This window comes from Cupriavidus sp. CP313, from assembly GCF_054072015.1.
Map to the genome: position 1 here is coordinate 1 of NZ_JBSVZB010000034.1, position 56993 is coordinate 56993.

The window sequence follows — 56993 nt, forward strand, 5'->3', positions numbered from 1 at the left end:
CCCCCCCCCCCCCCCCCCCCCCCCCCCCCCCCCCCCCCCCCCCCCCCCCCCCCCCCCCCCCCCCCCCCCCCCCCCCCCCCCCCCCCGCTGCTTTGTTCTGCCCGCTATGCTTGCGCCCGGTCAGTTCAACCCGCCCGGATTCTGCGCCACGCTGCGTTGCTTCGCCTTGGCCGCCCAGAACGCGCCAATCTGCCTCTCAGTCACCTCGCCCTTCTTCTTGGCGTCGATCTGGTCAAACCGCTTGTAGACCTCCGGCATGCCAGCCTGCGCCTCCTCACGGGTCAGCTTGCCATCCTGATTGGTATCCGCCGCCTTGAACTTCTCCGAGAATTTCGCCTTGGCTTCCTTGGCATTCATCGGCTGTTGCTGTTGCTGCGCACCAATGGTTCCGGAGGCAAGGCATGCGGCCAGCGCCAGGCTGGCAATCGAAAGTCGTCGTGCAATCATCAGAGTCTCCCTGGATCGTTGAATGGCGAGTGCAGCCGGCCGAAGAGTCGCCCGCGGCGGGCCAGCTTTCGCAGAGATCGGGATGCATCGATTGCCCGAGCCCCGCCCGAAATCATCGTCGGTTTTCAGGAACCAGGGAATTTAGTAATTTCGGCATCCGATATTAGAACTGTCCCAGTCCTGGCCCAGGCTGCGGCCGACGCCCCCATCCTTATGGCCCTTCGTCCTGCCGCAGCCTGGCCAGGTTGTGCTTGATCACGTCCAGCACCGCCGCGGTCATCACCGAAGTGGAGACGCCGAACATCAGGATGCCATTGGCCGCCTCGAGCGGCCCCAGCAGGCGCCGGGGTTCGGACATGACGATATCGCCATAGCCCAGGGTGGCGAAGTTCACGCCAGAGTGATACAGCGCGGTGGCGTAATCGTTGAACTCGCCCAGCAGCATGAACAAGACCGCCCAGATCGCCATCTGCACGAAATTGCCGAGCAACGTCAGCATCATCACGACCGACAACAACAGGATCTCCTGCCACAGCGATTCCCGGGCTTGCCGCGCATGCCTGAAGCGCACGTAGTAGCGCAGGCAGATAGCCACGAAGACCGCCTGCAGCAGCAGGCAGAGCAGCATCATGGGAAGGCCGATCAGCAGGTTGCTCAGCATGAGCGGCCTCTTCAGCGGGCCTGCCGTCGTGCGCCGCGCGGCTGGTCGAGCAGCTCGATCATCAGCCAGGCATACAGCGTGACGCCGATAAACAGGCCCATGCGCACGGCGAAGGCGGTATAGACATCCTTCCCGGCCGCGCTGTCCTGCACGGACTGGCCCAGCAGGATGATCAGCGTCACGAGAGTGTTCACCCAGAAGCCTGGCGGGTACCGCGACGGGCTGAGGCCATACAGCTTGCGCGCCGCCAGCAGGCCAAACAGCAGCATCCACAGGAAATACATCCACAAATGCACGAACAGGCTGAGTGCGCACCAGAACAGGATGGCCAGCACGCCGCCGAACAAGGTCGAGCCAAGCAGTTCGCGCCCGGCGCCGCGTGCCGTGGTGGTGCAGCTTTGCCGGCCGAGGCTGACCGCTTTCATGATGATCGGGATGTAGGCGGCCGGATCGTTCAGCGCCAGCAGGAAGGCCGGCATCACCACCAGCGCCGCGCGCAGCGCAATCCAGGCGGCCTGGTCATCCGGCAGGGCCTTGGCCGCAGGCGGCGCCTGCGCGCCGGCCGGTTCCGGAAACAGCCAGTGGCCAAGTGCCAGCACCACGACCGCGACGAGCAGTCCCTTCGCCAGGGCATCGATGACCATGACCGCCAGCCCGAAATCGATGGTGCCCGCCGCCGAGATCATGGTCAGGCCGACCACCAGGAAGGTGGAGACCAGGTTGTTGCCACCGCGCAATCCATAGCGAAAGGCCAGGAACAGGCACAGGCCGATCATCAGCACGCCGCTGACGGGGTAGTGGCGCAGCAAGGGGATCAGCAGCAGGCCGGTGCCGGTGGTCAGCATCACGACCAGCACCAGGCCCAGCCCGGCCTTGGGCGACATCGGCTGGTTGACGCTGGCCAGCAGGAACACGCCGAGCACCGGCGCGAGCATGGGGATCGGCAGGCCCAGGCCGAAGCTGGCCGCCAGGCACAGCGCGGTGCCGCTGGCCAGGCGCAGCGAACGCTGGGCGCGTGGATCGCGCGCGGGCAACGGCAGCGCCGGGCTGTCAGTAGACATAGGAAAGCCAGCTCATCAGGTACAGGAATACGCGGCCGAGCGGATTGAGCGGGTTGCCCTGGGTGGGAAACGCCATGACCTCGGCCTGCCCGCCCACGCGAATGCCGCGCATCGAGGCGAGTTCGCCCTGGGCAAACTCGACCACCACCGGGAAGCGTTGCGCCGGACGCAGCCAGTCTCGGCTGTTCTGCACCGTCGGCAGGCTGCCCGGCGGCGTGCTCGGGCCGACGTTGACGCCGTAGCCGACGCTGCGCACACGGCCTTCGAAGATCCTGCCCGGCAGCGCATCCAGCACGATGGCAACCGGCGTGCCGGGCTCGACACTGCCCAGGTTGTTCTCGGTCATTTCCGCGCTGATCCACAGATCGTGGATCGCGATCAGCGTCATGACCGGGTTGCCGGCAGCGGCAAACTGGCCGGCATCGGTGCGCAGGTCGGTGACCAGCCCGGCGGCGCGCGCCCGCACCTGCGTATTGGCAAGATCCAGTTCGGCCTTTTCCAGGGCGGTGGCGGCGCTGCGCAGCTTGGCGTTCTCCTCCTCGCTGCCCCCCTGCTGTTCGCGCGCACGCTGGACCTCGGCCTTGGCGGCGGCGACCTGGCTGACAGCCTGCTCGAGGCTGGCCCGCGCCACCTCCAGACGGCGCAAGGAAATGGTGCCGGGGTCATCGCTGTACAGGCGCTCCAGCCGGTCGCTGTCCTGGCGCGCCTTGAGCTCGTTGGCGCGTGCTGCGCGCAGCGATGCCTGCGCAGATTCGATGCCCGCGGTGCTGGCGCCGATCTGCCGGCGCGTCGACTCCAGATCGGCGCGGGCGCGGTCCACGGCAATCTTGTAGTGCTGGGGATCCACCTCGAACAGGACAGTGCCTGCCGCGACGTCCTGGTTGTTGCGCACAAGCACCTTGGTCACGCGCCCGGACACCTCCGCCGCGACCGGCACCACGAAGGCCTGTACCCGCGCCTGCTGCGTGTACGGGGTCAACCGGTCGGCAAACAGGTACCAGGCCAGGCTGATGACGATCAGCAAGAGCACCCAGCGCACGCCTTTCTTTGCCGGGTCGGCGGCGGGCGGCGGTGCGCTGGGCGCTGGGGCTGCGGGGGGTTGCGGGGCGTCGCTCATCGGCACTCGTTCAGGGAGATCTACCTCTGCTTCACAGGGAGGCTGGCACCGGCGGACGGCGGGCCTGGCTCATCCAGCAGCGTCCCCCAGTCGGTGCGTTGCTGCATCTGCTGACGGGTGGCCGGATCCACCAGTGGCTGCTCGCTGTGCCAGCCGCCGCCAAGCGCCTTGTACAAGGCGATCAGGTTGCTGACGGCATTGCTGCGGTTGACCAGGTAGGTGTCCTGCTGGGTGGCCAGCGCACGCTGCGAATCCAGTACGCGCTGGAAGTCCGAGTAGCCTTCGCGGTAGAGCGCGTTGGCCAGCGTCAGCGAACGCCTGGCAGCCAGCGCCGTGTCACGCAGGATCTGCTCGCGCTCCAGCGCCTTGATCAGCGCACTGGCGGCATCGTCGGCCTCGCGCGCCGCCTGCCGCACGGCATCCTGGTAAACGACGATCAGTTGCTGCAGGCGGGCGTCCTGCACGCGCACGGTGTTCTTGATGCGGCCGTAGTCGAACACGTTCCAGCGCAGGCTGGGGCCGCCGATCAGGGTCAGGCTGTTGGGCGTGCCGGCCAGCGTGCTGGCGGACCAGACAATGCTGCCCAGCAGCGTCAGCGACGGATAGAGATCGGCTTCGGCCACGCCGATCAGCGCCGATTGCGCGGCGATCTGCAGCTCGGCGGCGCGGATATCCGGACGGCGCAACAGCAGGCTGGCAGGCACGTCTTGCAGTACCGCGCGATCGATCAGTGGAATCACCCCTTCCTTGCCCACCAGTTCCGGCAGCTCCGGCAACGGCCCTGGCGGGCGGCCCATCAGCACCGCCAGGGCATTGCGGGTGCGCATGATCTGGCTTTCAAATTCAGGGATGCTGCTCAGGGTGCCGAGGTACTGCGTCTTCGCTTGCTGCAGGTCGAGCTCGTCGGTCTCGCCGCTCTTGAACAGCCGCTCGGTGATTTCAAGGCTGCGCTTTTGCAAGGCCGCGTTATCACGGGCGATGCGCAGCCGTGCCTCGGCCGTGCGCAGCGCAAAGTAGGTCTCAGCCACCTGGGCACGCAGCAGCACCAACACATCGTCGCGGTTAGCGCGGGCGGCAAAATAGGCGGCATCGGCAGATTCGATGGCGCGGCTGAAGCGCCCCCAGAAATCGAGTTCCCAGCCGATGTCGAAGCCCGCGCTGTATTGCCAGAAGCGGCTATTCTGCGGATTGAGGCCGCCGGCCTGCCGGCGATCCGTGTACAGGACATCGGCACTGGCCTGCTGCAGTTGCGGGAAGCGCCCGCTCTGGGCAATGCCCAGTTGGGCGCGCGCTTCCATCACGCGCAGGCCGGCAATCCGCAGGCTGGCATTGTGTGCGTCGGCTTCGGCGATCAGGCGTTCGAGCGTCGGGTCGGCAAAGACCTGCCACCACTCGCGGATATCGGGCTGTGCCCGCTGCTCGGTCGCCTGCTCAAGCGCCGGGCTGTGCCACTGCTGCGTCCAGGGCTCATGCTGCGGCTGGAAATCCGGCCCCAGGCGCGCGCAGCCGCCAAGGCAGCAGGCGCCGGCCAGCAATGCGCGCAACGGATGATTCCAGCGCGACATCGGCGACCCCGGACCACTTCAGGTCTGTTGCTGGTTGCCGGGATCCGCCTGCGGCGGCGAGTCTTCCACCCATTGCCAGAACAGCTGATACCCGACCGCAAGCACCACCGGACCGATAAACAGGCCGATCACGCCGCCGGTCACCATGCCGCCCAGGGCACCGATCAATACCACCGGCATCGGCACATCGACGCCACGCCCGAGCAGCAGTGGCTTGAGCACGTTGTCGGCCAGTCCCGCCACGAAGACATAGATGGCGAAGACGATAGTGGCGACGCTGGCACCTTCCGTGGCAAAGACATAGATGATCACTGGCACGGTGATCAGCGTAGCCGGCAACTGCGCGATGCCCAGCAGCAGCACGGCCATGGCCAGCACGCCCGCGGCAGGAACCCCCTTGAGCACAAAGCCTATGCCGATCAGCAGCATCTGGATGAAGGCGATGCCGACCACGCCCTGCGCCACCGCGCGGATGGTCGCCGTGCATAGCGTGGCGATGCGCTGGCCCCGCTCCAGGCCGAAAATGCGCGAGGCAATCTGCACAGCGCTACGGTTGCCGGCCTCGCCGTAGGCCATGAAGATGCCCCCGATAATCAGCGCGAAGACGAAGATCAGCAGCCCCTTGCCGATGCCGGCGGCTGCGGCCAGCACGGCCAGGCTGATTTCTTTGATCTGAGGCGCCAGCGTCTGCACCACGCCGGCCAGGTCCGAGGCGGCATGCAGCCAGAGGTCATACAGGCGCTGGCCAACCAGCGGCCAGCTGGCGACCGACTCATGCGGTGGCGGAATATGAATGCCTTCGCTCTTGACGACGGCGATCGCATTCTCCATCGAATCGACCATGGCGGCGCCCAACAGGTAGGCTGGCAGCGCAATGATGGCGATGGCGGCCAGCACGATCAGCGTGGCGGCGCGGCCGTCCTTGTTGCCCAGCCTGCGCCTGAGCCTGACCTGCAGCGGGTAAATGGTCACCGCCAGGATCACGGACCAGACAATGAGATCGAGGAAGGGGCGGAATATCTGGAAGCAGAAGATGGCCAGCACCGCGATCAGCCCGGCACGGATCAGCACATCGAGTAGTCCGCGGGACAGCGCTCTCTCTGAAGTGGGCGTGGGCAACATCGCTGGTCTCCCTGCAGATGACCGCAAAAGTATCGGATCGGCAACCTCACCGCCGCGCATTCGCCAAGCCAGGTTACGTACCGGTCTCTTGGACAGGTGAAATCCAGTCTAGACGAGTGGCCGGGCCGGTACAACCTCAAAACGTACGCCTATCGCTACATTGGCCGTCTAGTATTGGGGGGAGTTGCAGGACGCCGACACGCCCGGTCTGGTTCATCCTGCATTCGCCGCGGAGGACCTATGGCCAGATTGCCGACCTCAGCCTTGGCCGTCATTTCGATGCTGCTTCTGCTTGCCGCCTGCGCCTCCCGGCCAGTCAATCCGCCGATCGCGCACGCGGACCAGAGTACCGGCTATCGATTCTTCACGCGACCCCAGTATGCGGCGGACAACGAGAACCTGGTCATCCTTGCCTTCTCAGGGGGCGGTACGCGCGCGGCGGCATTCTCGTATGGCGTGCTTGAGTTCCTGCGCAATACCGAAGTCGTCGGACCCAAGGGCAACCGGTCACGCCTGCTGGACCATGTCGGCGTCATCACCGGCGTGTCAGGTGGCAGCTTTACTGCCCTCGCCTACGGCCTGTATGGCGACAAGCTCTTTGATCACTACGAACAGAGCTTCCTCAAGCGCGACGTGCAGGGCGAGATCACGTTCCGGACGCTGAATCCGGCGTATTGGCCGTCGTTATGGTCGAGCGGCTGGGGCCGCTCTGAACTGGCCGCCGACCTGTATGACGAAATCCTTTTCCATGGTGCAACCTTTGGCGACCTCCATCGGGGCAAGGGGCCGTTCATCATTGCCTCGGCCACGGACATCTCGACGGGCGCACGCCTTCCGTTCACGCAGACCACCTTCGACGTACTCTGCTCCGACCTCAATGCGCTGCGCCTTTCCCGTGCCGCCGCGGCATCGTCGGCAGTTCCCGTGGTCCTGACGCCAATCACGCTCAACAACTACGGCGGTAATTGCAGCTACGTGCCCCCCGACTGGATCAAGCCGTTTATCGATGCCAGCGACCCGCCCCGGCCGGCCGCGCGCGCAACCCGGCACCTGAAGGAAGAAGCGGAGTACGGGGACAGCATCAACCGGCCCTATATCCATGTCGTGGACGGCGGCGTCTCCGACAACCTGGGCATGCGCAGCGTGCTGGATTCCCTCGAGGTCCTGGAGGCCCTGCACCTGACCGGCCAGCCCACGCCCCTGGACCGTACCCGCAGGATCGTTGTCTTTGTCGTCAATTCGCTGTCCACGCCCCGGACGGCATGGGACAAGTCGGAGTCCGCGCCGGGTACGCTGGAGATTCTGGTGAAAGCCACCGGCGTGCCAATCGACCACTATTCCTATGAGGCGACCGAACTGTTGAAGGACAGCCAGTCCCGGTGGCAAGCCATGCGCCGGCTGCGGGAGTCCCGCGCCTTTGCCGCGAACAAAGATGCTGCCGTCACTGCGGCGTTGCGCACACCGGACGCGACCATCTATGCCATCGATGTGTCGTTTGCCCGACTGACGGACAAGGCGGAACTGGATTACCTGAACGAGCTGGCGACGTCGTTCTCGCTGCCGGCCGAAGCCGTCGACCGCCTGCGCGCGGCCGCGGGAAAGATCATCCTGGAGTCGCCCGATTTCCAGCGCTTGCTGAAGGACGTCGGTGCCAGGATCGTGACAGACCAGGTGCCCGGGAATCGCGCCGCGGGGACGAATCCGTGACCTGAAACCGGCCGTCCAGGTCCTTCAAGACTAGTCGCGCACCTTGGCTCGTTCGACCGTCATGTTTGTGGGCATCATATTCTCGTCGGCGTTGTGCATGACCCATAGCGAACCGGCGACGATGATGGCCAAGATCAGGCCACAGCAGAACAAGATGGCTGTTTGCTCACGCTGGTCTCGCGATACGCCCAAATGCAGGAAGAAGACAAGCTGCGCGATCAGTTGGGCGACGCACAACACCACTATGGCGACCAGGGCCTTCCCCGGCGGCAACCGGCCCGACATCACAGCGCCAAATGACGCGAAGGTGAGTGCCAGCGATAGCACGAAGCCACTCAGATAGCCCTTCAGGCTCCCGTGCGACGCCGACGCGGCACCGACCGTATGCAAATTGGGGTTGCTCATACAAACTCGCGAAGATAGACAAAGGTGAACACGCAGATCCAGACCAGATCCAGGAAGTGCCAGAACAAGCTCAGGCAGGCCAGCCTGCGACGGGTCACGCCATCCAGTCCGAAGCGGCTGACCTGATGCATCATGACCGCCATCCACAACAGGCCCAGGGTGACGTGAATCCCGTGCGTGCCAACGAGGGAGAAATACGAAGAAAGGAATGCGCTCACTCCAGGCCCCGCGCCCTTGCGCAGCAGCTCGCTGAACTCATGGAGCTCCATGCCGATGAATGCAGCCCCAAGGATGAACGTGATGCGAAGCCAGCGCACCACGCTGTCCTGGCGCCCGTCCTGCATCGACAGCATGGCCACGCCGAAGGTAAAGCTGCTGAACAGCAGCAACATGGTCTCCCCGAGCACGAACGGCAGGCTGAATAGTTCCCTACCACCGGGCCCGCCAGCCGTATTGGCCACCAGGACGCCGAAGGTGGCAAAGAGCACCGCAAATATCAGGCAGTCGCCCATCAGGTAGATCCAGAACCCAAGGGTCGTCTTCGCGCTGTCGTCGTGCCGATCGTGGGCGAGGTGCTCACCATGGACGTGCGCGTCACCAGTCATTGGATGCGTCATGCTGCCACCTGGAGTTGCGCGTAGCGCGCGCTTTCGATCCGCTCAACCTCGGCGGCGGGAACAAAGTAGTCCACATCGCGGTTGTAGCTACGGACAATGAAGGTCCCGATTGCACCGGCAAGACCAACGAACGCAATGAACCACATGTGCCAGACCAGGGCAAAGCACAAAACCAGGCCGAACGCCGCGATGATGACGCCGGCAGCCGTGTTCTTCGGCATGTGAATGGCCTCGTATCTGGCCGGGCGAACATAGGCCCGACCGGTTTCCTTATCGTCCCAGTGCTGCTCCATCGAAGTGATTTTGGGTACATGGGCAAAGTTATAGAACGGCGCAGGCGAAGCCGTAGCCCATTCGAGGCTCCGGCCATCCCAAGGATCGCCGGTCAGGTCCTGGTTCATCTTGCGGTCGCGGACGCTGACGCACAGCTGCACAATCAGCGCGACAATGCCTGCACCGATAATTACGGCTCCGCACAGGGCAACGACCAGGTAAGGGTGCCAGCCCACGTTGGCATAATGATTCATCCGGCGCGTCATGCCCTTGAAGCCGAGCACATAGAGCGGCATGAACGCGAGGTAGAAGCCCACCAGCCAGCACCAGAAGGAAACCTTGCCCCAGAATTCATTGAGCGTGAAGCCGAACACCTTCGGGAACCAGAAGTTCAATGCGGCCAGCAAGCCAAACAGCACGCCGCCGATGATGACGTTGTGGAAGTGGGCAATCAGGAACAGGCTGTTGTGCAGCACGAAGTCGGCGCCAGGCACCGCCAGCAACACCCCCGTCATCCCCCCTACCGCAAATGTGACCATGAAGCCAATGGTCCACAACGTTGCCGTGTGATAACGGATCCGCCCGCGGTACATCGTGAACAGCCAGTTGAACAGCTTCACGCCGGTCGGGATGGCGATAATGGACGTCATGATGCCGAAGAAGGCATTGACATTGGCACCCGATCCCATGGTGAAGAAGTGGTGCAGCCAGACGCAGAAGGAAAGAATGCCAATGGAGCACGTGGCGTACACCATGGAACGGTAGCCGAACAGCGGCTTGCGCGAGAACGTGGCAATGATCTCCGAGAACGCGCCAAAGGCTGGGAGAATCAGCACGTAGACCTCTGGGTGTCCCCAGATCCAGATGAGGTTGATGTACATCATTGCATTCCCACCGAGCTCATTGGTGAAGAAATGCATCCCGAGGTATCGGTCAGCCGCCAGCAGCGCAAGCGTCGCGGTCAGGACCGGGAAGATGGCGACAATCAGGATATTCGTAATCAGCGCCGTCCAGGTAAAAACTGGCATCTTCATCAGCGTCAGGCCTGGCGCGCGCATGCGCAAGATAGTGACAATAAAATTGATGCCAGTTAGTGTGGTCCCGAGACCTGATATCTGTAGCGACCAGATGTAATAGTCAACGCCGACCGTTGGGCTATACCCGAGCTCCGATAACGGGGGGTAAGCCACCCAGCCGGTCGCGGCAAAATCCCCCACGAACATCGACAGCATCACGAGCACCACGCCGGCTGCCGACAACCAGAAGCTCAACGAGTTGACAAAGGGATAGGCGACGTCGCGGGCGCCGATCTGCAGCGGCACGATTACGTTCATCAGGCCAATGATGAACGGCGTCGCCACGAAGAAGATCATGATCACGCCGTGCGCGGTGAAAATCTGGTCATAGTGGTGTGGCGGCAAGTAGCCAGCCGCATCGCCAAAGGCCATGGCCTGCTGCGCACGCATCATGATGGCATCGGAAAAGCCGCGAACAAGCATCACCAGCGCCAGGATGATGTACATCACGCCGATTTTCTTGTGGTCGACCGAGGTAATCCACTCGGTCCACAGGTACTTCCATTTTCCGAAGTAGGTGATCGCCCCGAGTAAGGCCGCGCCCGCCAGCAAGACGACTGCCAGCGTCCCCATGATGATGGGCTCATGAAGTGGAATGGCAGAAAGGTTCAGTTTTCCAAACATAGCTCAGCGCTCCATAGCCATTGCATGCGGGCCTGGCACGGTCTCCGGACTGTCCGTCCGGCAAACCTGCTCGGCACCATGCATGTACTTATCCACGACGTTTGCGAAGAGCGCGGGCGCGACGCTGGAATACAGCGTCACCGCGTCGCGGCTGCTGGGGCGCTCAAGCATGCGGTACGTCTTTTCATCCAGGGGTCGCGCAGACTGCTTCGCCTCCCGAATCCAGTTGTCGAACACCTCACGCGAGGTGGCGACAGTCTTGAAGTGCATGTCGGAGAAGCCCGACCCGCTGTAGACCGCGGACTGGCCCAGGTACACGCCAGGCGCGTTCGCGATGAGATGGAGGCGCGTCTGCATTCCGGACATCGCATAAACCTGGCTGCCGAGCTGCGGAATGAAGAAGGAATTCATGATCGATTCCGCGGTCACTTTGAAATCGATGGGCGTGTCGACCGGAATGGCGAGCTGGTTCAGCGAGGCGACGCCATACTGTGGGTAGATGAACAACCACTTCCAGTTCAGTGCAACGACGTCAACCTCGACCGGTGCGACGTTCGACTCGATGGGTCGATAAGGATCGAGCTTGTGCGTGGTGTTCCAGATAAGAATGCCAAGGGAGGCCACGATGACACACGGAATGCCCCAGACCACCCCTTCAATCCTTTTCGAGCGGGCCCACTTGGGCGCATAGGTCGCCTTCAGGTTGGTGTCGCGATAACGCCAGGCGAAGTACAGCGTCAGAACGATAACGGGGATAACCACCATCAGCATCAAGACCAGCGCGATGATGATGAGCGACTTCTCCTGCTGCCCGATAATGCCTTGCGGGGAAAGCAACTCCATCGTGCAGCCGTTGAGGAGAAGGATGGCCATGCTGCCGAAAGCCAGAGCGCCTGGGCGGAGCATGCCGAACAATGCCTTGGAGCGAGCGTAAATGGGATCAGCAGCATCCATCGTAAATGACCTCGACAGTGAATCTCTTGAGCGTCCGGCCGCGAAGATCACGGCAGACAGGGACAGCTGGCTCGCATCGCTCAAGCCTGCGTTGTATTGTTCAGGATTGAAGCCTGCTCCCGCCCACGTGGCTTGTTCCCTTGCATCGGGACGGCGCACACATGTCACTAAAGCGGCAGCCATACGAGGGTAGGCGGCCGGGACACGCATCGCAATTCCAGATTGCTTGTAGATGGTTCCCGGCGCCAGGCATGGCGTGGCTCAAGGCCTGAGAATGAGGGGCCACGGGGACAGGCTGTCGCGGACCCATGCTTCGCGTTGCTCGGCTACTCAAGCCAGCTTTTCAGACTGCGGTCAACTCAGTGCTGCCACCAGTTCCGGGACGACATCGAACAGGTCACCCACCAATCCAAAATCGGCGACGCTGAATATCGGTGCTTCAGGATCCTTGTTAATCGCGACGATCACCTTTGAATCCTTCATGCCCGCCAGATGCTGAATCGCGCCGGAGATGCCCACCGCGATGTAAAGCTGCGGCGCGACGATCTTGCCGGTCTGCCCGACCTGATAATCGTTCGGCGCGAAGCCGGCATCCACTGCCGCACGCGACGCGCCCAACGCCGCGTTCAGCTTGTCTGCAAGGGGTGCAAGCACCTTCGTGTAGTTCTCTCCGCTGGCGAGGCCGCGGCCACCCGAAACTACGATGCTCGCGCTCGTCAGTTCGGGGCGATCGAGCTTCGTCACTTTGCGGCTCACGAGCCGCGACAGGCCGCTGTCCGCGGCAGCTTCAATCTTTTCGATCGCGGCACTGCCACCAACGTCCGCGACCGCATCGAAAGCCGTCGTGCGCACCGTGATGACCTTGATCGGATCCAGACACTGCACAGTCGCCACCGTATTTCCCGCGTAAATCGGCCTTTGGAAGGTGTCCGCGCTGACCACCTCCGTGATCTCGCTGATCTGCGCGACGTCGAGCTTCGCCGCCACGCGCGGCGCGACGTTCTTGCCGTAGGCGGTCGCCGGCGCGAGGATGTGCGAGTAGTTCCTGGCGATGTTCAGTACCGTCGCTTCGACGTTTTCCGCGAGCCCTGCCCCGAGCTGCGGCGCGTCGGCGATCATCACCTTCGCGACGCCCGCAATCCTCGCCGCCGCATCGGCGGCACCCTGCGCGTTATGGCCCGCTACGAGCACGTGGATTTCGCCACCGACCTTCTGCGCGGCCGCAACCGTGCTTAGCGTCGCGCCCTTGACCGACGCGTTGTCATGTTCGGCAATTACAAGAATCGTCATTTTCCTTACACCTCTCTCAGAGAACCTTCGCGTCGGTCTTCAGCTTCTCCACCAGCGTCTTCACGTCCGGTACCTTTATGCCTGCGCTGCGCTTGGGCGCCTCGGTCACTTTCAACGTCTTCAGACGCGGCGTGATGTCGACGCCGAGGTCTTCAGGCTTGAGGATCTCGAGCGGCTTCTTCTTCGCCTTCATGATGTTCGGCAGCGTCACGTAACGCGGCTCATTGAGGCGCAGGTCGGTCGTGATGACGGCCGGAAGCACCACCGACAGCGTCTCCGCGCCACCGTCCACCTCGCGCTCGACGACTGCACGACTGTCAGCGATCGATACTTTCGAAGCAAAGGTGGCTTGCGGCAGGCCCGCCAGCGCGGCAAGCATCTGGCCGGTCTGGTTCGAGTCGTCGTCGATCGCCTGCTTGCCGAGGATGACAAGTTGCGGCACTTCCTTGTCGAGCAGCGCCTTGAGGAGCTTGGCCACTGCCAGCGGCTGCAACTCCTCGTTCGACTCGATCAGAATCGCCCGATCCGCGCCCATTGCGAGCGCCGTACGCAGCGTCTCCTGCGCCTGCGCCACGCCCGCCGAGACGGCGATGACTTCGGTTGCCACGCCCGCTTCCTTCAGGCGCACCGCTTCCTCGACTGCGATCTCGTCGAACGGGTTGATCGACATTTTCACGTTTGCAATGTCGACGCCCGCCCCATCCGATTTGGCACTCACTTTCACGTTTGCATCGACGACACGTTTTACTGGTACAAGAATTTTCACGACATACTCTCCTGGATGGCTTAATGCCGGTTCGCTGGCGAATGGCGCCCACTTCCCTCACATATTCGGATAATTCGGCCCCCCTCCTCCCTCAGGCGTAACCCACACGATGTTTTGCGTCGGGTCCTTGATGTCGCAGGTCTTGCAATGCACGCAGTTCTGCGCATTGATGACCAGGCGATCCCCGCCATCCTCGCTCCTGACGAACTCGTAGACGGCCGCGGGGCAATAGCGGCCTTCCGGGCCCGCATAGGTGCTCAGGTTGACGTCGACAGGCACGCTCGGGTCCTTCAGCGTCAGGTGCGCGGGCTGGTTTTCCGTATGGTTCGTGTTCGAGAGGAACACGGACGAGAGCCGGTCGAAGGTGAGCTTGCCGTCGGGCTTCGGATAGACGATCTGCGCGCACTGCGAAGCGGGCTTGAGCATCTCGTGATCGCGATGCCGGTGATGCAGCGTCCACGGCACCTTGCCGCCGAAGAGCTTTTGCTCGACGCCAACCATCAGCGTACCGAGATAGAGCCCCTTGCTCATCCATTGCTTGAAGTTACGCGCGCGATGCAGCTCCTCATGGAGCCACGATTGCCTGAACGACTCCGGGTAGGCCGCCAGCTCGTCGCCTTGTCGTCCGGCCTGCACGGCGTCGAATGCGGCTTCCGCCGCGAGCATCCCGCTCTTGATGGCCGCATGCGAGCCCTTGATGCGCGAGGCGTTGAGAAAGCCCGCATCATCGCCGACCAGCGCACCGCCCGGAAACACGAGTTTCGGCAGCGACATCAGGCCGCCCGCCGTCATGGCGCGCGCGCCATACGCGATGCGCTTGCCACCCTCAAGGAACGTGCGGATCGCCGGGTGCGTCTTGTAGCGCTGGAACTCCTCGAACGGCGAGAGGTACGGATTGGTGTAGCCAAGGCCGACGACAAAGCCAACCATGACCTGGTTGTTGTCAACGTGATAGAGGAAGGACCCGCCGTAAGTCTGAGAATCGAGACGCCAGCCCGCGGTGTGGATGACGAGCCCGGGCTTGTGCCGCGCTGCGTCGATCTGCCAGAGCTCCTTGATGCCGATGCCGAAGACCTCCGGGTCGGCACCGTCGCGCAGCCTGAGTGTGTCGGAGAGTTGCCGCCCAAGATGTCCGCGCGCGCCCTCGCAAAAGAGGGTGTACTTCGCGTGCAGCTCCATCCCCAGCTGGAAGCTCTCCGTGGGCTGACCATCTTTGCCGATGCCCATGTTCCCCGTGGCCACGCCTTTGACCGAGCCGTCCTCGTTATAAAGCACTTCCGCCGCCGGGAAACCCGGAAAGATTTCGACGCCGAGCGCTTCGGCCGTTTCGCCAAGCCAGCGCGCGACGTTCGCGAGGCTGACGACGTAATTGCCATGGTTCCGGAAGTTACGCGGTAGCGCCCAGCTCGGGGTTTTCACGGCGCCTTTCTCGGTGAGGAAGAGAAACCGGTCTTCGCTCACCTCCACGCTCAAAGGCGCGCCTTTTTCCTTCCAGTCGGGAATGAGCTCGGTGATGGCGCGCGGGTCCATGACCGCGCCCGACAGGATATGCGCGCCGATTTCCGAACCCTTCTCGAGCACGCACACACCGATCTCGACACCTTTTTCCTGCGCCAGCTGCTTAAGGCGGATCGCTGCGGAAAGGCCGGCAGGACCGCCGCCCACAATGACGACGTCGTACTCCATCGACTCGCGTGGGCCGTATTGCTCGATCCATCGAGCGGAGGGGCTTTCAGTCCTGATTGCGGTCGTCATCCTCCCGCTCCGGTCAGAACTGATCATCTGCAAGGGCCAGCACGGCTGCCGAACCGTCCGCGCCGGTGATCGATGCCTCGAGCGCCACCGCCTGCGGCAGCAAGTATTCGGCGAAGAACTGGGCAGTCGCCATCTTCGCGCCGTAGAACGACGGGTCTTCAGACAGCTTGCGCGAGGCGACGAGCATCGCGCGGGCCATTTGCCAGCCGCCCAGCACAATACCCGCGAGCTTCAGGTACAGCACGCTGCCGATGAATACCGCATTGGGATTGCGCGTCGCATTCGCGACGACGTACTCGACCGCCGCCTGCAGCGAGCGCTGCCCCTGCGCCAGATGCTTGTGCATCGACTCGAACGGTTTGCCTTGCCCGGCACGCAGATCATCGAGCGTCTGCCCAATTTGCGCCAACAACGCGTTGGCGACCGCGCCTTGATCGTGCAGCGTCTTGCGGCCAACGAGATCGTTAGCCTGAATCGCCGTCGTGCCCTCGTAGATCGTGAGGATGCGCGCATCGCGGTAATACTGCGCCGCGCCGGTTTCCTCGATGAAGCCCATGCCGCCGTGGACTTGCACGCCGAGGCTCGTCACCTCGAGCGCCGACTCGGTACTCCAGCCCTTCACCACTGGCACGAGGAATTCAAAGATCGCCTGATGCTCGGCACGGGTCGCCGCATCCTGGTGATGCTGCGCGATATCGGCGTGCGCAGCCGCGACGTACGCGAGAGCACGGGCGGCTTCGGTCAGTGCGCGCATGGTCGCGAGCATTCGACGAACGTCGGGATGTCGGATGATCGCCACGGACTGGGTAGCCGAACCATCTACCGGGCGGCTCTGGACGCGCTCCTTCGCATAGGCGGCGGCCTTTTGGTAGGCCGCGTCGGAGATGGCAACCCCTTGCGTACCGACGCCAAAACGCGCCGCATTCATCATGACGAACATGTACTCGAGGCCGTGGTTCTCCGCGCCCACGAGATGGCCGAGCGCACCGCCATGATCGCCGAACTGCAGCACCGCGGTCGCGCTCCCCCGGATGCCGAGCTTGTGCTCGATCGACACGCATTCCACATCGTTGCGCTTGCCGAGCGAGCCGTCGTCGTTCACCAGGAACTTCGGCACGATGAAAAGGGAGATTCCCTTCACACCTTCGGGCGCGCCTGGCGTGCGCGCCAGCACGAGATGGACGATGTTCTCCACCATATCGTGCTCGCCCCATGTGATAAAGATCTTCGTGCCGAAGAGCCGATACGTACCGTCTCCCTGCGGCTCGGCGCGCGTGCGTACCAGGGAGAGGTCGGAGCCTGCCTGCGGCTCGGTGAGGTCCATCGTGCCGGTCCACTCGCCCGAAACGAGCTTCGGTACAAAGCGCTGCTTCTGTTCTTCGGTGCCAGCCGTCAGCAGCGCTTCGATCGCGCCGTCGGTCAGCACCGGGCAAAGCGCAAACGCCATGTTGGACGCATTGACCATCTCATAGTACGGCGTTGCAATCAGTTTCGGCAGCCCCTGGCCGCCGTACTCGACCGGGTGTTTTACACCCTGCCATCCGCCGGATGCGAACTGACGCAGCGCATCGGCAAAGCCGGGCGGCGCGGTGACGGTACCGTCCTTCCAGGTGCTCGGATGCGTGTCGCCTACCGCGTTCAGCGGCGCAAGCACTTCGCCGCACAGTTTCGCGCATTCCTCGATGACGGCCTGCGCAGTATCCAGCGTGGCATCCTCGAATCCGGGCAAGCCGGTTACGCGCTCGAGTCCGGCGAGCTCCGACATGGTGAACAGCATGTCTTTCACAGGTGCGTTGTAGCTCATTGCAATGCTCCAATCTCTATCGTGTTTAGAATCACTCGTGGCTAATGGGGACGCACACGCAAGCGAGCCACACTCAGCTGCGCCCGGATCGCAAGCGAAGCAGACCGACGAGCATCTCGTTCTCCGCCTCCGACAGCTGGGCGACCGAACGCCCGGCGGCCTCTTGCAGGACTTCGTCGGCCAGGCTTTGTTTGAACTCGGGGGTGAGCCTCGGCGTCCCGAGCTCCTTCCACAAGGCTTCGAGCACCGGGGGCATCAGATGGTCAATGAAATGTTGAATGCCACCGGCGCCACCTGCGAGGTGGAACTGCAGGCTGGGTCCCATCACGCCCCAGCGAAGCCCTGGCCCCCAGCTCACCGCGTCATCCGCGTCGGCCACACTGAGAACCCCTTGCTCGACGAGATACAACACTTCGCGATACAGCGCCGACTGGAGCCGGTTCGCGACGTGCCCGGGGACCTCCTTGCGCAAGAGAATCGCCCGCTTACCGATGGACTTATAGAACGTCATCGCCCTTTCGATGGCCGCCGGCGATGTCTTTGCGCCGCCCACCACTTCAACGAGCGGGACAACGTGCGGGGGATTGAACGGATGTCCGATGACGCACCGTTCCGGATGCTCACACTTTGACTGAACCGCACTCATTGTCAGCGACGAGGAACTCGATGCGATCACCGAATCGGGCGGCGTCACGGCGTCCATCTCAGCGTAGAGCTTGATCTTGAAGTCCAGCCGTTCCGGACCGTTCTCCTGCACGAAGTCGGCCTTCTCCAGCGCTTGCTTCATATCGGGCGTAAACGCCAGACGGTCACGCGAAGCGCCGGGAGACAGCCCGATGCGCGTAAGCACCGTCCAGGCGTCGTCGACGTACTTGCGCAAGTTGGCTTCCGCATTCGGCGCCGGATCGGTCGCGATCACGTCGAAGCCACTGGCCAGGTACTGTGCCGCCCAGCTGGCACCGATGACTCCGGTGCCGACAATGGCGATGCGGTGAATAGGTTTGTCAAAGTTCGTCATCATTTGTCCTTCGGCGTGAATGCCGCGTAGGCCACGCCCGTGAGATTTCCCTGCATGGCTGCCAGTACCCGCTTCATCGAACCATTGAGTTCAGCGGAGTAGACCGAGCCGCCCAGGTCGGTCACGAACATGCGATTGCCCGGAACATCCAGCGCAAGGCCGATGCCCTCCATCAGATCGTGCAGCACGATTTCCTGGGTCGGCTTGCCGTCAATGGATGTACGGCTCACAGTGTTGCCGCGCGGGGGATCGCCGCGATCGGTCCAATACAGATGGCGACTCTTCAGGTCGAGTTCCAGATCGATCGGCTCCGGCAGTCCGTCAAACAGCACGGTGATGTCTTGACGATTGGCGGCGTCCTCGCCCGAGGGAATCTCGAGATTCGCGCGGAAGATGCGACCCCGTTCGCCGTTGTCCGGGCCTTTTTGCGTCCAGTAGATGTGCCCGCGCTCAACGTCAACCGTAATCCCCACACACCAGTTCGACGCATCGCTGCGGTCACCATCGCCGCGGCCGGCTTCAACGAGTGTTTCGATGTGCGAGCCGTCGAGATTCGAGCGCATGACCCGCATGCCTTCGCGATCCGACCAATAGAGCTTGCGATTCTTGCGATCGAGATGGATCTGCTTCGGCGTGTAGGTGGCGCCCTCGGGAATGATCGTGGTGCGGTTACTACCGTCCAGATTGGCGCGTTCGATCATCCCATCGTTGCGATCGGGAACACCCATATCCGTCCAATAGATATGCCCCTTCTCCAGGTCCAACGCGATGCCGTCTGGGTGGCGGCATCCCGTGACCAGGGTATTCAGGTCAGAGCCATCCGGATTCATGGAGAAAATCCGGCCGTCGCTCAAGTCGAGCACGAACAAACGCTCCAATGATTGATTCATCACTGCTCCTTTTTCATCTTGCCAAGGGCATCGCTCAACAGCAATGCATCGATATCGCTCGCGTTGAAGCCGAGCTCCTTCAGAACATCCTCGTTGTGTTCTCCCAGGGACGGGGCTCGCCTGGCCGACACCTTGCTGATGCCATGCACTTGTATTGGACTGCTGATGGTGGAAGTCAGCTTGCCGGGGGCGCCTTCCAGTGGAACGACAATGTCATTGAGCCGCAACTGCGGGTCGTTGATGACGTCTTGCGGACCGCGCACGACGCCGAACGTGACGCTGACGCTTTCGAAGATCTGCTGCCAATGCGTCATGGGCTGCGCTGCGAACATGCCATCGAGAATCTCCGTCAGCTGCGGCATGTTTGTGATCAACTTCGCAGGATCGGAGAACCTCGGATCCGTCAAAAGATCCTTGCGGTCCAGAGCCTCCGCAACCACCTGGAACTTGTCCGGCATAACCATGAGAACGAACCAGATGTCATCGGCAGCGCGGTACACGTTCAGGGCCGCATTGGCGGGATGCTTGCGATCGTGCAGCCCGTAGAACGTCGCCTCGCACAGTGCGGCCTGGATCGAAACGCTCGCGGCCCAGACGCCCTCCGCAAGCAGTGATGTCGTGACGTACGAACCTTCACCCGTGCGCTCCCGACGATAGAGCGCGGTGACAATCGCGGAATACAGGCCCACTGCGGTCGCATTGTCTCCGCTACCGGCCACCGGCCAGGTTGGCGGGGCGCCGGCATCGCGCGTCATGGACAGCAATCCGCTGCGTGCCCAGTAGGAAGTGATATCGAAGCCCGGCAGGTCGGCGTCTGGTCCCTTCTCGCCGAAACCCGTCACATCCGCATAGATCAGGCGGGGGTTGTATTGCACCACGTCGTCATATTCGAGCTTCAACCGTTTGCGTGCGGGGTGCGGCGTGTTGACAATGAACACGTCAGCCCACTCGATCAGGCGCTGCAGGACCGGCCGGGCACTCGAAGATTTCAGATTGAGCGTGATGCCGCGCTTGTTGCGGTTGGCCAGGTGCCAGGCATAGGGATCCTTCGCCCGTGGCTGCGGCGGCAGCTCATGCCCATGTCGCCAAAGGTCTCCCGCCGGAGGCTCCACCTTGATGACATCGGCACCGAAGTCCGAAAGGATGACCGCGGCACTGGGACCTGCGATAAAGCTGGCGAGATCCACCACCTTCAGGCCAGAAAAGATATTGTTGCTTGCCATCGTTGTTTCCTGTTGATCGTCCACGGTGTACGGGCTCAGCGCCCGTGAAAGTGAGCGGTGCGCTTTTCCAGAATGGCAGCGGTGCCCAAGGTGTCCGGATGGTAGGTACAGCGACGACGATTCGCTATTACATAAAGCTGGAGTGGCGGCATGGACTATGCGGGTCCGTTTGGACCAGCCGGCGAACCCAGACCGTCTCATCGGGCTCGATTTGGCGTCGCTGAATCAGCAGCCGCTGTGCACGGCGGTTCGCGACCCGGAAGGCTTGCGTCAGCGTCGAATTTGGAATGTCGCGCCTGTTGCAGTCCATGGCATGCGGAGCGGCGCAGATGAAGTACCGTCTACCAGACACGGGGCGATGCGCGGCGGACGGGGCGCCAATACCTACACCTTCATGTAGTTCCACCCGGCAAACAAGGCGCATAAGATGCCGGCAAAGGGTATGGATGCCGCCCACGGTCGGTGCGCGGATCCGATGCTCAGCTTGGCAGAGGTAGTCGCTTGTACAACAATCAGATAGTAGCGATCGTCGATGACGACGAATCGGTCCGCGTGGCGACATCGAGCCTGGTCCGCTCGCTCGGCTGGGAAGCCCGCCCGTTTTCCTCGGCGCGTGATTTCCTGGATTCGGGCAGTGCCGCCGAGGTGGCGTGCGTGATCTCCGATATCCAGATGCCGGGCATGACCGGCCTTGAAATGCAAAGGGCGCTCGTTCAGGCCAGCGTGCTCGTACCGGTGATCTTCATCACGGCCTTCTGTACCGACGCCATCCGCAAGCAGGCGCTGGAGTGCGGAGCAAGGTCTTTCCTGTGCAAGCCCGTCGATGGCGCCGCGATATGCGAATGCCTGGAACAGATAACGCGCGAGTCGGCCCGCGAGCCGTAGCCGTTGCACGCGGGAGGAGACGCGGTGGGGGCAATCGGACCCGCGCAACGCACACTGGTCCGCGCGCGCCGGTGCCTGGCATCGGCATGCAAGACGAAGCGACAGATTGCAACCCATGCCGGCCGGCATGGGTTTCGCGCATTGGCATGCCGCCAGCGCTAGGAAACCATATCGAGCCCCCATGAACAGAGCGCGTCGTTTTTCCTTCCGGTCTGTTTTCGGCTGGGCCGCCAGCCCCGAGAGGCCCGGCATGACCGAGTCATTCCCCGCCATCGGCCCGGCGCGCCCCGGCACGCGAGCGCAGTCGCTGGTCGCGCTCGTGCTCGCGCTGGCCGTCTTCCTGATCGATGCACTGACGCCGCTGGATATCGCCATTGCCGTGCTCTACGTGGTAGTGGTACTTCTGGTCGCGCAGGGCGGATCGCGGCGGAGAACCCTTGCCGCGGGTGTGGCCTGTGTTGTCCTGACGCTGGTCGGGTTCGCGCTTTCTGTGGACGTTAACGACAGTGCCGGCTCGCTGGCGCGCTGCGCATTCAGCCTGCTGGCGATCACGATTACGTCGCTGCTGGCGATGCGCAATCTGGCCAGCACGGCGCGCCTGCGCGACCAGATCCAGATGCTGAACCTGACGCATGACGCTATCGTCGTGTACGACATGGAGGACAGCGTCACTTTCTGGAACCGCGGCGCCGAGGAGGTCTACGGCTGGACTGCGGAAGAGGCCATGGGCCAGTCGGTCCATGGGCTGACGCAGACCCGCTTTCCCGTCCCTGTGGAACATATCCGAGCCGAACTGCTGCGGACCGGGCGCTGGGACGGCGAGTTGCAGCCCATGCGCCGCGACGGCAAGCCGCTCACCATTTCCAGCCGGTGGGCGCTGTGGCGAGACCAGTCCGGCAAGCCGGCCGCCATCCTCGCCACGAGCAACGACATTACCGAACGCCACCAGGCCGAAGCCGCGCTGGCACGCAGCGAGGCCTTCCTCGCCGAGGCGCAGCGGCTCAGCAAGACCGGCAGCGTGGCGCTGAGGCTGCCGGAACAGGAAATGACCTGGTCGGACGAGGCCTACCGCATCCTGGGCTACGACACGAGCGTACAGCCCACCTCCGATCACATGTTGAAGCGGATACACCCGGACGACCTGGCGCTGGTACAGGAAGCCCGCGCCCAGATCCGGGCGGGTGCGCCGCACATCGACGTCATGCACCGCTTGCTGATGCCGGACGGCTCGGTCAAGCATGTGCACCTGGTGACCAGGCTGAACACCGCTTCCGCAGGCCACCTCGAGTATGTCGGAGCCCTGATGGACGTGACGGAGGCCACGCTGACGCAACAGGCGCTGCAGCGCTCGCTGACCGAACTGGCCCATGTCACGCGCATCACTACGCTGGGCGAACTCGCTGCCTCGATTGCCCACGAGGTCGCCCAGCCGATCGCAGCCATCGTCACCTGCGCGGACGCCGCGCTGCGATGGCTGCACCGCCCGCAGCCTGACATCGACGAAGCGACGCGATCGATCCGGCAGATGATCTCCGACGCCAAGCGCTCCAGCGAGATCATCCGCCAGATCCGCGCGATGGCGCAGAAGCGCGATCCCAGCTATGCCGAAGTCGATCTGAACGCGCTGGCGCGAGAATCGGTGGAACTGCTGCGCCGCGAGCTGCAGGACCATGGCATCGAAGCCATGCTGCAGCTGGATGAACCGGCTTCGCTGATCCGCGGCGACCGCGTGCAGCTGCAACAGGTGCTGGTCAATCTGGTGGTGAACGCCGTGCAGGCGATGGATGGCGTGACCAGCCGCCGGCGCCGCCTGTGGATCAGCACCTGCCGGGTCGAACCGGAGCAGGTGAAGCTGACGGTCCGGGATTCAGGCAACGGCTTTCTCGCCGGGGATGCCGAGCACCTGTTCAATCCATTCTTCACCACCAAGGCGGATGGCCTGGGCATGGGCCTGTCCATCTGCCATTCGATCGTCGAAGCGCACGGGGGCCGGATCTGGGCGGAATCCCCGGACGATGGTGGCGCGTCGCTGCAAGTGGTGCTGCCGATTCAGCATGAGGACGGACCATGAGCAATGAGCCAGGTGGCACTCCCGTTGTCTACGTGGTGGACGACGACGATTCCATGCGGGTGGCGCTCAGCATGCTGCTGCGTTCCGTGGGCCTGCACGTCGAGGCCTTCGCCTCGGCGCAGGAATTCCTCGCGCACAAGCAGGCCGACGCGCCGAGCTGCCTGGTGCTGGACGTGCGCCTGAAGGGCCAGAGCGGCCTGGCGGTCCAGGAGCAGATTGCCGCGGGCGGCATGCCTATCCCCATCGTCTTCATGACCGCTCACGGCGATGTCGCCATGACCGCGAAGGCCATGAAGGCGGGTGCCACCGATTTCCTGGCCAAGCCCTTCCGCGACCAGGACATGCTGGATGCGGTCAGCAGCGCGCTGGCGCGCGACGAGGCGCGCAGGATTTCCGAGCAATCCGGCGCCGACCTGCGCCGCCGCTATCAATCCCTGACGCCGCGCGAGCGTGAAGTCATGGCCCTGGTAGTACGGGGCCTGATGAACAAGCAGATAGCCGCGGAGATGAACCTGAGCGAGATTACAGTAAAGCTCCACCGCGGCCAGGCCATGAGGAAGATGGGATCCAGGTCGCTGGCGGACTTCGTGCTCAAGGCCGAAGCGCTTGGCGTGGTCTCCGGCTCGCTCTCCTGAAGGGCGGGTTCCAGCCAGCGCGCCTGTCGCTGGCACCGGCGCGCTGTCAAAGCGGCGCCCACAACGCGACCACCGCGGCCATCGCGCAACTGGCCCCACACATGCCAAGCCACGCTGCTGTCCACAGGACGTGCCTGCGGCTACCGGGGCACGGCGGCTTTGCATCGCCGGGAACGCCGGAGGCAAAGCTCGTCTCCGCCGCCTCGCCTGCGCGCGCGGGTTCAAGCATCAGGGCAACGTTGTTCATCACGGACCTCCGTTGGCGGAATCGCCAGGGGCTGCCCACGCAGTGACGGGCAGCCCTGGCATCAGCCTTGCACCGTGCCGTCGAACGGGCGGGACGTCCGTTCCAGGCGTGCGCCCTCGGTAAAGGGGTCGAACTTGCGGTCAACCTGACCGCTGCGCGAACCATCGGTGAAGGCGTCGCGCTTGCTGTTGACGTTGGAGTTGTAGCCGTACCGGTCTGCGCTGTCGGGGCTGGTATGCGGGTCGGCAGCGTTGGCCAGGCCGGTGGCAAGGATGCTCGCGCCGATGAGGCCGGCGATGGCAAGACGGCGTTGGATGCGTATGGTCATGATTTTCTCGGGTCGGTGACAGATGGCGCCGGCACAGATCTCCGGCAGGCAGAACATGGCGTTGCGGATCGCGCCTTGCTCCGTGGAACTGCACGGCCCGGCTGCGATGCATGCCTTGCTTTCGGGATCGTCGAGCGGGCTCGATTTCCCTAGTTCGAAGCTTAGGTGCGACGGTGCGCGCGCGCCTTCATGCATGCGTTGGCTTTTGCTGGCTCATCAGATAGCTCCAAGTCATACCTTGGTTTAGGCAGCGCTGCCCGGAAGCGCTATCCCATGCCCTGCCGGGATGCGTGGGGACAGCCCCGCCGATGCCGCGATACACCGGCGCATGAAGCCGCCACACCAACCGGCGCGACGGGCTACCGTTTGCAGGCCTGGCGATGCCCGGGGCGGATATCTGCCTTGAAGGCGTCGTGGATGGCGGCCGCATCCGCATCGAGCCAGAAGTCATGTAGTCTGGGGAACGCGGGGGATGCCCAGGCTATGGGCGCGCCGCCGCAAGAAGACAGGCATGGCCCCAGTCGTGGGAGCCATCATTCGCAACGCGTGTGATCGTGGCTAGGTCTTCGCCGCGGCAGCGGTACGCTGACTTGCGGCGCGCATGCCAAAGTCCTGGCGAATGGTCGGTAATGGGATGCACCCCGACCACTCGCAGTGGTACATCGGACAAGGCGTTAGGTTAGTGTTGGTGGCCCCTGGTGGGCAGGTGCACCTCAAGCTCCAACCGGCCTGCTTGCCTGACGAGTGAGGCAAATGAGCCCGCTTGCATCTTCTTCATGATGTGACCACGATGCACCTGCACCGTGTACTCAGTGATCCCAAGTACGTCAGCTGCCTGCTTGTTCAGCATGCCCCCGACAAGCAACGGCAGAAGTTCTTGCTCTCTTGGCGTCAGGGTTTCGTAAAGCGCCCGTAGCGCTGACGCTTCCGCTGCATCCCTGCGCTGTGCGCGCGTCCTGGCAATTGCGGCGTCGACGGCGCGGAGCAGCGCATCCTCACAGACGGGTTTCGTCAGAAAATCGACAGCCCCGCTCTTCATTGCCAGTACCGTGGCAGGCACATCGTTCCTGCCCGTGATGAAAACGATGGAAGCATGAGAATTGCTAATAACCTGCTCCTGGACTTCCAGGCCACTCATGCCCGGCATGCGCATATCGAGAATCAGGCACGCCACTGTGTCCCATTGAGCTTCTTCCAGAAACTCATGCCCCGAGTTGAACGACCGCACACTTTTTCCATGGGCGCGCAGCAGGCTTGCCAGCGCTTCCCGGATGCTTGCATCGTCATCTACTACGCACACAAATTCGTTGACCGACTCCATAGTCCCTTCTCCATCTTTACCTCAGCGTGCTTGACTTCCCGCTGTGGCGACGCAAACGGTTGAGGCGACGGGAATTTCCTGTCGCCTTGCATTGACATGCCGTTCAAGGCGCGGCGCGCCAGGGACAGCCCCACAACTACCAGCAAGAATCGATCGTCAGCTCAAGCAAGGTCCGGGCCATGCCGCCCCCAGGAATGCAGTGAACAGGCATAACGCGGTCCGCAGGGCCGCGCGCGGGTCGATGAGGCATGCAAGCACCTGCTCGCTACGGCTTACCCCATACAGGCACCAGGCGCAGAAGTGCTCGCAGTTATTGGTCAGCAGCCTGTATCGATTCTCGCCTAACCGCGAGCGTGCACGCCGCACAGCCTCGTGCCTGGCGTAGACCGGATCAGCACCTGGTTCGATCAAGACTTCGTATCCGGCGGCGAAACACGTGATGCTGACTTCCTCGACCGGGCCGCGACGCAGCGACCTGGCAAGTCCGGCGTAATGCACAACTTTACCGTCACCTACATAGATGCCATGGTGGCTGTAGCCGTGGCGCGGAGTGATGAGATGGGCACCGAGAGGCGGTTCCGTGCCGGCATCTGGATAGGTTCGTGCCAGGAACGCCTTGGCAGTGCGACCTTGGTCTGAGGTTGGCTGGCCCATCTTTGAATCTCCGGGCAATCAGGTGAATTTGACTGAAGCGTAAGCCCGGCAATGCATTAATGACAATTAAACATTTTTGTGGTGAGCATAATCTTTTACTTATGTGATGTCTTTTGCTACTGGATCTGCGATGGACAGCGAGCGCGCCTTCCGACCGACCCTTCGGATGCAATATGAAGCCATGTGGACCAGCGTTCGCCCCCTGCCACCTCAACGCATGTCGCCCGCCGCCTGGTAGCCCCCGCCCAGTGTTCTTGTCAGCACGATGGATTGCTGGAGACTCTGGGTTGTCAGTTGAAGCATCGCCAACTGTTCCTGTATCGCTGTCTCGCGTGCCTGCTCCACTTGCAGCCTGTTGGCCAGCCCCCGTGCGTATTGAGCGGACGCGCTGTCCAGCGTGAACTGCACCGCCTCGAGTTTCCTCTGCTGCATGGCGGTGCGCTCACCCAGGTCTTTGAGTGCGCTTCCTGTTTGCGCCACATCGCGAACCGCATTCAAGACGGCCTGGTTATATTGCAGAATGACGGCATTGCTCGCCGCTCGCTCTCCCCTCAGATTGGCGTTGAGGCGACCGCTATCGAACACCGGGAGGTAAAGGCCGGGTGCAATGTTGATCTGCTGGCTTGCATGCAGAAAGAGTTGGGAAAGGTCGAGCGCGTTGAATCCGAAGAAGGCTTTGATGTCAAAGCTCGGATAAAACGCCGCTTTTGCCGCCTCCACCTGTTTCAAGGATGAGACGACATACCAATGCAGCGCCTGCAGGTCGGGGCGGCGTGCAAGGAGCTGAAAGCCGAGACTTGACGGCACCCCCGTTGCCACAACCGGGAGCGTTCTGGGCGCAATGTCCACGGGTTCGCGTGAATCCGCGCCAATCAAGGCACGCATTGCCTCCTGTCCGTTTGTCACCTCATCAGATACCTGCGAGAGCTTCTGCTCGACAGAGAGCAGCTTGGCCTCCGCTTGTTTGGCGGTAGTCTCGGGTTCAAGCCCGCGCGCAATCATCGAACGGTGGGCATCGAGCTCGATGGCGATGGCGTCGCGCTCCCGTTTCAGCAGATCGATGGCAGAGAGCGCGGTCTGCACGGAATAGTAGAGTTTCGCGACACCCGTCGACAGTTCGAGCGCAACCTGTGCTGCCTCTGCTTTCTGTGCGTTCTCAACGCCAATGGCCGCGGCAATCTCCGCACGATGCCGCCCCCAGATGTCCAGGTCCCACGCACCCGCTAATCCGATAAGCCCAGTCGTATACCAGGGGCCGTTCGCTCCGATAGCCGGTGCAAATCCTGAATACGCGCTCAGGAAACCGTGGGATGACACGCGCTCACGGTCGATGGACCCGATGGCGCTGACCTGCGGTCCGGATGCTGCTGCCACCAGGTCCGCCCGCGCTTGAGTCTGTGCCAGACGCTGATGTGCTAGCGCCATCGTCGGAGAGGCCGATAGTGCGCGGTCGATGAAGGCAGTCAGTTGCTGGTCATCATATTGCAACCACCACTTCTCGGACGGCCAATCGCCTGCGGTCAAGTCCAGTTGCTGCGGGACCTCGACCTGCGCTGCATCCACCTGCTGAACTGGAGCGCTGTCGTGATGAATCAATGCGCAGCCGGCCAATACCGTAACGCTGGCCATGGCAAGACAACGCAAATGACGAGAGAGACTGCCCCGCGCGGCCGGCGACATGGATTCCATCATTGTGCTCGCACGCTGGCTGGAAGTCCCGGCGCACGAGAGCCGGCCTCCCCAACCCACTCTGGTAAGCCCGACACCGCTTGCAGTACGCGACTGACTTCGGCACTCAACTCCGCGACGCTGCCCTCAGCGCCCTCATCCAGTCCGCTCCCGGCCATGTATGCCTTGGGGACCGTCAGCCTGGGCGGCCTTGCGCAGGGCGTCGATTCTTTCAGCCCCGTTGCATACTCCATGATTGCCGAGCCGGCGCTCGACGCGAAGTCGCGTGCGGCATCGCCGAGAAGCGCAGGCATCCTGCCGCCGGCGACATCAAAGGTGCTTCGCAGGGCGTCCGCGGCAAGCAGCAGCTCTCGCGCGGCAACAAGCACGGAATTTGCGCGCAACGTGACGCGCTCTTCTTCGCCTTCGCGCCAGGTTGGCTCAAGCGCGACCCGCAACAACATACCCTCGCAGTCATCGAGCGCAGCCCATGCCGCCATTCGCTGCTTTCCAATATCCGGGCTCCCTTCGGCGACTGCCGGATGCCCGAGACTCAGTAGGAGCCTGGCCGTTGAAACGAGACTGGCCGAGAGCCGGCGCCTGAGCAACGCTGCCTCACCTTCCGGCCACAGGCTCATCTGCACAAAGGTGGCGACTACGATGCCAAGGAAGATGCCAACCATGCGGTCCCGAATCTCTGTCAGCTCGAACGTGGGGGCGAATTGCTCCAGGAACGCCAGCGAGAATGTGAACAGCATCTGCGCGCCCGCGTAGCTGATGCGCTCCGAGCCAGCTGCCACCCACGCTCCGATAAACAATACCGGCAGAACGTTCACGATCAGCGCCGCAATGCCGTCAATTCTCGGGAGAATGAATACTAGCTCGAACAGCGCCAGCAAACTGCCAATAGCGGCTCCCCAGAAACGCAGCAATGACCGTCGGCTTGATGCACCGAGACTGGGCTGGGCCACAATCAGACACGTCAGCATCACGGTATGCGCGCCCTGCCAGTCGGCGGAATTGTAGAAGAGATAGCACACCAGCACAGCCAGCAAGGTCTTGATTGCAAACTCTGCGTACACCGGGTTACTAAAGGCGTCCGGTGCGAGTAAAGGCTGTCTCGGCGGCTTGTGCATGGCGTCGCCCTGTGCCACCGTGAAGGCGTCGAGTTCCAGGAAAGCGCGATTCATCGCCACCAGGGCCCAGGGAGCTCCAGCGGCAGATGTCGAGCCAACGGCGGGGTTCCTTCGCTCTTCTGCAATGGAAAAGGGTTCGTCCCTACCGATCGCCCCGGCCAATGCTCCGCACGCCTTGTGCAAGGACCTGACCCTATCCTGGAGCATCTCCGGGACGAAGGAAGTCTGCCGCAAGTCCGACGCAGCGACATAGAGGTTCGAAACCGTCGTGACAGTCGCAAGATCGCGCGCTTCGGCAATGTCATCGCGCCTGCCGCGCATTGCTGTAAATCTCAGCAGCTTCTGAAGAGCCGTCGTTGTGCCCTCCACGTCCCGCGCGGTAATGGCTCCGGGCGCAGATGCGCTGCCAAGCAATGCACCCAGCCTCGCCTGCACTACCATGAGCTTCGAAACCAGCATCTGACGCAATTGCTGCCGAGGTTCAGCCGGCAAAAGCAATGTGTTGATGACGAGCGTGAAGGCTATCGGGTAGCACACCGATACCCAAACCCAAAGGACTGCCCGGATCAGCGCTTCCGCATTCGACGTTACGTCGACAAACGACTGGACGTAGATGATCACGATGGCGCCAATGAAGAAGACAATGCCAAGCTGGAAGACCCGCATTGCATAGACACAGCAGAAGAATATCAGGCTGGCAAATACGATTCGTAGCAACGGATAGTCGAAGGTGAATTTGAGCAGAAGAATCGAGCTGCTCAATGCAAGCGTGGCTCCGGCAAAGAACAGGATTCCCGTTATCCTGGTGAGGACGACATTCGACTGGGTTGCAAAGAACGTCACGAGAAGCGACAGCGCGAGAAACGGCACCTGCAGCGTCATGGAAATGACGATCACGATGACGGCGCTGGCTACGCAGCGTAGCGTGACGTTCATCCGGCCGGGGAACGGGGTAAGCTCGTCACGGAGAAATTGCAGGAAGCGATTCATGTCTCAGCACGCCTGTGTATTCTCACTCCGCAGTTCGCCGGCGACTCCCGTCAGGGTGGAATGTGGCCACCGCGGAAGTTCCGACCCGAAAGAGATCCGGATTCGGGGTTTTGATCCGAATCTTCACCGGAAACCGTTGTGACACATGAACCCAGTTCAGGCTGCGTTGGATTTTCGGCAACCCTTGCGCCAGGCTCCCGCCATCGTCGGGGGCCACGCCATATCCAACGGAATCGACTTCCCCCTCGAAATGCGCTGCAGTCTTGCTCATGAGGTACACCGTGGCGCGCGTGCCGGGCCTGATATTGGCCAGCTCTGTCTCGCGCAGATTCGCTATGACATACCATCGTGTCGTGTCGATCAGCGTGAATACGGGCGAGGAAGCCGACGCAAACTGACCGCGCGTGGTTCGAAGCGAGACCACCACACCGTCGAATGGTGCCCTCACCGTGGCGAATTCGAGATTCAGCTCCGCGGATGCAATCTCCGCCTGCACGACCAAGCGCTGCGCCTGCAATGCGTCCACGCCGCTAACCGCAGCCGTGGCCTCACGCGCCTTCAGCTCCGCCGCCTCGAGTTCCGCTGCGGTGCTTCGCGCCGATGTTCGCGCCTTGTCCAGATCATCGGCCGAGACATAGCCCTTCTCGACAAGCGGCTCCATCCGACGCAGTGTGTCTGCCGCTTGCTTCGCTGCAGAACGGGCCCGATCGACGCTGGCCCGCGCTGCAGACGCATTCAGTACCTGTGCGTTGACTGAACGCTGCGCCAGCATGATCTGTTCGTCCAATTGGGCCAGGGAAGCACGGGCCTTGTCCAACATATCCTGGAAGGGACGCCGGTCCAGTTCGAACAGGAGATCCCCTTTCTTCACACGCTGGTTGTCTCGAACTGCGAGGTTCACGATCCGACCCGACACCTCGGGAACCACATTGATCGTGTCGGCGTACACGAATGCATCATCGGTCCGAGGCTCCGTATCCACGCGCCAGACCACAACGATCCCTAATCCGATAGCCGTCACCAGAAGGAGAATGGTCAATAACTTCCTCCTTTGGCTGTGCGCGCTGTCTTCCATGTGCTTCCGCTCCAGATAGACGTCAGAAAAACAACAGCCACCCCGCGAACGCCAGCAGCGCCAACAGCGCCGGGTAAGCAATGGCGGGTGGGTAGAGCCAGTCGTTGAGCCCGGCGCGCAGCAACAGCAGTCGAATCAGAACCGCGGCAACAACGGCACCGACAATGCAGAAGAGCCAGTCGGGATAGTACGCACCAAGCACGTTTGTTGACGGCGACCGGCTGCAGCCATGCAGCAGGCCAAGCGTCCACACCACGCTCGCAAGCCTTGGTCTGTGAGCGATGCCGCCGCATCGACGCCCTTCTCTCTCGCTAAAAGCCATGACGACGTCACCATTAATTTCAGATTGAGCGACAGGCGTCCCCCAACGCCTGAGCAGAGGTCAACGCGACGGAGGCAGAAAATGACGATATGAAAGCGAGAATCCGACGAAAATCATTCGACCGGACGTTCGCACCATGCTTGCAATCATCGTAACGGGACCTTACCCGTACCGGGTATTACATATTCATGTTGCCCGGCTACTTGCTCAGCCCATCACCCGGCACCGGTTCATGCTTTGGACTCAAGCTGACCTGCCTTGCCCGCACGATGCTGGCGCTGACGAATGCGATCGCTCCAATGGGTAGCAGGACACACCAGAAGGAAATCAGCTTGTAGGCAGCACAGCCCAATCCTGCGCCGATGACGAATCCGACGATAGCGGGAACAGTCTTCCAGATCCTCTTCTTCAGCACAGACCGTTGATCCTGCGAAGCACCTTGCAGATCGACCAGATCGATGACTAGCTGCGTGGTATTTCCTGTCATGACGGTCGTGGTACCAAATTCGGCGAGCGCGGTCCTGGCGAGGACATTCTGAACCCCCATTGCAGCGACCGCGCTCAGACCCGCCAGAACCGCGAGAGGAGCATCGGCATTCCTGATTGGGAGCGACAGATAGCAGAGACCCATGAAGATCGCCAGCAGCATGCACTCGACAAACAGCAAGGCGGGAACGGGTTGCCTGTTTTTGCGAAGCAGTCTGGATTCCGAAATTCTCGTGCCCACGGCGGCGAGCACGAAAGTCGGGAGAGCCAGGATTTTCGCGAGCAGGACGGGCACCGTCGGCGACGATAGTTCGATGCCAATCATGACGAAGTTCCCGGTGACGTGCGCGGTAAACAGGCCGAACAATGCCGTGAAACCCACCACATCGACATAGCCCGCCACGAACGACAGCAGGAACCTTGAGGAAGCGGAATCGACTACCGAAGGCGGTGCGCCAGGATTGCCGGTCGACATATGTTCAATCTCGCGCGGAAGGAGCTTTGTCCTTTTTTGCAAGCATCACCGGTGCGCCAGCAAGCATGCGATGGACAGGGGCGACGATCTGCTCCCCAAGCAACATTACAAGCAGACCCGCCGGTGCAATAGCCGGCGGCGCCGGCGAACGCACGTGGATTACCGCATAAATGATGCCGACGAGAACCCCGGCGCCCAGGGATACGAAATATGGCTTCAAGGCTTCATCTCCATCAAGACTTTGAATGACGAGGTACCACTTATGTCCTCTCAAGCCACCAGCAGAAAGGCATCTCCAGACCATCGATCGGCCTCATGCCGAGATCTGTGATGACACATAAGAAGTCGGACATATCCGCAGCCAGCGACAGCGGCCGCAACAATGAAGAGCCGCGTTTCATAGCCGCAGGATGCGAGAAGGTTCTGCGCAGCGAGGGAGTTCCGCAACTAGGGATTCTAGAAGGCAAGCCTCCCGATCCCAATTACATCAATGTTGTAGAGCATTTACATCTACCTCGCGCTCGCGGGTCCCGGCCGTGATGAAACCCGATGGCGGCCGTTTTCGTTCCCCGTTCAGCCCCGGGAATCGCCGGATCCCAGATTCATGTAATAGGCGAAACTGATTCTGGCTGCCTATCATCAAGCCAGCAAAATGATGCTGAAGCCCAGTTTGAACAGAGGCCTCATCCGCACAAAAAAGCTCCGCTTTTTTTAACTTTCCCTCGAAGGACCACGAACACCAGCGCTGCGCGATTGGTGATCGCCCGGACAGGTTTGCACCGTCCCATGTCAAAGGGCGATGCGCTCACGCAGGTTGCGTCTGCCATGTCTCTTTGCGGAAGCGACGGACCTGCAGAAATTGCTCAATTTGAATGGAGATGCGAAATGACGACGATAGCTGCCGACTACATGGTTGATGCACTTGTGCAGGCAGGAGTGAAGCGTGTGTATGGCGTGGTGGGTGACTCATTGAACGGATTCACGGATTCCCTGCGTCGCGATGGCTCAATTGAATGGGTTCACATGCGGCATGAGGAAAGCGCCGCTTTCGCTGCTGGCGCCGAGGCTCATCTCACGGGGGAGCTCGCCGTATGCTGTGGAAGCTGCGGCCCCGGGAATCTGCACCTCATCAATGGTTTGTTTGACTGCCATCGGAACGGTGTTCCCGTTCTTGCTATCGCTGCGCATATTCCAAGTACGGAAATCGGCATCGACTATTTCCAGGCTACCCATCCCGAGGTGCTGTTCAAGGAGTGTAGTCACTATGTCGAACTCGTATCGAGTCCGGACCAGTTGCCACAGATTCTCGGCCGTGCCATGCGGGCGGCAATCGGCCGCAAAGGCGTCGCGGTGGTGGTCATCCCGGGAAATGTAGCACTCAACCCGCTCACAAAATCCGTGCCGAACTGGAGCGCGCCTGCGGCCCCGTCGATTCGCCCTTCCAACAGCGAAATCGCCAAACTCGCAAATCTATTGAACCGGTCGTCGCGAGTGACATTGCTCTGTGGGGCCGGCTGCAAGGATTCGCACGCGGAAGTCATCGAACTCGCCCGCAAGCTGCAGGCCCCCATCGTGCACGCGCTGCGAGGCAAGGAGTACATCGAGTACGACAACCCCTATGACGTGGGAATGACGGGACTTATCGGATTCTCTTCCGGCTATTCCGCGATGAAGAGCTGCGACATGCTGCTGATGCTGGGTACCGATTTCCCCTATCGCCAGTTCTATCCCGAAGGGGTCACCATCGCGCAAGTCGATATCAAGGCGGAGGCGCTCGGCAACCGGTGTCCGCTGGACCTCGGGGTGCTGGGAACAGTCAAGGATACGCTCGGCGAACTGCTTCCGCTAATCTCGGAGAAGGCCGACAGCAGCTTCCTCAACCGGGCGCTCGACGACTATCGCAAGGCGCGGAGTCAACTGGACGCGCTGGCGGAACCCGATGCAGGCGGAAACACCATCCATCCGCAATACGTGACCCGGCTCGTCAGCGAGCTGGCTGATGACGACGCCATCGTTTCCTGCGATGTCGGCACGCCCGTCGCATGGGCGGCCAGATACCTGAAGATGAATGGCAAGCGGCGTCTGATTGGATCGTTCAATCACGGATCGATGGCCAACTCGCTGTTGCATTCCATTGGCGCTCAGGCCGCCTTCAGGGACCGACAAGTGATTTCGATGTCCGGTGACGGCGGATTCACCATGATGATGGGTGAGTTTGTGACGCTCGCTCAAACAGGGTTGCCGGTCAAGGTCATCGTGCTCAACAACGGGACACTAGGCTTCGTGGAAATGGAGATGAAGGCCAGTGGCTTCCTTGATGTCGGATGTGACTTGAAGAATCCGAACTTCGCCACGATGGCCAACGCAATGGGCATCAAGGGCGTGCGCGTGGAACGTCCCGCAGACCTGGAAGGCGCGCTGCGTGAAGCATTTGCACACCCGGGTCCCGCCCTGGTCGACGTAGTGAGCGCGCGCCAGGAGCTCGTGATGCCTCCAACGACCACCGCCGACCAGGCGTACAAGTTTGGCTTGTTCATGCTCCGTGCGGTGATGGACGGCCGGGGACAGCAGCTTATCGATCTGGCAAAGGTCAATCTGTTCCGGTAGTGCTTTTACGCAAGTGCGTACGGGCCAACGTCATCTAAGGGAGATCGAATCATGTCCAGCAATGTCGCGAGCACTACTGCAAATCCGCCATCAGAACGCGAGACCCTACACATGGGTTTTGTGATCGCGTGGATATTTTGCGTGGTGTTCTACTTCATGCAGTATGCGCTGCGTTCCGCGCCGGGCGTAATGATGCCCGAGCTGAGCGCGGCATTCGCCCGCGATGTGGTGGGTGTGAGCGCGCTCGTCGGCCTGTACTACTACAGCTATTCAGTGTTTTCGATCGTCGTCGGCGCGGCGCTCGACCGGTTCGGCGGCAAGGCTGTCATTCCAGCCGGCATCGTTCTCGTCGCCGTCGGGGCGGCACTGTTCGGCCTGGGCACCGTGGTGACGGCGGAGATCGGCCGCCTGTTGCAAGGCGCGGGCTCGGCGTGCGCATTTATCGGGGCCGTGTATCTCGCCACCCATGGCTTTCCCCCACGCTTTCTCGCGACAGCGGTCGGCTTCACGCAATGCTTCGGCATGCTGGGCGGGTTCGCTGGCCAGTTCGCCGTCGGCCGGCTGATTCACGGCCTCATCACGTGGCAGCAGTTCTGGTGGCTGTCTGGCCTCGCAATCTTTGTGATTGCCGTACTGGTGTTTATCGCGACGCCGGCAGGCCATGACGACAGCCCCGCAAGCCAGGGCTCGTGGCTGAAGATGTTCGCGCCGTACAAAGAGGTGCTGTCCAACCCGCAGTCGTATCTTTGCGGTTTCTGCGCCGGCCTGCTGTTCTTGCCGACCACGATCGGCGACATGATCTGGGGGATAGCGTACCTGCACAACGGTCTCCACGTCAGCTATGCCGAGGCCGTCAACCGCGCGAGCATGGTGCCGCTCGGCTGGGTGATCGGCTGCCCGCTGCTCGGGTACGTTTCCGACCATCTGGGCCGGCGCAAGCCGGTGCTGATCGCCGGCGCGCTGCTGATGCTTGTGTCCGGTGCCGGCATCTTCTATCTGCCGCCCGGCGTGATGCCGCCTTATGTGCTCGGCCTGCTGCTTGGCATTGGCTCGGGCGCGGCCATGTTGCCCTATACGGTAATCAAGGAAGTCAATTCAGACGACGTGAAAGGCAGCGCCACCGGAGCGATCAACTTCCTCGTGTTCACATTCAGCGCTTTGCTCACGCCCGCATATGGCAAGGTGCTCGCCCACATCGCAAATGGCGGCGCAATGGACCTGGCGGTGTTCCGCGCAGCAAGCATATGGCTGCTCGGCGGCATCGTGCTTGCAATCGTCCTTGCGCTATTCCTGCGTGAAACCGGACCGCGCGGGCGCGCGACGGCGTGAGCCTGAACGCCATCCGGGGCGCAAATTCGATCCACCCGACTGGGGTGTGACGCCTGAGATTCCCGATGTACTTGCCATACCGACGCGCGCCAAAAGCAAGTCGTGCGGCCGCTCAGGTGAGCGGACGGGAGGGACATCGCCCAGCAAGCAATGGCGCGTCCTAGAGGACTCGAACCTCTGACCGCTCGCTTAGAAGGCGAGTGCTCTATCCAACTGAGCTAAGGACGCGAAGGCGTGCATTCTACCGCAGCACCGCAGCGCAGTGACAAGCGGCGCAGGTCAGGACGCGGCACGCGGCTGTGCGCGCGTGATGTAGTGGCCATTGACAGCGCCGCCATCGGTGCCCGCCTCGGTGCCTGCCGGATGCAGGGACACGCAGTTGCGCCCTTTCAGCTTGGCGTCGTACAACGCACGGTCGGCGCGGCGCATCAGCGCATCGGCGCCTTCGCCCGGCTGCCGCGCCGCCAGGCCGATGCTGACCGTATAGGCGATCGGGTCGGGCTCGGACGGGCACGGCGTGGCGCGCACCGCCGTGGCTAGCTGCAGGCAGGCCAGCCGGCCCTGCTCCAGCGCCGTATCCGGCATCAGGATGGCAAATTCCTCGCCGCCCAGGCGCCCCGCCACCTCGAGCTGGCTGAAAGTCTTGCGCAGCTGCCCGGCGAAATGCCGCAGCACGCTGTCGCCCGCCAGGTGGCCGTAGACATCGTTGATCGCCTTGAAGTGATCGAGGTCGATAAAGGCCACCGTCAGGGGCTTGCGCTGCCGCTCGGCGCGCAGGCAGGCGGCCTCCAGCTCCTCCCAGAAGGCGCCGCGCAGCAGCACATCGGTCAGGTCGTCATGGCGCGCGCGCCGCTCCAGCATGCGGCGCAGCCGGTCGTGCGCCATCAGCGCAAAACTGACCGACACGCCCACCAGTGCAAACACGTTGAGCATGGCGAGCTCGCCGTCCCACGGCATCGGCCGCGGCCAGGCGCCGCCCTGCACGACAGCCGCCAGCGGCAGCGCCACGGTCCATGCGTTGATGGCTGCCGCGGCGATGACGATCAATACCAGCGACAACGCCGCCAGCCGGCCGGTGCCGCGCGTGGCCGGCACCGACGGCACGGCGCTGCGGGCCAGGTCCAGCAGCAGTGCGATATGGCACATCGTCAGCAGCGGTGCCATCTCCGGCATCAGCGCCGGCACGGCAAGATACTGCGGCGCCAGGTCGTGCCAGGCCACCACCGCTGCGGCTGCCAGGTTCAGCGCCAGCAACGGCGCGGCGCGGCCAGGCCGGCCCGCGAAATGCCGCGCGCCCACGGCCATGACCGAGAGCGCCGCCAGCAGCGCCAGGTCGCTCGATTCCAGCACCAGCCACAGCGGGCGCAGTTCCTGCACCGCCGCCAGGGCCGCGGCCATTGCGGCCAGTACGCTCCCCAGCGCCCACGACGTCAGGCCGCTGCGATCCATGCCCGCCGAGCGGCGCAACACCACGCAAACCACAGCCATCTGCAGGGCAAACAACCCTGCGATGAGCACAACTATGTGCGACTGAAACATCTTCATTCCCGTCCAAGGCGACAAGCGGTGCTCCGCATGGCGCCGCCGTTACCTGCTCTTTACCGGCCCTGTGTCGGACCGTTGTTATCAATGCCGCATACCCGGTTTCAGGACGCATGGCGCCGCCAGCCGGCAGACGCAAGCACGCCGAGGCGCCCGCCGCGGGCGGGAGCGCCGTTCTTGTTGTGGTGATCAGGTCAGCCCGGAAGGAAATAGGCAAACCGGGCGTTCCCAAAAGCACGCCGGTCGGACTGGTGCAGTGTGCGGATTATCCCAGCGCGCAAACCCAAGTCAAGCCAAAGCGCCCCCGCCAGAAGGGGGAGCAGGCCGGCAAGGCCGAGTGCGCCAGAGCGGGCATCATCACATTAGATTGACCGCAAGCCCTGAGCCCGGCTACAATCGCCGGCTTCGGAGCGTAGCGCAGCCTGGTAGCGCATCTGATTTGGGATCAGAGGGTCGTAGGTTCGAATCCTATCGCTCCGACCAGAAATATGTAATGGAAACAACGGCTTGGATCGAAAGATCCAGGCCGTTTTTCTTTTCTGCCAACCGGCGTCCAATAGCCGGACAGGCGATATCTGTTCTCACCACCGCAGCAAGTCCGGCCAGATCAGCGCCCCCGCGAACAGCATCAGCATCACTGCGACGATGACCAGCCCCCGGCCTGGGCCAGCATGGCTGGTCTCAACCTTTGGCATCCATGACTGGCCGGCGTCGGCCGGGATCGCAGGTGACGGCGGCGGCGCGGGTGGCGCAGGCAGGCTGATCGCAACACGCGGCACGAAGTCCGACTCGGCCAGCAGGAAGCCCATGGGCGTGGCTTGGTCGGCTGCACCCATGTGCTGGAACAGCAGCTTGGACAGCGCCAGACAATCATCCAGCGCAACCTGCGGGCGGGGCCGGAAGATGCGCAGGTGCTCGCACAGCGTATCGAGCTTGTGGTTAGGGGCGTGGAAGTACTGGGACCAGTGGACCTGGCGCACCGAGCAGCGCCAGCGCTTCTGCTGGATGTCGGGAAGCACTTTGCCCAGCATCCGCGCGTTGAATTCGGCGCCGTGGGCGACCAGCACATCCGCGTCGTCAACGATGGCGCGGATGGCATCGACGTCAAAGCGCCGCCCGCGCAGCATCTCCGCGGTCAACCCGTGCGTGCCGGTGGCAGCTTCGCTGATCGGCACGGTGGGCTCCTGCGAACCGTAATAGTCAGTGATCTCCCGCAACAGCGTGCCAGCCCGCGGCGCCACTTCGACAAGCAGCAGGCCGATGCTGACGGGCTCGTCCGCTGGCGTGAGCCCAGTGGTTTCGGTACTGACGATTGCGACCCGCATGAGCTCGGTACTCCGGTGTAGCCGTCCGCGGGCATGGTTGGCGGCGGCCGCTCTGATCCTAGGTTAGTGCGAGCGCGTTAGAGGTCATATCAACCAGATGGGCTAGCTGAAAGCGCCGGCCGGGAGGATGCCGGCTGCTACCGGTCCTCCCTCATCTCCACCTCCTGGTTCAGGCAGGCTGCTGTTCCGCCTCGCCACGGCGTCGCTCGAGATTGCAGTAGACGTCGGCCGCCACCAGCCCGAAGAGCGCGTGGGCGAACAGGCTCTCCCAGCCGCGGGCCTCGTCGAACCAGTTGAAGTAGGTCCCCAGCAGATAGAAATTGACCAGGTAGACCACCACGCCAAACACGATCCCGACCACCGAGGCCAGCCACAGGCTGGAATCGAAGCGGAATGACGACAGGATTATCGCCAGCACCGCCGCCAGGATGATCGACAGCGCGAAGTGCACCGTCCCCGCCGAAAGCACGACTGTCCAGTTGAAGGCATCGGCAGACAAGGCTTCACGCCCAAGGATGATGGCCGCGACCATCTTCACAGTGCCCCAGGCGCCCTGGTACAGCAGAAAGCGCGCCGTCAGCAGTTCCAGCACCATGTAGACCGCGCCGGCAATCAGCCCCGCTACCACGGCGGCCCGCCAGTCCGGCCGGCAGCGAACGTAGCGGTGCGATTCCAGATGTAGTTCCATGGCAGTCTCCTTGCGAGATCCGGCCCGGCAAGGCCGTACGAGTTAGTTCTAGCTCATATGGGGCAAATACCAAGCCGGCCAGACCACAATAAGCGCCTTTTAAGGCATGTCAATTGCCGACTTGCCCGGCGCGTTGCAACCGTCGCGGCCCGCCATCCGCCACAACGTGCCGGCCATGCTGCAACTGCGTACGTGATACAATGTCAAAGTAGCCCCCGGGGTGTCCGTGCATCCCTGTAACCGGGCGTTCTCACCAGCGCGCTCTCGCGAGCGAACAGCAGCCGCCGGCGCGGGCCTTCCGCGACGACACCAAACTGGCGAACCACCGGGTACAACCTGCCCGCCTGCTCCGCAAAGCACACGGCCTCCCCGGCCGTCAGCGGCCAGGCCGTCGCCCAAGCCATCCGCGCCCGTTGGGCGATACCGCTGACAGGACCGAGCATCAGGCGCCGCGCGCCGTAGTCCGCGTGAGCTTGCCCCGAACAACCCAAGGCTCGCTTCGCCGCAACCGGCGAAACGTGCCGCGGTTCCGCGCCGCGCCGGGCGAGCCGAACAGGATTTTTGAAATCGCAACCATGCAGCCTTCATGGGCTGTCGAAAAGGAAGACAGATTGGCTAAGGAAGAACTCATTGAATTTGGCGGCGTGGTGTCGGAAGCCCTGCCTGACAACCGCTATCGTGTCACGCTGGAAAACGGCGTCGAAATCTGGGCATACGCTTCGGGCAAGATGCAGAAGCACCGCATCCGCATCCTGGCCGGCGACCGTGTCACCCTGGAAATGTCGCCCTATGACCTGACCAAGGGACGCATCAACTTCCGCCACAAGTCCTGAGTTTCTGCACGGCCCCGGCGATACCGCATTCGCGGCTGTCGCCCGCGCCGCGGCCGTTGTGCGCCGACGCGCTGTCACGCCGCTGACACCGCGCCCGGACACACTTGCGGGCTGCCCGACAGGCAGCCCGCTTCCGTTTACGCGCCGCGTGCAGCCTGGCCTGCGCCACCGGCGCGGGCCAGTTGGCGCTTGCACCGGTCAGGCCGCTTCACCATACTCGAAGCACGCTCATTGCCCTGCCCGACATGAACCTGATCCTGTGGCGCCACGCCGAAGCCGAAGACCTCCCCGACGCGCTCAGCCTGAGCCGCCATGCCGACCTGCAGCGCCCGCTGACACGCCGCGGCCGCAAGCAGGCGGAGGTATCCGCCAAATGGCTGCGCGCGCATCTGCCGGCCGACACCCGCGTGCTGTGCAGCCCCGCGCTGCGCACCCGTGAAACGGCGGCCGCGCTGACTGCCGAGGCGGAGGTCGTTGACGCCCTTGCGCCCGGCGCCGACGTCAGCGCGGTGCTTGCCGCCGTCGAGTGGCCGGAACGCCCCGAGCACGTGGTGGTGGTCGGGCACCAGCCCTGGATCGGCCGCGTCGCCAGCCTGCTGCTGGCCGGCTCGGAGATGAACTGGAGCGTGCGCAAGAGCGGCATCTGGTGGCTGACCGGCCGCACCCGCGAAAGCGAGGCGCAGACCGTGCTGCGCGCCGTCATCAACCCCGAATTCCTCTGAGCCCTGCCTCCGGCATGCCAGGTGCCGCCTGACGGCACCTGGCCCATCCTGTCCCGTCAAAATCAGAAATAGCTGATGGCGGGCGGAATCTCCCGTTACTAGAGTGGCCTTGGCGCCTCTTTCGGTGCCAATAGCAGGTGTCACGGAGATTCCCCATGAATGGCCCGGCCGATCGCCACATTGCTGGCGAGGATCGCAACTCACACCCTGACCCGTCGCCCGAAATCGCCCAACCGGCGGCGTTGGCAGGGGACGTCACGGAACCGTCATCCCCGGGTCACGGCACTGTCACCCGCCCTCACTACATTGCATCGCAACAGTTTCGTCACCAAAAGGACATACTGATGCGAGATCTGCCGACGCCCACCCAGCCGCTTTTCGACTCTCTGCCCAATGGCCTTGGTGGCCAGACGGCGCGGAGCCGTCTTCATCGCCAATCAGATACACCGGCACATGAATCGCCTGTTCTCAGCGTGGCGTGGGCGCGCCACCAGGACGAAGTAGTCGAAGCCCAGCGCCTGCGCTACAAGGTCTTTGCCGAGGAAATGGGCGCGCGCCTGACCTCTTCGGTGCCGGAGCTGGACATCGACATGTTCGATGCCTACTGCGACCACCTGATCGTGCGCGACATGGCCACGCTGCGCGTGGTGGGCACCTACCGCGTGCTGCCGCCGCACCAGGCCAAGCGCCTGGGCTGCCTGTACGCGGAATCGGAATTCGACCTGGTGCGCCTGGCCCACCTGCGCCCCAAGATGCTGGAACTGGGCCGCTCCTGTGTGCACCGCGACTACCGTTCGGGCAGCGTCATCATGGCGCTGTGGGGCGGCCTGGGCGAGTACCTGCAGCGCTGGGGCATCGAATCCATGCTGGGCTGCGCCAGCGTGCCGATGAACGACGGCGGCCACTACGCGGCCAGCCTGCACCGGCTGTTCAGCGAGCGCTCGCTGGCGCCGATCGAATACCACGCCTTCCCGCGCGTGCCGCTGCCGGTCGAGGACCTGAACCAGCAGCTGGACGTCGAGCCGCCCGCGCTGATCAAGGGCTACCTGCGCCTGGGCGCGAAGATCTGCGGCCAGCCGGCCTGGGATCCGGACTTCAACGTGGCGGACTTCCTGACGCTGCTGCGCGTGAACGACATGAACCCGCGCTACGCCCGCCACTTCCTCGGCCTGAACAACGGCGCCTGAGCGGCGCCAGGCGCCTGTCAGCGACCGCCGCCCTGGCGGCCGCCCTTCCCCCCTGCGCTCAGTCGTAGATGACCTTGTAGCGCTTGCCAATCCGCTGCCATTCATCAGCCTCCTGCGCCAGGCTGTATTCGATCAGCGGATTGGCCTCGATCCACGCCTGCGGCAAGCGAACGGTGAAGCCTTCGTCCAGCACTTCGGCCAGCTGGCTCACGCGGATATCGGGCAAGGCCACGTCCGAGCGGCGGCGGCACAGCACAAAGGCCAGGCGCAGGCTGAACAGCATGCGCCAGTCGACGAACCTGCCGCTGCCCGACAGCTTGCCGAGCTTGCCCGCATGGCCCAGCAACAGCGTTGCCAGCCGCGCCTGGTCGGTCTTGGAAAAGCCCGGCATGTCGGCATGGGTGGCGATATAGGCCGAATGCTTGTGGTAGCCGCTGTGCGAGATCGTCATGCCGATCTCATGCAGGCTGGCGGCCCAGCCCAGCAGCGCCAGGTTGTCCTCGCGCCGTTCGTTGGCCGGCTCCGGGAACTGTGACAACAGCGTCTGCGCGGCGCGGCGCACGCGGCTGGACTGGGCCCGGTCCACGCCGTAGCGGCGCATGAACTGGTCCACCGTGACGGTGCGCATGTCCTCATGGTGGCTGCGTCCGAGCAGGTCGTACAGCACGCCCAGCCGCAGCGCGCCGTCGGTGACATCCATGCGCTCGATATCGAGCTCGGCAAACACGCCCAGCATGATCGACAAGCCGCCCGGCAGCACCGGGATGCGGTCTGCCTTGAGGCCGGTCAGCTTGACGCGGTTGGTGTTCTCGGCCTTGATCAGCGCGCGCTTGAGGCGCTCCAGCCCTTCGCGCGTGATACCGTGCTCGGCGGTGCTGTCGTTCATGCCATTGAGTTCGATCAGTTCGGCCAGCGCGCGCGCCGTGCCCGACGAGCCGACCGCCTGCTCCCAGCCCGCGGCACGGTACTGGCGCACCAGCACCTGGATCTCGCGGCGCGCGGCCAGCTCGGCCTGCTTCATCGCGTATTCATCGACGTTGCCGCTGGGGAAGAACTGGCGGCTGTGCGATACGCAGCCGATATACAGGCTCTCCATCAGCTTGGACTGGTAGCCGTTGCCGATGATGAACTCGGTCGAGCCGCCGCCGATATCGACCACCAGGCGGTTGCCCTGGCAGGCCGGGGCGTCGTGCGAGGCCCCGAGGTAGATCAGCCGCGCTTCCTCGCGCCCGGCGATCACTTCGATCGGGAAGCCCAGCGCGCTTTCGGCCTCGATCAGGAACTCGGACGCGTTCTTGGCCACGCGCAGTGTATTGGTGGCGACGGCGCGCACCTGGTTGGGCGCGAACTCGCGCAGCCGGTCGCCGAAGCGCCGCAGCGCATCGATGCCGCGGCGCCGCGCGGGCTGGTCCAGGTATTTGTCGGGAGTCAGGCCGGCGGCCAGGCGGACCGGCTCGCGCAGCGCGTCGACCTGGAAGATCTGGCTGGCCGGGCCGTTGGCGGTGGGGGTCTCGTCCACCCGCCCAATCATCAGGCGGAAGCTGTTCGAACCCATGTCGACGGCAGCCAGCAGGCGTGGGGTGTTGTTCATCGTGTGCTAGGAGGGCTGGTTCGCTTTGGCGTTGCGTGGCGCGGCAGGTGCACTCTGGTGCCTGGGCCTGCCGGCGTTCGCGCCCGGAAAAAATATGTCCTTGTCATGTCTGCATCATGACAAAATCAAACTGTCACAAAAGTGACACGATTTTATGAAAAAGTCGCCACATTACCAAAAGAAGGTCATGCTCATGTCGACGACTCCGTCCAGTACGCTGCTCAACCGCGAACTGGGCATCCTGGAATTCAATGCCCGCGTGCTGGCGCAAGCCGCGGACCCGAAAATCCCGCTGCTGGAGCGGCTGAAATTCATCTGCATCGTATCCAGCAACCTGGACGAGTTCTTTGAAATCCGCATGGCGGGCCTGAAGGAACAGATGCGTGACAACGCTTCGGGACTGACGCCGGACGGCCTGTCATTCCAGCAGACCTACCAGCTTGTCACCGAACGCACGCAACGGCTTGTGGCTTCGCAGTATGACATGCTGCAGAACACCATTTTTCCACTACTTGAAAAAGAGGGTGTCTTTTTCCACCTGACCACCACCTGGACCGACGCCCAGCGCGAATGGGCGCGCGAATTCTTCCAGCGCGAGCTGGGGCCGGTGCTGACCCCGATTGCACTGGATCCCGCCCACCCCTTTCCCCGCGTGCTCAACAAGAGCCTGAACTTCGTGGTGGAATTGTCCGGCAAGGACGCCTTCGGCCGCGATGCCGACCTGGCCATCGTGCAGGCGCCGCGCGCGCTGCCGCGCGTGGTGAAGATGCCGGAGAAGCTGTCGGGCTACCCGTACGGCTTCGTGATGCTGTCTTCCTTCATGCAGGGCTTCGTGCATGAGCTGTTCCCTGCGATTGCGGTGCACGGCTGCTACCAGTTCCGCGTCACGCGCAACTCCGACCTGTTCGTCTCGGAAGACGAGATCACCGACCTGCGCGAGGCGCTGCAGGGCGAGCTGCCCACGCGCCATTTCGGCGACACGGTGCGCCTGGAAATCTCGTCGGACACGCCGGCACCGCTGGCGCGCCGGCTGCTGCTGGAATCGGGCCTCGCCGAGCAGGACCTGTATCGCGTTTCCGGTCCGGTGAACCTGGTGCGGCTGATGCAGATCCCCGACATGGTGGACCGGCCCGCGCTGAAGTTCCCGCCGTATGTGCCCGCCCCAGTCAAGGTCTTCTCCGCCGGCGCGTCGATGTTCGACGTGATGCGCCAGCAGGACGTGCTGCTGCACCACCCGTACGAGAGCTTCAGTTCCGTACTCGACCTGCTGCAGCTGGCCGCGGCCGACCCCAACGTGGTCGCGATCAAGCAGACGGTCTATCGCACCGGCAATGAGTCGCTGGTCATGGAAGCGCTGATGACCGCCGCGCGCAACGGCAAGGAAGTGACGGTGGTGGTGGAGCTGCTGGCGCGCTTTGACGAGGAAACCAACATCAACTGGGCCGAGCGCCTGGAATCCGCGGGCGCACACGTGATCTACGGCGTGGTCGGCCACAAGTGCCACGCCAAGATGCTGCTGATCGTGCGGCGCGAGCCCAGCGGCCCCAAGGCCAAGCAGGTCAAGCTGCGGCGCTACGCCCACCTCGGCACCGGCAACTACCATCCGCGCACCGCCCGCCTCTACACCGACTTCGGCCTGCTGACGGCCAACGAAGAGATCTGCGAAGACGTGCACCACGTGTTCCAGCTGCTGACCGGCACCGCCGGCACCATCCGGCTGAACCACCTGTGGCAGTCACCCTTCACCATGCAGAGCAACCTGGTCGACCATATCCGCGCCGAGGCCCGCAACGCGCGCGCCGGCAAGCCCGCGCGCATCATCGCCAAGATGAACGCGCTGCTGGAAGCGTCGATCATCGACGAACTGTACAAGGCCTCGCGCGCGGGAGTGAAGATCGACCTGATCGTGCGCGGCGTGTGCGCGCTGATGCCGGGCGTGCCGGGCATGTCCGAGAACATCTCGGTGCGCTCGATCATCGGCCGCTTCCTGGAACACCACCGGGTCTACTACTTCCACGCCGGCGGCGAAGAGGTGCTGTACCTGTCCAGCGCCGACTGGATGGACCGCAACCTGTTCCGCCGCGTGGAAGTCGCCTTCCCGGTACTGGACAAGGCGCTGAAGGCACGCGTCATCAAGGAAAGCCTGCAGGTGCACCTGCGCGACAACGCCTCGGCGTGGATCATGCAGCCGGACGGCAACTATGCGCGCAAGCAGACGCGCTCGAAGCGTCCGCATGTGAGCCAGAACGACATGCTGGTGATGTTTGGGGGGATGCCCTGAGCGGCTCTATAGTCTCCTGGCGAGCTTGATTTGCCGAGAAGACCATATTTGGACTATATTTAGTCCTCTTATGCATTGCACAGGAGTCCCGCCGTGAAGCTCTCGACCCAGGTCAAACCCATCAGCTATCTGAAGAGCCACGCAGCGGAGATCGTCAAAGACATCTCCGAGTCTGGCGAGCCCATGCTGATTACCCAGAACGGCGAGGCGAAGCTGGTGGTCATGGATGTTCGTGCATACGAACAGCAGGAAGAAACCCTGGCACTCCTGAAGCTGCTCGCGATGGGCAGCCGTGACATCGAGCAGAGCCGCTTCCGCGATGCCGATGATGTCTTTGCCGACCTGGACAAGGAAGACCGCGCGTGAGGGCCGTGTTCCTGGCAGGAGCCGAAGAAGATCTGAAAGACCTTCGCCGCTACGTCATGAAGCGCTTTGGCATGCCGACCTGGCAGGAAACCCTCCGGGCGATCAGGGACTCGGTTCGCAGCATTCAAACCCTGCCACGAAGCGGGTCCATCCCGGAAGAGCTTGCGGACTTGGGGCTGCAGCAGTACCGCCAGGTTATCTCAGGCATGAACCGCATCATCTACGAACTCAGGGACGAAGTTATCTACATCCACATCGTTTGCGACACGCGCCGCGACATGCGGACACTGCTGTCGCGCAGACTTCTACGCATGCTTCCCTGAGGCATGGCATGCAAAACCCCGCCGCGGCGGGGTTTTCCTTTACGGGTCAGGCGGCGCGCCGCGAGGTGTCCGGCGACTGCGGCGGCGCGGTCGGACCGGCGCCTGGCGCCGGCGTGTCCGCGCCCTCCCCGGCCGAACGCAGGCTGCGCTCAAGCGGAAAGATCACGCGGAACACGCTGCCCCGGCCCTCCTCGCTGGTCACGCGCAGGTCCGCATGGTGGCGTGACAGCACGTGCTTGACAATGGCCAGCCCCAGCCCGGTGCCGCCGGTGTCGCGCGAGCGGCTGCGGTCCACGCGGTAGAAGCGCTCGGTCAGCCGGGGAATATGCTCGGGCGCAATGCCCAGGCCGGTATCGGCCACCGAGAACACGGCATGGCCGTCTTCCCAGGCCAGGCGCATGGTGATGCGCCCGCCATCCGGCGTGTAGCGCACCGCATTCGACACCAGGTTGCCCAGCGCCGACAGCAGTTCGGTGTCCGCGCCGCGCACCCCCACGGTCGGGTCGATATCGGCCGAGACCTGGTGCCGTCCCTGCGACAGCGCCTCGGCGTCGTGGGTCAGGTGCGCCACCATGGCACGCATCGGCACGATGTCATTGCCGGGCGGCTGCGCATCGCTTTCCAGCTTGGCCAGCGCCAGCAGGTCTTCGACGATGCTCTGCATGCGCACCGACTGCGACAGCATCATGTCGATGTAGCGGCGCCGGTCGTCCTCCGATACCGGCAGGTCGCGCACGGTCTCCAGGAAGCCGGTCAGCACCGTCAGCGGCGTCTTCAGTTCGTGCGACACGTTGGCAACGAAGTCGCGCCGCATCGCCTCGGTGTTTTCGAGCTTGGTGATGTCCTGCGTGATCACCAGCTTGCGGTTGTCGCCATAGGGCAGGATCTGCACCGCGATCACGCTGTGCTTGTGTTCGCCCATGTCGCGCATCACCAGCGGGTCATCGAAGCGCTGCCGGGTCAGGTAGTGGACGAACTCGGGGCGGCGGATCAGGTGGGTAATGCGCTGGCGCACGTCGCGCCGCGCGTTCAGGCCGAAATGCTGCTCGGCCACGTCGTTGCACCACTCGATCTGGTCGGCGTCGTCCAGCATCAGCACGCCGTTGGGCGAAGCCTGGATGGCCTGGATAAAGCGCGTGTGCTGCTGCTCGACCTGCAGCACCTGGGTGCGCCAGCGCTTGACCAGCCGGTGCAGCCGGTAATACACCTCGCCCCAAAGTCCGAGTGCACTGGGGATCTCGCCGTAGACCGGCGCATCCAGCACCTTCCACAGGCGGTTGATCTGGTACAGGTAGTAGAACAGCAGCCCGAGCAGCGATACGCATGCCAGCGCCAGCGCCGGCACCGGGCCCACGGCCAGGTAAACACCGGCGGACAGCACCAGCAGGCTGATCAGGATGGCCACGGAACGGGCCCAGATGACATTCATGCGCAGGGTTCAGGCTCGCAGCCAGGGAAGGCTGCAGGGTTGCGACGGAGTGTGCCACGAATTCGCCGCGCCCTGCCAGCAGCGTGGGCCATGCTGGCAGGGCGGCACGTCAAGCCGCCCTGCCATGTCCGGCGCGTCAGGCGCCGGGCGTGCGCGCCAGGCGGTAGCCGCTGCCGCGCACGGTTTCGATCATATTGCTGTAGCCGCCGGGGGTGAGCGCGGCGCGCAGGCGCTTGATATGGACGTCGACGGTGCGTTCCTCGACAAAGACATGGTCGCCCCAGACCTGGTCGAGCAGTTGCGAGCGGCTGTGCACGCGTTCCGGATGCGTCATCAGGAAGTGCAGCAGGCGGAACTCGGTCGGACCCAGGTCCAGCTTGATCGCACCGCTGTCGTCCTGGCCGGTGACGCGGTGCGTGGCCGGGTCCAGGCGCAGGCCGTTGATGGCCACCACGTCGTCGGTCAGCTGCGGCGCACGGCGGCGCAGCACGGCCTTGATCCGCGCCAGCAGTTCCTTGGGCGAGAACGGCTTGGTGACGTAGTCGTCGGCGCCGGCCTCAAGCCCCATCACCTTGTCCTGCTCCTCGCCGCGGGCGGTCAGCATGATGATGGGGATCTGGCGGGTGCGGTCGTTGGCTCGCAACTCCTTGGCGAAGTTTGCGCCCGACTTGCCCGGGAGCATCCAGTCGAGCAGCACCAGGTCGGGCAGCACGTCGCTCATCAGCGACAGCGCCTGCTCGGCGTTGTAGGCCCGGATCGGATAGTGCCCCGCGTGCTGCAGGTTCACGGCGATCAGCTCGGCGATCGCCGGTTCGTCTTCGACAACGAGAATACTGCTTGGCATGTGTATTGTTCTCCGTGGGCGGCTGAGTTCAGCTCAGCGCTTCGCGCTCCATGTCCTCGCGCGAGACATGGCGGACGTCCGTCCCCTTGACAATGTAAATGATAAATTCCGCGATGTTCTTGGCGTGATCGCCGATGCGCTCCACCGCCTTGGCGATAAACAGGAAATCCAGCGCGACCGAGATCGTACGCGGGTCTTCCATCATGTACGTGATCAGCTTGCGCACGAAGCCGCGGAATTCCTCGTCAATGGCCTTGTCGTCCTTGACGATGCGCGCCGCCGCCACGGTGTCCAGGCGCGCGAAGGCATCCAGCGCCTGGCGCAGCAGCGAGATCGCCATCTCGCCCGAGAGCTTGACCTCGGCGTAGTTGATGCTGTGCGCTGACGCGTCTTCCATGATGTGCTTGGTGCGCTTGGCGATCTTCTCGGCTTCGTCGCCGGCGCGCTCCAGGTTGGTGATGGTCTTGGAGATGGCCATCACCAGGCGCAGGTCGCGCGCGGTCGGCTGGCGCCGGGCGATGATGTTGCCGCAGTCGGCATCGATCTCGACTTCCAGCGCGTTGAGCTGGATCTCCCGGGCGATGACCTGGTCGGCGGTCTCGCCGTCGAAGTCGGCCAGCGCGCGCATGGCGAGCTCGATCTGCGACTCGACCAGGCCGCCCATCTGCAGCAGCTTGGTGTTGATCGCGTTGAGGTCGGCGTCGAACTGGGTCGACAGGTGCTTGTCTGGCATGGGATTCTCCTGGCCGCTCTTTGTATGCTACGCCTTGCGGTGACGATCGGCCGAATCAACCGAAGCGGCCGGTAATGTAGTCTTCCGTTTCCTTGCGGTGCGGCTTGATGAAGATCTTCTCGGTCTCGCCGAACTCGATCAGCTCGCCCAGGTACATGTAGGCGGTGTAGTCCGAGCAGCGCGCCGCCTGCTGCATGTTGTGAGTGACGATCACGACCGTGTACTCGTCCTTCAGTTCCGCGATCAGCTCTTCGATGCGGCCGGTGGAGATCGGGTCCAGCGCCGAGCACGGCTCGTCCAGCAGCAACACTTCCGGGCGGATGGCAATGCCGCGTGCGATGCACAGGCGCTGCTGCTGGCCGCCGGACAGGCCGTAGCCGGACTGGTGCAGCTTGTCCTTGGCCTCGTTCCACAGCGCCGCCTTGGTCAGCGCCCATTCCACGCGGTCGTCCATCTCCGAGCGCGACAGCTTCTCGAACAGGCGCACGCCGAAGGCGATGTTGTCGTAGATCGACATCGGGAACGGCGTCGGCTTCTGGAACACCATGCCGACCTTGGCGCGCAGGAGCGCGATGTCCTGGCGGGCGGTCAGCAGGTTGTCGCCGTCCATGTTGATCTCACCCTCGGCGCGCTGTTCGGGATACAGCGCATACATCTTGTTGAAGGTGCGCAGCAGCGTCGACTTGCCGCAGCCCGACGGCCCGATAAAGGCCGTGACCTTGCGTTCCGGGATCGACATGTTGATGTCTTTCAGCGCATGGAACTGGCTGTAGTAGAAGTTCAGGTTGCGCACGTCGATCTTGGCGCGTACCGAATCGGGAATGTCGATGACGGTGGAGGTCATTGCGTTTCTCGCTTGCAGTCTTTGGGGCGGGACGGATTACCGGCCGCGCCGCTTATTTCTTGAACAGGATGCGCGCCAGGATATTCAGGGCCAGCACACCGAGCGTAATCAGGAACACACCCGCCCAGGCCAGTTGCTGCCATTCGGTGAACGGGCTCATGGCAAAGCGGAAGATCGTCACTGGCAGGTTGGCCATCGGCTTGTTCAGGTCGCTGGTCCAGAACTGGTTGGACAGCGCGGTGAACAGCAGCGGCGCGGTCTCGCCGGCGATACGGGCCACCGCCAGCAACACCCCGGTCACAATCCCGGCGTAGGATGACTTCACCGTGATCGACAGCACCATCTTCCACTTGGGCGTGCCGAGTGCGAAGGCAGCCTCGCGCAGCGCGTTGGGCACCAGGTTCAGCATGTTCTCGGTGGTGCGCACCACGATCGGCACCTGCAGCAGCGCCAGCGCGCAGATCCCGGCCCAGCCCGAGAAGTGGCCCATGCGGGTCACCACCAGCGCGTAGACAAAGAGGCCGATCACGATCGACGGCGCCGACAGCAGGATGTCGTTGATAAAGCGGATAAAGCTGGCCAGCGGCGAGCTCTTGCCGTACTCGGCCAGGTAGATGCCGGCCAGGATGCCCAGCGGAGTGCCAAACAGCGTGGCCATGCCGACCATCACGAAGCTGCCGAAGATGGCGTTGGCCAGGCCGCCGCCAGCGGTGTTGGGCGCCGGCGTCATCTGCGTGAACAGGTCCAGCGACAGGCCGCCCACGCCCAGCGTGATGGTGGTCCACAGGATCCACGCCAGCCAGAACAGGCCGAAGCCCATCGCCGCCAGCGAGGCGGTCAGTGCGTACAGGTTGGTGCGCCGGCGGCGCGCCTGCAGCCGGGTGCGGATGGCATCCGCGTCGGGGCGGACCGCCGGGATCGATACGGTAGACACGGCTTGACTCGCGCTCATTTGGTTCCCTCATTCTTTGCCAGTCGCAGCAGCAGCAGCTTGGACAGCGCCAGCACCACAAAGGTAATGAAGAACAGGATCAGGCCCAGTTCCATCAGCGCGGCGGTGTGCAGGCCGGCGCCGGCTTCGGCGAACTCGTTGGCCAGCGCCGAGGTGATGCTGTTGCCCGGCGAGAACAGCGAGGCGCTGTCCAGCAGGTTGGTGTTGCCGATCACGAAGGTGACGGCCATGGTCTCGCCCAGCGCGCGGCCCAGTCCGAGCATCACGCCGCCGATAACACCGGCGCGGGTGTAGGGCAACACCACGTTCCACATCACTTCCCAGGTGGTGCAGCCCACGCCGTAGGCGGATTCCTTGAGCAGCACCGGGGTGACTTCAAACACGTCGCGCATCACCGAAGCGATGTACGGGATGATCATGATCGCCAGGATCACGCCCGCGCACAGCAGGCCGATGCCCAGCGGCGCGCCCTGGAACAGCTTGCCGATCACCGGCAGCTGGCCCACCGTGGCGGCCAGGGGCTTCTGGAAATACTCGCCGAAGATCGGCGCGAACACGAGCAGGCCCCACATGCCGTAGACAATCGACGGCACTGCGGCCAGCAGTTCGATGGCGGTGCCCAGCGGGCGGCGCAGCCAGGCCGGCGACAGCTCGGTCAGGAACAGCGCGATGCCGAAGCTCACCGGCACCGCGATGATCAGCGCGATCAGCGAGGTCACGATGGTGCCGTAGATGGGCACCAGCGCGCCATAGACATCGGCGGGAGGATCCCACTCCGCGGTCCACAGGAAGCGCGCGCCGAAAGTCTGGATCGACGGCCAGGCACTGATTGCGAGCGAGACGATGATGCCGCCCAGCAGCAGCAGCGTCACGATCGCGGCGCCCCGCGTCAGGCCGCCGAACAGGATGTCGCCCATGCGGCTCGGGGGCTGGACGTTGCGGATCTCGGAGGGGGTAGTCGCCATGTCGGGAATTCAGGGTGGATCGCCGCTCCCGCCTGGGCGGGAGCCCGGTGTCCGGACCAGTTTCGGGCAGCCCGGCCACCGGCCCCGCACTCACGCGGGGCCGGCGATGCCGTCAGGATCAGTACAGCGCCTTGCCCGAGGCGTCCTTGACGCTGGTCTTCCAGGTCGAACGGATCTGGTTCACAACGTTTTCCGGCAGCGGCACGTAGTCCAGGTCGGCGGCCATGTTGGCGCCGCTCTTGTAGGCCCAGTCGAAGAACTTCAGCACTTCGGCACCCTGCGCGGCCTTTTCCTGGTTCTTGTGGACCAGGATGAAGGTGGCGCCGGCGATCGGCCAGGCTTCCTTGCCCGCCTGGTTGGTCAGGATCTGGTAGTAGGTCTTGCTCCAGTCCGCACCGGCGGCGGCGGCCTTGAAGGCGTCGTCACCCGGCTTGACCACGGCACCCGACGCGTTCTTCATGTTCAGGTGGGTCATCTTGTTCTGCTTGGCATAGGCGTACTCGACATAGCCGATCGCGCCGTTCAGGCGCTGCACGAAGGCGGCCACGCCCTCGTTGCCCTTGCCGCCGGTGCCGCCGCCCGGCCAGTTGACCGTGGTGCCTTCGCCCACCGCGCTCTTCCAGTCCGGGCTGACCTTGGACAGGTAGTTGGTGAAGATGAAGGTCGTGCCCGAACCGTCGGCGCGGCGCACCGGCAGGATGTCCTGGCTCGGCAGCTTGGCCTGCGGATTCAGCGCCTTGATCGCGGGGTCATCCCACTTCTTGATCTTGCCCAGGTAGATGTTGGCCAGCACTTCGCCCGTGATGGTCAGTTCGCCCGGCTTCACGCCCTGCAGGTTGATCACCGGCACCACGCCGCCGATCACGGTCGGGAACTGGACCAGGCCCTGCTTGGCCAGGTCCTCGTCCTTCAGCGGCGCGTCCGAAGCACCGAAATCGACCGTCTTGGCGCCGATCTGCTTGATCCCGCCCGACGAGCCGATGGATTGATAGTTGACCTTGTTACCCGTTGCTTTTTGGTATGCGTCGGCCCACTTGGAATACACGGGCGCCGGGAAAGAAGCGCCTGCACCGGTAATTTCCGCCGCGAACGCAGTACCCGCCACCACCATCGAAACGATGCCTGCCACGGCAGTCTTGACCAGCTTCATATGTCCTCCAGAGAACATTGGTTGGGAATGACAAATTTTTGACAAGACGAACTCTATGCTCCCTATATGACAATTCCGTGACATCTTTAAATCTTCTTGGAACCGGCCTCCAGCAAGGGATCGCCGCTGCCATCCGGCTGTCATGCCGGCGCAATATGACGGCGGTTAATTGCGTTATCGTGTAAAAAAAACGCCGGGACTAACCCGGCGTTCCTGGTCAGGGTGCGGCGTATCAGGCGCCCAAAGCATCCGCCAGCCGCCTGGCCGCGCGCTCGGCCATTTCGGCCTGCTCGGCCTCGACCATCACGCGCACTACAGGTTCGGTGCCGGAGGCACGGATCAGCACCCGGCCGCGGCCCTCCAGCTCAGGCTCGACCGCCGCGCGCGCGGCCTGCAGGCCGGCATGCGACTGCCAGTCGAAGCCCTTCTGCACGCGCACATTGATCAGCGTCTGCGGGAACAGCCTTACGCCCTCGAGCAACTGCGCCAACGTCTTGCCGCTGCGGCGCAGCGCGGCCAGCACCTGCAGCGCCGACACGATCCCGTCGCCGGTGCTGTGGCGGTCCAGGCACAGCAGGTGGCCGGAGCCCTCGCCGCCCAGGGTCCAGCTGCGCTTGTTCAACTCTTCCAGCACATAGCGGTCGCCCACCTTGGCGCGCACGAATTCCACGCCCTGGCGCTTGAGCGCCAGCTCCACCGCCATATTGGTCATCAGCGTGCCCACGGCACCCGGCACCACCTGGCCGGCGGCCTGGCGGTCGCGCACGATCAGATACAGCAGTTCGTCGCCGTTGTAGAGACGGCCGTCGGCATCCACTACCTGCAAGCGGTCGGCGTCGCCGTCAAAGGCCAGGCCCAGGTCGGCGCCATGGGCCTTGACTGCCTCAATCAGCTTGCCCGGCGCGGTGGCGCCGTAGCCGTCGTTGATATTGCGGCCGTCCGGCTGGTTGCCGATCGAAACCACGTCGGCGCCCAGCTCATGGAACACGTGCGGCGCGATGTGGTAGGCCGCGCCATGGGCGCAGTCGACCACCAGCTTCAGGCCGTACAGGTCCTGCTCGTGCGGAAAGGTGCTCTTGCAGAACTCGATATAGCGGCCGGGGGCGTCGTTGATGCGGCGTGCGCGGCCCAGGTCATCGGATGGCGCGCACACCATCGGCTCTTCAATGGCAGCCTCGATCTCCGCCTCGACCTCATCGGGCAGCTTGTCGCCGTCGGCCGAAAAGAACTTGATGCCGTTGTCGTAGTAGGGATTGTGGCTGGCCGAGATCACCACGCCGGCGGACAGCCGCAGCGCCCGCGTCAGGTAGGCGATGCCCGGCGTCGGCAGCGGGCCGGTCAGCAGCACGTGCACGCCGGCCGAGGTAAAGCCGGCTTCCAGCGCCGCTTCCAGCATATAGCCGGAAATGCGCGTGTCCTTGCCGATCAGCACGGTCGGCTTGCCTTGCCCGGTCTTGGCGCCGTGGGCCAGCACCTTGCCGGCCGCATGGCCCAGGCGCATCACGAAGTCCGGCGTGATCGGCGCCTCGCCGACCCTGCCCCGCACGCCATCTGTCCCGAAATACTTGCGTGTCATGCGCTGATTCCCTTTCTGTACTCTGATCGTTGTTCTGTCTGCAGTGGCCGCGGCTGGTTCAGGCCGCGCCAACGGACTCGTTGCGCACCGCCCACCAGGTCTTCACGGCATCCACCGTCTGTTCCACATCATGCACGCGCACGATAAATGCTCCGCGCTCCAGCGCACACACCGCGGCGGCAATGCTGGCCGCAACACGCTGCTGCGGCGGCCGGCCACCGAGGACCGCGCCCAGCGTGGACTTGCGCGAAATGCCCGCCAGCACCGGCAGGCCCTCCAGCGCCAGCCGCGGCAGTTGGCCGAGCAGGCGCAGATTATGATCGGGTGTCTTGCCGAAGCCAAACCCCGGATCGAGGGATATGCGCGCATCGTCGATACCGGCAGCGCGCAGCACGGCAATGCGCTCGGCAAGGAACCCGGCCACCTCGGCGACCACGTCATCGTAGTGCGGGTCTTCCTGCATGGTCTGCGGATCGCGCTGCATATGCATCACGCACAGGCCCGCCTGCCCTGCCGCCACGGCCTCGACCGCGCCCGGCATGCGGAAACCCCAGATATCGTTGATGAGATCGGCTCCGGCCGCAAGTGCGGCGCGCATGACCTCGGGCTTGTAGGTATCGACCGACAGCGGCTTGCCGCAGTCGCGCAGCGCTTCCACCACCGGGATCACGCGCGCCAGTTCGTCTTCCAGCGGCAGCGCCGCCGAACCGGGCCGGCTGGATTCCCCGCCGATGTCGATGATGTCCACGCCCTCGGTGATCATCTGCCCGGCATGGCGCAGCGCCGCGTCCCGGCTGGCGTGCTGGCCGCCATCGGAGAAGGAATCGGGCGTGACGTTGAGGATGCCCATCACCAGCGGGCGCTGGTCCAGGGCAAAGCGAAAACGGCCGCACTGGAAATACCGGGTCTGAGAAGTCTGCTGCAAGGTAGGAATGCTTGAATCCATCCGGACGCGACGGATGCCGCGCAAAAGGAAAAGCCGGTGCACCAGGCACCGGCTTCAGGGACAGGCACTACACAGCCATCACTACGGCGTCG

Annotated in this window: 50 protein-coding genes, 2 tRNA genes and 1 pseudogene; 13 read left to right on the top strand and 40 right to left on the bottom strand. The window is 63.4% G+C overall.

The features are described 5' to 3' along the window. Positions 1–120: 120 nt before the first annotated feature. The 6 genes from ACW4E8_RS32880 to ACW4E8_RS32905 form a co-directional block, all read right to left on the bottom strand. Positions 121–447, bottom strand: coding sequence for a calcium-binding protein (locus tag ACW4E8_RS32880; RefSeq protein ID WP_456808330.1), 327 nt, complete (start codon positions 445–447; stop codon positions 121–123). A gap of 211 nt (positions 448–658) precedes the next feature. Next, a complete protein-coding gene (locus tag ACW4E8_RS32885; RefSeq protein ID WP_456808331.1) occupies positions 659–1108 on the bottom strand; it encodes an ion channel in 450 nt (149 codons plus the stop codon). A gap of 11 nt (positions 1109–1119) precedes the next feature. Then, positions 1120–2169: a DUF2955 domain-containing protein gene (locus ACW4E8_RS32890; RefSeq protein WP_456808332.1), complete on the bottom strand. Its 1050-nt coding sequence runs from the start codon at positions 2167–2169 to the stop codon at positions 1120–1122. Then, positions 2159–3286, bottom strand: coding sequence for an HlyD family secretion protein (locus ACW4E8_RS32895; protein WP_456808333.1), 1128 nt, complete (start codon positions 3284–3286; stop codon positions 2159–2161). The genes ACW4E8_RS32890 and ACW4E8_RS32895 overlap by 11 nt, the downstream gene beginning before the upstream one ends. A 20-nt stretch (positions 3287–3306) precedes the next feature. Beyond that, on the bottom strand, positions 3307–4851 hold the full coding sequence (locus tag ACW4E8_RS32900) for an efflux transporter outer membrane subunit (protein WP_456808334.1): 1545 nt from the start codon (positions 4849–4851) through the stop codon (positions 3307–3309). Positions 4852–4869: 18 nt separating this feature from the next. Beyond that, entirely contained in the window at positions 4870–5973 is a 1104-nt protein-coding gene (locus ACW4E8_RS32905; protein ID WP_456808335.1) for an AI-2E family transporter, read from the bottom strand. A gap of 96 nt (positions 5974–6069) precedes the next feature. Here ACW4E8_RS32905 and ACW4E8_RS32910 point away from each other — a divergent pair, with 96 nt between their 5' ends. Further along, positions 6070–7680 (top strand): patatin-like phospholipase family protein, encoded by a 1611-nt coding sequence (locus tag ACW4E8_RS32910; RefSeq protein ID WP_456808336.1) that lies wholly within the window; start codon positions 6070–6072, stop codon positions 7678–7680. Positions 7681–7710: 30 nt separating this feature from the next. Here ACW4E8_RS32910 and cyoD read toward each other — a convergent pair whose 3' ends face one another. The 11 genes from cyoD to ACW4E8_RS32965 form a co-directional block, all read right to left on the bottom strand. After that, the gene (gene cyoD, locus ACW4E8_RS32915) at positions 7711–8085 is read right to left on the bottom strand and encodes a cytochrome o ubiquinol oxidase subunit IV (RefSeq protein ID WP_456808337.1); all 375 of its coding nucleotides are present in this window, start codon (positions 8083–8085) and stop codon (positions 7711–7713) included. Beyond that, a complete protein-coding gene (cyoC, locus tag ACW4E8_RS32920) occupies positions 8082–8702 on the bottom strand; it encodes a cytochrome o ubiquinol oxidase subunit III (protein WP_456808338.1) in 621 nt (206 codons plus the stop codon). Before cyoC ends, cyoD begins: the two co-directional genes overlap by 4 nt. Beyond that, complete coding sequence (gene cyoB / locus ACW4E8_RS32925; RefSeq protein WP_456808339.1) at positions 8699–10675, bottom strand: cytochrome o ubiquinol oxidase subunit I; 1977 nt, start codon at positions 10673–10675, stop codon at positions 8699–8701. Before cyoB ends, cyoC begins: the two co-directional genes overlap by 4 nt. Before the next feature lie 3 nt (positions 10676–10678). Further along, positions 10679–11581 carry a ubiquinol oxidase subunit II gene (cyoA, locus tag ACW4E8_RS32930; protein ID WP_456808396.1) on the bottom strand — a complete coding sequence of 301 codons (903 nt, stop codon included), beginning with the start codon at positions 11579–11581 and terminating at the stop codon, positions 10679–10681. A 402-nt stretch (positions 11582–11983) separates the two neighbouring features. Beyond that, the gene (locus ACW4E8_RS32935) at positions 11984–12919 is read right to left on the bottom strand and encodes an electron transfer flavoprotein subunit alpha/FixB family protein (protein WP_456808340.1); all 936 of its coding nucleotides are present in this window, start codon (positions 12917–12919) and stop codon (positions 11984–11986) included. 16 nt (positions 12920–12935) lie between these two features. Then, positions 12936–13685: an electron transfer flavoprotein subunit beta/FixA family protein gene (locus ACW4E8_RS32940; protein WP_456808341.1), complete on the bottom strand. Its 750-nt coding sequence runs from the start codon at positions 13683–13685 to the stop codon at positions 12936–12938. A 57-nt stretch (positions 13686–13742) separates the two neighbouring features. After that, positions 13743–15440 carry an electron transfer flavoprotein-ubiquinone oxidoreductase gene (locus tag ACW4E8_RS32945; RefSeq protein WP_456808342.1) on the bottom strand — a complete coding sequence of 566 codons (1698 nt, stop codon included), beginning with the start codon at positions 15438–15440 and terminating at the stop codon, positions 13743–13745. 13 nt (positions 15441–15453) lie between these two features. Continuing rightward, positions 15454–17244: an acyl-CoA dehydrogenase gene (locus ACW4E8_RS32950; RefSeq protein ID WP_456808343.1), complete on the bottom strand. Its 1791-nt coding sequence runs from the start codon at positions 17242–17244 to the stop codon at positions 15454–15456. Between the two features lie 73 nt (positions 17245–17317). Then, positions 17318–18262, bottom strand: coding sequence for a 3-hydroxyacyl-CoA dehydrogenase NAD-binding domain-containing protein (locus ACW4E8_RS32955; protein ID WP_456808344.1), 945 nt, complete (start codon positions 18260–18262; stop codon positions 17318–17320). Next, positions 18262–19152: a 3-hydroxyacyl-CoA dehydrogenase gene (locus ACW4E8_RS32960; RefSeq protein WP_456808345.1), complete on the bottom strand. Its 891-nt coding sequence runs from the start codon at positions 19150–19152 to the stop codon at positions 18262–18264. The genes ACW4E8_RS32955 and ACW4E8_RS32960 overlap by 1 nt, the downstream gene beginning before the upstream one ends. Then, positions 19152–20375: a CaiB/BaiF CoA transferase family protein gene (locus ACW4E8_RS32965; RefSeq protein ID WP_456808346.1), complete on the bottom strand. Its 1224-nt coding sequence runs from the start codon at positions 20373–20375 to the stop codon at positions 19152–19154. Before ACW4E8_RS32965 ends, ACW4E8_RS32960 begins: the two co-directional genes overlap by 1 nt. Positions 20376–20876: 501 nt before the next feature. Here ACW4E8_RS32965 and ACW4E8_RS32970 point away from each other — a divergent pair. From ACW4E8_RS32970 to ACW4E8_RS32980, 3 genes are all read left to right on the top strand, one after another. Further along, the gene (locus tag ACW4E8_RS32970) at positions 20877–21260 is read left to right on the top strand and encodes a response regulator transcription factor (RefSeq protein ID WP_456808347.1); all 384 of its coding nucleotides are present in this window, start codon (positions 20877–20879) and stop codon (positions 21258–21260) included. 250 nt (positions 21261–21510) lie between these two features. After that, positions 21511–23331, top strand: a complete 1821-nt coding sequence (locus ACW4E8_RS32975; protein WP_456808348.1) for a PAS domain-containing sensor histidine kinase — start codon at positions 21511–21513, stop codon at positions 23329–23331. Beyond that, positions 23328–23966, top strand: coding sequence for a response regulator transcription factor (locus tag ACW4E8_RS32980; RefSeq protein WP_456808349.1), 639 nt, complete (start codon positions 23328–23330; stop codon positions 23964–23966). Before ACW4E8_RS32975 ends, ACW4E8_RS32980 begins: the two co-directional genes overlap by 4 nt. A 308-nt stretch (positions 23967–24274) precedes the next feature. Here ACW4E8_RS32980 and ACW4E8_RS32985 read toward each other — a convergent pair whose 3' ends face one another. The 9 genes and pseudogenes from ACW4E8_RS32985 to ACW4E8_RS33025 all read right to left on the bottom strand — a co-directional run. Continuing rightward, positions 24275–24736: a hypothetical protein gene (locus ACW4E8_RS32985; protein WP_456808350.1), complete on the bottom strand. Its 462-nt coding sequence runs from the start codon at positions 24734–24736 to the stop codon at positions 24275–24277. A 484-nt stretch (positions 24737–25220) separates the two neighbouring features. After that, entirely contained in the window at positions 25221–25862 is a 642-nt protein-coding gene (locus tag ACW4E8_RS32990) for a response regulator transcription factor (RefSeq protein ID WP_456808351.1), read from the bottom strand. A 156-nt stretch (positions 25863–26018) separates the two neighbouring features. Then, positions 26019–26516, bottom strand: a complete 498-nt coding sequence (locus ACW4E8_RS32995) for a lecithin retinol acyltransferase family protein (RefSeq protein WP_456808352.1) — start codon at positions 26514–26516, stop codon at positions 26019–26021. 210 nt (positions 26517–26726) lie between these two features. Beyond that, entirely contained in the window at positions 26727–28208 is a 1482-nt protein-coding gene (locus tag ACW4E8_RS33000) for an MdtP family multidrug efflux transporter outer membrane subunit (protein WP_456808353.1), read from the bottom strand. Beyond that, positions 28205–30310 (bottom strand): FUSC family protein, encoded by a 2106-nt coding sequence (locus tag ACW4E8_RS33005; protein WP_456808354.1) that lies wholly within the window; start codon positions 30308–30310, stop codon positions 28205–28207. Before ACW4E8_RS33005 ends, ACW4E8_RS33000 begins: the two co-directional genes overlap by 4 nt. 22 nt (positions 30311–30332) lie before the next feature. Then, a complete protein-coding gene (gene mdtN, locus ACW4E8_RS33010; RefSeq protein WP_456808355.1) occupies positions 30333–31385 on the bottom strand; it encodes a multidrug transporter subunit MdtN in 1053 nt (350 codons plus the stop codon). 22 nt (positions 31386–31407) lie between these two features. After that, a complete protein-coding gene (locus ACW4E8_RS33015; protein WP_456808356.1) occupies positions 31408–31707 on the bottom strand; it encodes a YtcA family lipoprotein in 300 nt (99 codons plus the stop codon). A 199-nt stretch (positions 31708–31906) separates the two neighbouring features. Then, positions 31907–32668, bottom strand: coding sequence for a YoaK family protein (locus ACW4E8_RS33020; RefSeq protein ID WP_456808357.1), 762 nt, complete (start codon positions 32666–32668; stop codon positions 31907–31909). Positions 32669–32705: 37 nt separating this feature from the next. Then, positions 32706–32888, bottom strand: a pseudogene (locus tag ACW4E8_RS33025) (DUF1427 family protein); the annotation flags it as partial. A 665-nt stretch (positions 32889–33553) separates the two neighbouring features. Here ACW4E8_RS33025 and poxB point away from each other — a divergent pair. Beyond that, positions 33554–35275 (top strand): ubiquinone-dependent pyruvate dehydrogenase, encoded by a 1722-nt coding sequence (gene poxB / locus ACW4E8_RS33030; protein WP_456808358.1) that lies wholly within the window; start codon positions 33554–33556, stop codon positions 35273–35275. 51 nt (positions 35276–35326) lie between these two features. Next, positions 35327–36604 carry an MFS transporter gene (locus tag ACW4E8_RS33035; protein WP_456808359.1) on the top strand — a complete coding sequence of 426 codons (1278 nt, stop codon included), beginning with the start codon at positions 35327–35329 and terminating at the stop codon, positions 36602–36604. A 151-nt stretch (positions 36605–36755) separates the two neighbouring features. On the opposite strand, the gene ACW4E8_RS33040 is transcribed toward ACW4E8_RS33035, so the two are convergent. Continuing rightward, positions 36756–36832: transfer RNA gene (locus tag ACW4E8_RS33040), tRNA-Arg, on the bottom strand. Between the two features lie 51 nt (positions 36833–36883). Then, positions 36884–38143, bottom strand: coding sequence for a GGDEF domain-containing protein (locus ACW4E8_RS33045; protein WP_456808360.1), 1260 nt, complete (start codon positions 38141–38143; stop codon positions 36884–36886). A gap of 409 nt (positions 38144–38552) precedes the next feature. On the opposite strand from ACW4E8_RS33045, the gene ACW4E8_RS33050 reads away from it, so the two are divergent. Next, positions 38553–38629, top strand: a tRNA-Pro gene (locus ACW4E8_RS33050). 98 nt (positions 38630–38727) lie between these two features. Here the strand turns inward: ACW4E8_RS33050 and ACW4E8_RS33055 are convergent. Together ACW4E8_RS33055 and ACW4E8_RS33060 are read right to left on the bottom strand one after the other, a co-directional pair. Then, on the bottom strand, positions 38728–39471 hold the full coding sequence (locus tag ACW4E8_RS33055) for an exonuclease domain-containing protein (RefSeq protein ID WP_456808361.1): 744 nt from the start codon (positions 39469–39471) through the stop codon (positions 38728–38730). A 169-nt stretch (positions 39472–39640) separates the two neighbouring features. Then, positions 39641–40159 (bottom strand): hypothetical protein, encoded by a 519-nt coding sequence (locus tag ACW4E8_RS33060; RefSeq protein WP_456808362.1) that lies wholly within the window; start codon positions 40157–40159, stop codon positions 39641–39643. A 611-nt stretch (positions 40160–40770) separates the two neighbouring features. On the opposite strand from ACW4E8_RS33060, the gene infA reads away from it, so the two are divergent. From infA to ACW4E8_RS33075, 3 genes are all read left to right on the top strand, one after another. Next, positions 40771–40992, top strand: a complete 222-nt coding sequence (gene infA / locus ACW4E8_RS33065) for a translation initiation factor IF-1 (RefSeq protein ID WP_008641674.1) — start codon at positions 40771–40773, stop codon at positions 40990–40992. Between the two features lie 245 nt (positions 40993–41237). Continuing rightward, positions 41238–41714 (top strand): SixA phosphatase family protein, encoded by a 477-nt coding sequence (locus ACW4E8_RS33070; protein WP_456808363.1) that lies wholly within the window; start codon positions 41238–41240, stop codon positions 41712–41714. 344 nt (positions 41715–42058) lie between these two features. Beyond that, positions 42059–42901, top strand: a complete 843-nt coding sequence (locus tag ACW4E8_RS33075) for a GNAT family N-acetyltransferase (RefSeq protein WP_456808364.1) — start codon at positions 42059–42061, stop codon at positions 42899–42901. 58 nt (positions 42902–42959) lie between these two features. Here ACW4E8_RS33075 and ppx read toward each other — a convergent pair whose 3' ends face one another. Then, positions 42960–44492 carry an exopolyphosphatase gene (gene ppx, locus ACW4E8_RS33080; RefSeq protein ID WP_456808365.1) on the bottom strand — a complete coding sequence of 511 codons (1533 nt, stop codon included), beginning with the start codon at positions 44490–44492 and terminating at the stop codon, positions 42960–42962. A 154-nt stretch (positions 44493–44646) separates the two neighbouring features. On the opposite strand from ppx, the gene ppk1 reads away from it, so the two are divergent. The 3 genes from ppk1 to ACW4E8_RS33095 all read left to right on the top strand — a co-directional run bounded on the left by ppk1 (position 44647) and on the right by ACW4E8_RS33095 (position 47462). Beyond that, the gene (gene ppk1 / locus ACW4E8_RS33085; RefSeq protein WP_456808366.1) at positions 44647–46773 is read left to right on the top strand and encodes a polyphosphate kinase 1; all 2127 of its coding nucleotides are present in this window, start codon (positions 44647–44649) and stop codon (positions 46771–46773) included. A gap of 93 nt (positions 46774–46866) precedes the next feature. Next, a complete protein-coding gene (locus tag ACW4E8_RS33090) occupies positions 46867–47139 on the top strand; it encodes a type II toxin-antitoxin system Phd/YefM family antitoxin (RefSeq protein ID WP_456808367.1) in 273 nt (90 codons plus the stop codon). Further along, a complete protein-coding gene (locus ACW4E8_RS33095) occupies positions 47136–47462 on the top strand; it encodes a type II toxin-antitoxin system RelE/ParE family toxin (protein WP_456808368.1) in 327 nt (108 codons plus the stop codon). The genes ACW4E8_RS33090 and ACW4E8_RS33095 overlap by 4 nt, the downstream gene beginning before the upstream one ends. Before the next feature lie 46 nt (positions 47463–47508). Here the strand turns inward: ACW4E8_RS33095 and phoR are convergent, their stop codons facing one another. From phoR to folP, 9 genes are all read right to left on the bottom strand, one after another. After that, complete coding sequence (phoR, locus tag ACW4E8_RS33100) at positions 47509–48891, bottom strand: phosphate regulon sensor histidine kinase PhoR (RefSeq protein WP_456808369.1); 1383 nt, start codon at positions 48889–48891, stop codon at positions 47509–47511. Positions 48892–49027: 136 nt separating this feature from the next. Continuing rightward, on the bottom strand, positions 49028–49735 hold the full coding sequence (phoB, locus tag ACW4E8_RS33105; RefSeq protein ID WP_018309300.1) for a phosphate regulon transcriptional regulator PhoB: 708 nt from the start codon (positions 49733–49735) through the stop codon (positions 49028–49030). A 28-nt stretch (positions 49736–49763) separates the two neighbouring features. Further along, on the bottom strand, positions 49764–50468 hold the full coding sequence (phoU, locus tag ACW4E8_RS33110) for a phosphate signaling complex protein PhoU (protein ID WP_018309301.1): 705 nt from the start codon (positions 50466–50468) through the stop codon (positions 49764–49766). Between the two features lie 55 nt (positions 50469–50523). Beyond that, positions 50524–51312, bottom strand: a complete 789-nt coding sequence (gene pstB, locus ACW4E8_RS33115) for a phosphate ABC transporter ATP-binding protein PstB (RefSeq protein ID WP_456808370.1) — start codon at positions 51310–51312, stop codon at positions 50524–50526. A 52-nt stretch (positions 51313–51364) separates the two neighbouring features. Next, positions 51365–52264 carry a phosphate ABC transporter permease PstA gene (gene pstA / locus ACW4E8_RS33120; RefSeq protein ID WP_456808371.1) on the bottom strand — a complete coding sequence of 300 codons (900 nt, stop codon included), beginning with the start codon at positions 52262–52264 and terminating at the stop codon, positions 51365–51367. Beyond that, the gene (gene pstC, locus ACW4E8_RS33125; RefSeq protein WP_026200425.1) at positions 52261–53229 is read right to left on the bottom strand and encodes a phosphate ABC transporter permease PstC; all 969 of its coding nucleotides are present in this window, start codon (positions 53227–53229) and stop codon (positions 52261–52263) included. Before pstC ends, pstA begins: the two co-directional genes overlap by 4 nt. Before the next feature lie 118 nt (positions 53230–53347). Then, a complete protein-coding gene (gene pstS, locus ACW4E8_RS33130; RefSeq protein ID WP_456808372.1) occupies positions 53348–54379 on the bottom strand; it encodes a phosphate ABC transporter substrate-binding protein PstS in 1032 nt (343 codons plus the stop codon). Positions 54380–54611: 232 nt separating this feature from the next. Further along, complete coding sequence (glmM, locus tag ACW4E8_RS33135; RefSeq protein WP_456808373.1) at positions 54612–55955, bottom strand: phosphoglucosamine mutase; 1344 nt, start codon at positions 55953–55955, stop codon at positions 54612–54614. A gap of 58 nt (positions 55956–56013) precedes the next feature. Next, positions 56014–56901: a dihydropteroate synthase gene (folP, locus tag ACW4E8_RS33140; protein WP_456808374.1), complete on the bottom strand. Its 888-nt coding sequence runs from the start codon at positions 56899–56901 to the stop codon at positions 56014–56016. Positions 56902–56993: the final 92 nt, after the last annotated feature.

What these genes read in the sequence shown, in the direction of transcription:
- ppk1 (WP_456808366.1), top strand. Translation starts at nt 44,647, where the DNA reads ATGAAAAAGTCGCCACATTACCAAAAGAAGGTCATGCTCATGTCGACG.
- pstA (WP_456808371.1), bottom strand. Translation starts at nt 52,264, where the DNA reads ATGAGCGCGAGTCAAGCCGTGTCTACCGTATCGATCCCGGCGGTCCGC.
- pstB (WP_456808370.1), bottom strand. Translation starts at nt 51,312, where the DNA reads ATGACCTCCACCGTCATCGACATTCCCGATTCGGTACGCGCCAAGATC.
- phoB (WP_018309300.1), bottom strand. Translation starts at nt 49,735, where the DNA reads ATGCCAAGCAGTATTCTCGTTGTCGAAGACGAACCGGCGATCGCCGAG.
- pstC (WP_026200425.1), bottom strand. Translation starts at nt 53,229, where the DNA reads ATGGCGACTACCCCCTCCGAGATCCGCAACGTCCAGCCCCCGAGCCGC.
- poxB (WP_456808358.1), top strand. Translation starts at nt 33,554, where the DNA reads ATGACGACGATAGCTGCCGACTACATGGTTGATGCACTTGTGCAGGCA.
- ACW4E8_RS33060 (WP_456808362.1), bottom strand. Translation starts at nt 40,159, where the DNA reads ATGGAACTACATCTGGAATCGCACCGCTACGTTCGCTGCCGGCCGGAC.
- ACW4E8_RS33055 (WP_456808361.1), bottom strand. Translation starts at nt 39,471, where the DNA reads ATGCGGGTCGCAATCGTCAGTACCGAAACCACTGGGCTCACGCCAGCG.
- phoR (WP_456808369.1), bottom strand. Translation starts at nt 48,891, where the DNA reads ATGAATGTCATCTGGGCCCGTTCCGTGGCCATCCTGATCAGCCTGCTG.
- ACW4E8_RS33000 (WP_456808353.1), bottom strand. Translation starts at nt 28,208, where the DNA reads ATGATGGAATCCATGTCGCCGGCCGCGCGGGGCAGTCTCTCTCGTCAT.
- ACW4E8_RS32960 (WP_456808345.1), bottom strand. Translation starts at nt 19,152, where the DNA reads ATGAATCAATCATTGGAGCGTTTGTTCGTGCTCGACTTGAGCGACGGC.
- ACW4E8_RS32895 (WP_456808333.1), bottom strand. Translation starts at nt 3,286, where the DNA reads ATGAGCGACGCCCCGCAACCCCCCGCAGCCCCAGCGCCCAGCGCACCG.
- ACW4E8_RS32995 (WP_456808352.1), bottom strand. Translation starts at nt 26,516, where the DNA reads ATGGGCCAGCCAACCTCAGACCAAGGTCGCACTGCCAAGGCGTTCCTG.
- ACW4E8_RS32965 (WP_456808346.1), bottom strand. Translation starts at nt 20,375, where the DNA reads ATGGCAAGCAACAATATCTTTTCTGGCCTGAAGGTGGTGGATCTCGCC.
- ACW4E8_RS32905 (WP_456808335.1), bottom strand. Translation starts at nt 5,973, where the DNA reads ATGTTGCCCACGCCCACTTCAGAGAGAGCGCTGTCCCGCGGACTACTC.
- folP (WP_456808374.1), bottom strand. Translation starts at nt 56,901, where the DNA reads ATGGATTCAAGCATTCCTACCTTGCAGCAGACTTCTCAGACCCGGTAT.
- ACW4E8_RS32945 (WP_456808342.1), bottom strand. Translation starts at nt 15,440, where the DNA reads ATGACGACCGCAATCAGGACTGAAAGCCCCTCCGCTCGATGGATCGAG.
- ACW4E8_RS32980 (WP_456808349.1), top strand. Translation starts at nt 23,328, where the DNA reads ATGAGCAATGAGCCAGGTGGCACTCCCGTTGTCTACGTGGTGGACGAC.
- ACW4E8_RS32935 (WP_456808340.1), bottom strand. Translation starts at nt 12,919, where the DNA reads ATGACGATTCTTGTAATTGCCGAACATGACAACGCGTCGGTCAAGGGC.
- ACW4E8_RS33075 (WP_456808364.1), top strand. Translation starts at nt 42,059, where the DNA reads ATGCGAGATCTGCCGACGCCCACCCAGCCGCTTTTCGACTCTCTGCCC.
- ACW4E8_RS33070 (WP_456808363.1), top strand. Translation starts at nt 41,238, where the DNA reads ATGAACCTGATCCTGTGGCGCCACGCCGAAGCCGAAGACCTCCCCGAC.
- cyoB (WP_456808339.1), bottom strand. Translation starts at nt 10,675, where the DNA reads ATGTTTGGAAAACTGAACCTTTCTGCCATTCCACTTCATGAGCCCATC.
- ACW4E8_RS32890 (WP_456808332.1), bottom strand. Translation starts at nt 2,169, where the DNA reads ATGTCTACTGACAGCCCGGCGCTGCCGTTGCCCGCGCGCGATCCACGC.
- cyoD (WP_456808337.1), bottom strand. Translation starts at nt 8,085, where the DNA reads ATGAGCAACCCCAATTTGCATACGGTCGGTGCCGCGTCGGCGTCGCAC.
- glmM (WP_456808373.1), bottom strand. Translation starts at nt 55,955, where the DNA reads ATGACACGCAAGTATTTCGGGACAGATGGCGTGCGGGGCAGGGTCGGC.
- ACW4E8_RS32900 (WP_456808334.1), bottom strand. Translation starts at nt 4,851, where the DNA reads ATGTCGCGCTGGAATCATCCGTTGCGCGCATTGCTGGCCGGCGCCTGC.
- ACW4E8_RS33020 (WP_456808357.1), bottom strand. Translation starts at nt 32,668, where the DNA reads ATGTCGACCGGCAATCCTGGCGCACCGCCTTCGGTAGTCGATTCCGCT.
- ACW4E8_RS32990 (WP_456808351.1), bottom strand. Translation starts at nt 25,862, where the DNA reads ATGGAGTCGGTCAACGAATTTGTGTGCGTAGTAGATGACGATGCAAGC.
- ACW4E8_RS32880 (WP_456808330.1), bottom strand. Translation starts at nt 447, where the DNA reads ATGATTGCACGACGACTTTCGATTGCCAGCCTGGCGCTGGCCGCATGC.
- cyoA (WP_456808396.1), bottom strand. Translation starts at nt 11,581, where the DNA reads ATGCTCCGCCCAGGCGCTCTGGCTTTCGGCAGCATGGCCATCCTTCTC.
- phoU (WP_018309301.1), bottom strand. Translation starts at nt 50,468, where the DNA reads ATGCCAGACAAGCACCTGTCGACCCAGTTCGACGCCGACCTCAACGCG.
- ppx (WP_456808365.1), bottom strand. Translation starts at nt 44,492, where the DNA reads ATGAACAACACCCCACGCCTGCTGGCTGCCGTCGACATGGGTTCGAAC.
- ACW4E8_RS32955 (WP_456808344.1), bottom strand. Translation starts at nt 18,262, where the DNA reads ATGACGAACTTTGACAAACCTATTCACCGCATCGCCATTGTCGGCACC.
- pstS (WP_456808372.1), bottom strand. Translation starts at nt 54,379, where the DNA reads ATGAAGCTGGTCAAGACTGCCGTGGCAGGCATCGTTTCGATGGTGGTG.
- ACW4E8_RS33005 (WP_456808354.1), bottom strand. Translation starts at nt 30,310, where the DNA reads ATGAATCGCTTCCTGCAATTTCTCCGTGACGAGCTTACCCCGTTCCCC.
- ACW4E8_RS32885 (WP_456808331.1), bottom strand. Translation starts at nt 1,108, where the DNA reads ATGCTGAGCAACCTGCTGATCGGCCTTCCCATGATGCTGCTCTGCCTG.
- mdtN (WP_456808355.1), bottom strand. Translation starts at nt 31,385, where the DNA reads ATGGAAGACAGCGCGCACAGCCAAAGGAGGAAGTTATTGACCATTCTC.
- ACW4E8_RS33045 (WP_456808360.1), bottom strand. Translation starts at nt 38,143, where the DNA reads ATGTTTCAGTCGCACATAGTTGTGCTCATCGCAGGGTTGTTTGCCCTG.
- ACW4E8_RS32985 (WP_456808350.1), bottom strand. Translation starts at nt 24,736, where the DNA reads ATGCATGAAGGCGCGCGCGCACCGTCGCACCTAAGCTTCGAACTAGGG.
- ACW4E8_RS33035 (WP_456808359.1), top strand. Translation starts at nt 35,327, where the DNA reads ATGTCCAGCAATGTCGCGAGCACTACTGCAAATCCGCCATCAGAACGC.
- ACW4E8_RS32950 (WP_456808343.1), bottom strand. Translation starts at nt 17,244, where the DNA reads ATGAGCTACAACGCACCTGTGAAAGACATGCTGTTCACCATGTCGGAG.
- ACW4E8_RS32975 (WP_456808348.1), top strand. Translation starts at nt 21,511, where the DNA reads ATGACCGAGTCATTCCCCGCCATCGGCCCGGCGCGCCCCGGCACGCGA.
- cyoC (WP_456808338.1), bottom strand. Translation starts at nt 8,702, where the DNA reads ATGACGCATCCAATGACTGGTGACGCGCACGTCCATGGTGAGCACCTC.
- ACW4E8_RS33015 (WP_456808356.1), bottom strand. Translation starts at nt 31,707, where the DNA reads ATGGCTTTTAGCGAGAGAGAAGGGCGTCGATGCGGCGGCATCGCTCAC.